This window comes from Motiliproteus sediminis, assembly GCF_017912535.1.
In the GTDB taxonomy this organism is placed as follows: domain Bacteria; phylum Pseudomonadota; class Gammaproteobacteria; order Pseudomonadales; family Balneatricaceae; genus Motiliproteus; species Motiliproteus sediminis.
The window spans coordinates 57,672-106,571 of record NZ_JAERQK010000012.1 but is presented as its reverse complement, the minus strand read 5'-3'; the positions used below and the strand labels follow the sequence as shown (position 1 = coordinate 106,571).

At 59.1% G+C, this 48,900-nt stretch carries 46 protein-coding genes and 1 pseudogene (1 of these 47 cut by a window edge); 31 read left to right on the top strand and 16 right to left on the bottom strand.

What is annotated here, in order from left to right:
- The first annotated feature begins 311 nt into the window (after positions 1-311).
- Positions 312-1,724 carry a hypothetical protein gene (locus JJQ76_RS16735; RefSeq protein ID WP_210398107.1) on the top strand — a complete coding sequence of 471 codons (1,413 nt, stop codon included), beginning with the start codon at positions 312-314 and terminating at the stop codon, positions 1,722-1,724.
- Between the two features lie 60 nt (positions 1,725-1,784).
- On the opposite strand, the pseudogene JJQ76_RS16730 reads toward JJQ76_RS16735, so the two are convergent.
- The 10 genes and pseudogenes from JJQ76_RS16730 to dksA all read right to left on the bottom strand — a co-directional run.
- Positions 1,785-2,189 (bottom strand): annotated as a pseudogene (locus JJQ76_RS16730) (acetyl-CoA C-acetyltransferase); the annotation flags it as partial.
- Between the two features lie 220 nt (positions 2,190-2,409).
- The gene (gene panC, locus JJQ76_RS16725; protein ID WP_210398106.1) at positions 2,410-3,267 is read right to left on the bottom strand and encodes a pantoate--beta-alanine ligase; all 858 of its coding nucleotides are present in this window, start codon (positions 3,265-3,267) and stop codon (positions 2,410-2,412) included.
- A complete protein-coding gene (gene panB, locus JJQ76_RS16720; RefSeq protein WP_210398105.1) occupies positions 3,268-4,062 on the bottom strand; it encodes a 3-methyl-2-oxobutanoate hydroxymethyltransferase in 795 nt (264 codons plus the stop codon). It abuts the gene before it with no gap.
- Between the two features lie 52 nt (positions 4,063-4,114).
- Positions 4,115-4,600, bottom strand: a complete 486-nt coding sequence (gene folK / locus JJQ76_RS16715) for a 2-amino-4-hydroxy-6-hydroxymethyldihydropteridine diphosphokinase (protein WP_210398104.1) — start codon at positions 4,598-4,600, stop codon at positions 4,115-4,117.
- On the bottom strand, positions 4,600-5,892 hold the full coding sequence (gene pcnB, locus JJQ76_RS16710; RefSeq protein ID WP_246481066.1) for a polynucleotide adenylyltransferase PcnB: 1,293 nt from the start codon (positions 5,890-5,892) through the stop codon (positions 4,600-4,602). The genes folK and pcnB overlap by 1 nt, the downstream gene beginning before the upstream one ends.
- A gap of 617 nt (positions 5,893-6,509) precedes the next feature.
- Positions 6,510-7,895 carry a sigma-54-dependent transcriptional regulator gene (locus JJQ76_RS16705; protein ID WP_210398102.1) on the bottom strand — a complete coding sequence of 462 codons (1,386 nt, stop codon included), beginning with the start codon at positions 7,893-7,895 and terminating at the stop codon, positions 6,510-6,512.
- Positions 7,892-10,816 (bottom strand): ATP-binding protein, encoded by a 2,925-nt coding sequence (locus tag JJQ76_RS16700; RefSeq protein WP_246481064.1) that lies wholly within the window; start codon positions 10,814-10,816, stop codon positions 7,892-7,894. The genes JJQ76_RS16705 and JJQ76_RS16700 overlap by 4 nt, the downstream gene beginning before the upstream one ends.
- Positions 10,806-10,982, bottom strand: coding sequence for a hypothetical protein (locus tag JJQ76_RS16695; RefSeq protein WP_210398100.1), 177 nt, complete (start codon positions 10,980-10,982; stop codon positions 10,806-10,808). Before JJQ76_RS16695 ends, JJQ76_RS16700 begins: the two co-directional genes overlap by 11 nt.
- Positions 10,983-11,891, bottom strand: a complete 909-nt coding sequence (gene gluQRS, locus JJQ76_RS16690) for a tRNA glutamyl-Q(34) synthetase GluQRS (RefSeq protein ID WP_210398099.1) — start codon at positions 11,889-11,891, stop codon at positions 10,983-10,985.
- Between the two features lie 45 nt (positions 11,892-11,936).
- Complete coding sequence (dksA, locus tag JJQ76_RS16685) at positions 11,937-12,368, bottom strand: RNA polymerase-binding protein DksA (protein ID WP_210398098.1); 432 nt, start codon at positions 12,366-12,368, stop codon at positions 11,937-11,939.
- 249 nt (positions 12,369-12,617) lie between these two features.
- Here dksA and sfsA point away from each other — a divergent pair, with 249 nt between their 5' ends.
- Positions 12,618-13,322 (top strand): DNA/RNA nuclease SfsA, encoded by a 705-nt coding sequence (gene sfsA / locus JJQ76_RS16680; protein ID WP_210398111.1) that lies wholly within the window; start codon positions 12,618-12,620, stop codon positions 13,320-13,322.
- On the opposite strand, the gene JJQ76_RS16675 is transcribed toward sfsA, so the two are convergent.
- Positions 13,319-13,654, bottom strand: a complete 336-nt coding sequence (locus JJQ76_RS16675; protein ID WP_210398097.1) for a Rieske (2Fe-2S) protein — start codon at positions 13,652-13,654, stop codon at positions 13,319-13,321. The genes sfsA and JJQ76_RS16675 overlap by 4 nt on opposite strands.
- A gap of 122 nt (positions 13,655-13,776) precedes the next feature.
- Between JJQ76_RS16675 and moaB the strand changes: the two genes are divergently transcribed.
- From moaB to JJQ76_RS16640, 7 genes are all read left to right on the top strand, one after another.
- The gene (moaB, locus tag JJQ76_RS16670; protein WP_210398096.1) at positions 13,777-14,319 is read left to right on the top strand and encodes a molybdenum cofactor biosynthesis protein B; all 543 of its coding nucleotides are present in this window, start codon (positions 13,777-13,779) and stop codon (positions 14,317-14,319) included.
- Positions 14,316-15,548, top strand: coding sequence for a molybdopterin molybdotransferase MoeA (locus JJQ76_RS16665; RefSeq protein WP_210398095.1), 1,233 nt, complete (start codon positions 14,316-14,318; stop codon positions 15,546-15,548). Before moaB ends, JJQ76_RS16665 begins: the two co-directional genes overlap by 4 nt.
- 22 nt (positions 15,549-15,570) lie before the next feature.
- A complete protein-coding gene (locus JJQ76_RS16660; RefSeq protein WP_210398094.1) occupies positions 15,571-16,170 on the top strand; it encodes a YceI family protein in 600 nt (199 codons plus the stop codon).
- Between the two features lie 147 nt (positions 16,171-16,317).
- Positions 16,318-16,674, top strand: a complete 357-nt coding sequence (locus JJQ76_RS16655; protein ID WP_210398093.1) for a sel1 repeat family protein — start codon at positions 16,318-16,320, stop codon at positions 16,672-16,674.
- A complete protein-coding gene (locus JJQ76_RS16650) occupies positions 16,674-17,021 on the top strand; it encodes a hypothetical protein (RefSeq protein WP_210398092.1) in 348 nt (115 codons plus the stop codon). The genes JJQ76_RS16655 and JJQ76_RS16650 overlap by 1 nt, the downstream gene beginning before the upstream one ends.
- A 132-nt stretch (positions 17,022-17,153) precedes the next feature.
- Positions 17,154-18,152: a ubiquinone anaerobic biosynthesis protein UbiU gene (gene ubiU / locus JJQ76_RS16645; RefSeq protein ID WP_210398110.1), complete on the top strand. Its 999-nt coding sequence runs from the start codon at positions 17,154-17,156 to the stop codon at positions 18,150-18,152.
- Between the two features lie 16 nt (positions 18,153-18,168).
- The gene (locus JJQ76_RS16640) at positions 18,169-19,056 is read left to right on the top strand and encodes a U32 family peptidase (protein WP_246481062.1); all 888 of its coding nucleotides are present in this window, start codon (positions 18,169-18,171) and stop codon (positions 19,054-19,056) included.
- 58 nt (positions 19,057-19,114) lie between these two features.
- On the opposite strand, the gene ubiT is transcribed toward JJQ76_RS16640, so the two are convergent.
- Entirely contained in the window at positions 19,115-19,636 is a 522-nt protein-coding gene (ubiT, locus tag JJQ76_RS16635; protein ID WP_210398090.1) for a ubiquinone anaerobic biosynthesis accessory factor UbiT, read from the bottom strand.
- Positions 19,637-19,805: 169 nt separating this feature from the next.
- On the opposite strand from ubiT, the gene JJQ76_RS16630 reads away from it, so the two are divergent.
- The 7 genes from JJQ76_RS16630 to JJQ76_RS16600 are packed head-to-tail and all read left to right on the top strand — an operon-like array spanning position 19,806 to position 28,312.
- Complete coding sequence (locus JJQ76_RS16630) at positions 19,806-20,432, top strand: c(7)-type cytochrome triheme domain-containing protein (protein ID WP_210398089.1); 627 nt, start codon at positions 19,806-19,808, stop codon at positions 20,430-20,432.
- Entirely contained in the window at positions 20,432-20,827 is a 396-nt protein-coding gene (locus tag JJQ76_RS16625) for a c(7)-type cytochrome triheme domain-containing protein (RefSeq protein WP_210398088.1), read from the top strand. Before JJQ76_RS16630 ends, JJQ76_RS16625 begins: the two co-directional genes overlap by 1 nt.
- 20 nt (positions 20,828-20,847) lie before the next feature.
- Complete coding sequence (locus JJQ76_RS16620; RefSeq protein ID WP_210398087.1) at positions 20,848-21,921, top strand: NHL repeat-containing protein; 1,074 nt, start codon at positions 20,848-20,850, stop codon at positions 21,919-21,921.
- 8 nt (positions 21,922-21,929) lie between these two features.
- Positions 21,930-24,704: a cytochrome c3 family protein gene (locus tag JJQ76_RS18295; protein ID WP_210398086.1), complete on the top strand. Its 2,775-nt coding sequence runs from the start codon at positions 21,930-21,932 to the stop codon at positions 24,702-24,704.
- Entirely contained in the window at positions 24,704-25,711 is a 1,008-nt protein-coding gene (locus tag JJQ76_RS16610) for a hypothetical protein (protein ID WP_210398085.1), read from the top strand. The genes JJQ76_RS18295 and JJQ76_RS16610 overlap by 1 nt, the downstream gene beginning before the upstream one ends.
- 4 nt (positions 25,712-25,715) lie before the next feature.
- On the top strand, positions 25,716-27,077 hold the full coding sequence (locus JJQ76_RS16605) for a B12-binding domain-containing radical SAM protein (RefSeq protein ID WP_210398084.1): 1,362 nt from the start codon (positions 25,716-25,718) through the stop codon (positions 27,075-27,077).
- The gene (locus JJQ76_RS16600) at positions 27,077-28,312 is read left to right on the top strand and encodes a glycosyltransferase family 9 protein (protein WP_210398083.1); all 1,236 of its coding nucleotides are present in this window, start codon (positions 27,077-27,079) and stop codon (positions 28,310-28,312) included. Before JJQ76_RS16605 ends, JJQ76_RS16600 begins: the two co-directional genes overlap by 1 nt.
- Here JJQ76_RS16600 and JJQ76_RS16595 read toward each other — a convergent pair.
- Genes JJQ76_RS16595 through ccsA form a run of 3 tightly spaced genes read right to left on the bottom strand, consistent with a single transcriptional unit; the run spans position 28,287 to position 31,324 of the window.
- Positions 28,287-29,516: a glycosyltransferase family 87 protein gene (locus JJQ76_RS16595; RefSeq protein WP_210398082.1), complete on the bottom strand. Its 1,230-nt coding sequence runs from the start codon at positions 29,514-29,516 to the stop codon at positions 28,287-28,289. The two genes, JJQ76_RS16600 and JJQ76_RS16595, sit on opposite strands and share 26 nt — an antisense overlap.
- Before the next feature lie 22 nt (positions 29,517-29,538).
- Positions 29,539-30,462, bottom strand: a complete 924-nt coding sequence (locus JJQ76_RS16590) for a GW dipeptide domain-containing protein (protein ID WP_210398081.1) — start codon at positions 30,460-30,462, stop codon at positions 29,539-29,541.
- A 43-nt stretch (positions 30,463-30,505) separates the two neighbouring features.
- The gene (gene ccsA / locus JJQ76_RS16585) at positions 30,506-31,324 is read right to left on the bottom strand and encodes a cytochrome c biogenesis protein CcsA (protein ID WP_210398080.1); all 819 of its coding nucleotides are present in this window, start codon (positions 31,322-31,324) and stop codon (positions 30,506-30,508) included.
- Positions 31,325-31,458: 134 nt separating this feature from the next.
- On the opposite strand from ccsA, the gene JJQ76_RS16580 reads away from it, so the two are divergent.
- From JJQ76_RS16580 to JJQ76_RS16570, 3 genes are read left to right on the top strand one after another with little or no spacing between them, the layout of a single operon-like run.
- Positions 31,459-32,793, top strand: a complete 1,335-nt coding sequence (locus tag JJQ76_RS16580; protein ID WP_210398079.1) for a hypothetical protein — start codon at positions 31,459-31,461, stop codon at positions 32,791-32,793.
- Positions 32,794-33,483, top strand: a complete 690-nt coding sequence (locus JJQ76_RS16575; RefSeq protein ID WP_210398078.1) for a tetratricopeptide repeat protein — start codon at positions 32,794-32,796, stop codon at positions 33,481-33,483.
- 27 nt (positions 33,484-33,510) lie between these two features.
- Positions 33,511-34,551, top strand: coding sequence for an Lcl domain-containing protein (locus JJQ76_RS16570; RefSeq protein ID WP_210398077.1), 1,041 nt, complete (start codon positions 33,511-33,513; stop codon positions 34,549-34,551).
- 62 nt (positions 34,552-34,613) lie between these two features.
- Here JJQ76_RS16570 and JJQ76_RS16565 read toward each other — a convergent pair whose 3' ends face one another.
- Positions 34,614-35,735 carry an NHL repeat-containing protein gene (locus JJQ76_RS16565; RefSeq protein ID WP_210398076.1) on the bottom strand — a complete coding sequence of 374 codons (1,122 nt, stop codon included), beginning with the start codon at positions 35,733-35,735 and terminating at the stop codon, positions 34,614-34,616.
- Positions 35,736-35,930: 195 nt separating this feature from the next.
- Between JJQ76_RS16565 and JJQ76_RS16560 the strand changes: the two genes are divergently transcribed.
- The 12 genes from JJQ76_RS16560 to JJQ76_RS16505 all read left to right on the top strand — a co-directional run.
- Entirely contained in the window at positions 35,931-37,040 is a 1,110-nt protein-coding gene (locus JJQ76_RS16560; RefSeq protein ID WP_210398075.1) for a c-type cytochrome, read from the top strand.
- Between the two features lie 20 nt (positions 37,041-37,060).
- Positions 37,061-38,041, top strand: a complete 981-nt coding sequence (locus JJQ76_RS16555) for a c-type cytochrome (protein WP_210398074.1) — start codon at positions 37,061-37,063, stop codon at positions 38,039-38,041.
- Positions 38,016-38,531, top strand: coding sequence for a TlpA family protein disulfide reductase (locus tag JJQ76_RS16550; RefSeq protein WP_210398073.1), 516 nt, complete (start codon positions 38,016-38,018; stop codon positions 38,529-38,531). The genes JJQ76_RS16555 and JJQ76_RS16550 overlap by 26 nt, the downstream gene beginning before the upstream one ends.
- Positions 38,532-38,570: 39 nt before the next feature.
- Positions 38,571-40,046, top strand: a complete 1,476-nt coding sequence (locus JJQ76_RS16545; protein WP_210398072.1) for a sensor histidine kinase — start codon at positions 38,571-38,573, stop codon at positions 40,044-40,046.
- Positions 40,046-42,100 carry a two-component system sensor histidine kinase NtrB gene (locus JJQ76_RS16540; RefSeq protein WP_246481080.1) on the top strand — a complete coding sequence of 685 codons (2,055 nt, stop codon included), beginning with the start codon at positions 40,046-40,048 and terminating at the stop codon, positions 42,098-42,100. Before JJQ76_RS16545 ends, JJQ76_RS16540 begins: the two co-directional genes overlap by 1 nt.
- 15 nt (positions 42,101-42,115) lie before the next feature.
- Positions 42,116-43,459, top strand: coding sequence for a sigma-54-dependent transcriptional regulator (locus JJQ76_RS16535; RefSeq protein ID WP_210398070.1), 1,344 nt, complete (start codon positions 42,116-42,118; stop codon positions 43,457-43,459).
- A gap of 20 nt (positions 43,460-43,479) precedes the next feature.
- A complete protein-coding gene (locus tag JJQ76_RS16530) occupies positions 43,480-44,172 on the top strand; it encodes a tetratricopeptide repeat protein (RefSeq protein ID WP_210398069.1) in 693 nt (230 codons plus the stop codon).
- A gap of 37 nt (positions 44,173-44,209) precedes the next feature.
- Positions 44,210-44,476, top strand: a complete 267-nt coding sequence (locus JJQ76_RS16525; protein WP_210398068.1) for a c-type cytochrome — start codon at positions 44,210-44,212, stop codon at positions 44,474-44,476.
- Positions 44,476-45,615, top strand: a complete 1,140-nt coding sequence (locus tag JJQ76_RS16520) for a ligand-binding sensor domain-containing protein (RefSeq protein WP_210398067.1) — start codon at positions 44,476-44,478, stop codon at positions 45,613-45,615. The genes JJQ76_RS16525 and JJQ76_RS16520 overlap by 1 nt, the downstream gene beginning before the upstream one ends.
- A gap of 18 nt (positions 45,616-45,633) precedes the next feature.
- Positions 45,634-46,863: a ligand-binding sensor domain-containing protein gene (locus JJQ76_RS16515; RefSeq protein ID WP_210398066.1), complete on the top strand. Its 1,230-nt coding sequence runs from the start codon at positions 45,634-45,636 to the stop codon at positions 46,861-46,863.
- A 199-nt stretch (positions 46,864-47,062) separates the two neighbouring features.
- Positions 47,063-48,028 carry a cytochrome c3 family protein gene (locus JJQ76_RS16510; RefSeq protein WP_210398065.1) on the top strand — a complete coding sequence of 322 codons (966 nt, stop codon included), beginning with the start codon at positions 47,063-47,065 and terminating at the stop codon, positions 48,026-48,028.
- Between the two features lie 84 nt (positions 48,029-48,112).
- On the top strand, positions 48,113-48,900 hold the 5' portion of the coding sequence (locus JJQ76_RS16505; protein WP_210398064.1) for a peptidylprolyl isomerase. Its footprint extends 211 nt past the window's final position; the window shows 788 of its 999 coding nt (coding positions 1-788); it begins with the start codon at positions 48,113-48,115; the stop codon falls past the right edge of the window.

Below are 48,900 nucleotides of genomic sequence, written 5' to 3'. Positions count from 1 at the left end.
CGCGACCCCCGCCGAGTTTGCAGCCAAAGCACGGCAGCAGCCGAAGGGCGGTACAGAGCGGAAATCACGAGATAAATGAACAGGACTTTACTAGAGGAAAACTGGTACTAAATCTGGGGGCAGGTCAAGGGGCGCGCTCGAGAGGGCTGCCTGTTTTTATACCTATAAATTCTTGATCTGATTCATGAGGTCACCGCCATGGGATCGTTGATTGACGTTGCTGTGACGGGTGGTTTGGCCTAGATTCACTAGATGGTCGTTGTGCTGGCAGTGCGGCGGAGTGTATTGATTAAGGATGATACTGGGCTCTCATGAGAAAATTACTGATTGTACCGCTACTGTTGCCGCTGGCCGGTTTTGCTGCGGTCAAAGGCTTCTACTGGTATCAAGTTAAAACTGCAGTGGATGATGTGGTGCAACAGCTTGCTCCCTTCGGTTCCTTAGGTTACGACTCGTTGATTGCGGAATTCTCCGGGCGCGCTGGTATCAAGGGAGTGTCATTTCATCCCGCCGGCCAAGAAGCCGCTCTGACCGCTGAGTCGGTAATTATTCACACCGATAACTGGACCTGGTTTTTATTCAGAGAGCCTGAGTTGGCGTCGCAAGTGCTGCCTAATCGGCTGTCATTGGAGATCGCGGGGCTGCAGATTGATCTGGCCAGTCTTGCGGATTACTCCGCAATGGTTGCTTACGATAATGAACGGCTTGGTTGTGAAAAGGCAGGTGAGGGTGGCGTGCCTTTTTGGCGGCAACTTGGGTATCAGCAGCTGCAAAGTGACCTCTCTGCCGGTTATCGCTTTAACCCGGACAACGGTTATCTGACTCTGTCGGTTGCTGTCGACACCCCCAGTCTGTTTTCCATCTCGTTTGACGGCAGTGTGGCCACCGGCGGCCGCCAGTTGTTAGCCAGTAACGCGTCCGCGGTGGGTAGGTTTAGCGAGCTTAGCGTGAAGATAGCGGACGATTCCTATAACCAGCGACGCAATCGGTATTGCGCCGACTTGAATGGTGAGTCGATCGCCAGCTTCGTTAATCGGCATGTCGATTTGCTCGATGCCCAGTATCGCTCCCAAGGGGTTCAGTTTGGTGCTGAGGTTGTTGATGCCTATCGTCGTTTTCTCATGGCCAAAGGGGCCATGGAGCTTCGTGTGGTCGCCAAAGAACCGGTCTCTTTTGCCCGTCTAGGCACAGCCGAGATCACCGATTTTGACTATCGTCTGGCGGTCAATGGTAGTCCGGTCAGTCCGGTGGAGCTGTCGTTGGTGATGCCAGCGACCGACGTGGTACCCGACGGGACGACGGTGATGGCCGATCAATCCGTCGTCTCAGCCGATAACACAGTGGCAGAGCCTGAGGCTAAGTCGGCGACAGGTTTATCACCACTCGACGAGAGTTCTGAGCAATCGCTGCAGGGCACCGATGCGACCGCAGAGACCGGCTCCAATGTGCGGTCTGAATCCAGTGCAGATGTCGGAGGGCGTTACCAGCTCACGTCGGTCAAGCGAACGAGCAAGCCGTCGTACCAGAAGGTAGAAGTGGCTGCGCTTGGCGATCATATCGGTCAGCAGATGCGGGTGGATACACTCAACGGCCATCGGATAGAGGGTACGCTGGAAGCGGTGATTCGCAATCAGCTTCGCGTAAAGCAGGAGTTCGATGGAGGAGAGGCTTTGCTACCGGTTCGCTTTGATCTGATTCGCAGCGTAAAGGTTTTGGTGCAGTAATTGCGGTGGCAGACAAAAGGGAGTCACAGGCTCCCTTTTCGTCGGTTGTGTTTGGTCGGGTTATCGTTCAACCGCTAGGGTAACGCCCATACTGCTCCCGATACAGAGCGTTGAGAGTCCCTTCTTGGCGTCGCGCTTGCTCATTTCATGTAGCAGGGAAGCTAATACGGGGCGGCCGGACGCCCCGATAGGGTGATGCAAGACGATGGGGCGCCACCCTTGACGTTAACCTTGCTGGTATCGCCCCCAGGCCCTTATTGACAGCCATGGCCTGGGCGGCAAAGGCCTCGCTCGCTTCCACCAGATCCCGATCGTCCGCACTCCAGTCTGCATTTTTTAGCGTAGTTTGGGCCGCACAGGTCGGCCCCGTACCATATGCGCAGGATCAGTGCCGGCGTTACCGTAGGCTTTGACAGAGGCGAGCGGCTTGTGACCAGCTTTGGCCTTTTCTGCACTGCAGATCACTTGCGGGTACCGAAGGGACGGTCTCATTGAAAGCACCAATAGCCGTGCGGCCCGCCGCAGCGATGACTACATCAGGCCTATTACTTCTTATTCATCCTCATCAAAAAACTGCCAAACCTTCGGTCGGAACCGGCGGTGCGTCTCGCGACGAACAAGTCGTTTGGGTGGCATGTTCGTCGCGTGAATGAGCAACTTATCAGGACCATGCTGTAAAGCAGCGTCAGGCAGGGTTAAGGGTGAGCTCAAGGTTGTCTATCAGGCGTGCTTTGCCCAGTTTTGCCGCTGCCAGGATAACCAACTGATTGTCGATGCTTGTTGCGCGCTGCAGCGTATGAGCATGGCAGATGTGCAGGTAATCGCGTTGGAAACCCTGTTGCTCCAACGCCTGATTCCCTGACTCTTCGAGCTCCGGATAGTTGCGTTCGCCCGCTCTGATGCGATCGGCGAGTTGATTCAGCGTGGCGTAAAGTGTTGCCGCTTGTTGGCGCTCATGGTCGCTAAGATAGCCGTTGCGAGAACTCAGTGCTAAACCCGATTCGGCCCGTTCTGTTGCAACCCCGATAATATCGACGGGCAAGCACAGGTCATCTGTCAGTTGGCGGATCACGGCAAGCTGCTGGTAATCCTTGCGGCCGAAAACGGCAACATCCGGTTGCACAATGCCAAACAGCTTGGTTACCACCGTGGCAACGCCCTCGAAATGTCCAGGTCGGCTTGCGCCGCAGTGCTGGTCGGAGAGCGCCGGGACACTGACGCGGGTCAGGGAGTTGCCCCCTTGGGGGTACATTTCGGCAACCGTGGGTGCGAACAGGCAGTGGCAGCCGGCATCGGCAAGCTTGGTGCTGTCTTCGGCGAGGGTGCGGGGATAGCTGTCCAGATCTTCATTGGCGCCGAACTGCAGCGGATTAACGAAAATGCTGGCGACGATGAAATCGGCGTGACGCTTGGCTTCGTGTACCAAGGCAATGTGACCTGAATGCAGGTTGCCCATGGTGGGCACGAAACCAATACGGGCTCCCTCGCGGCGCTTGCCGCTGATCAGGGTGCGCAGTTCGGCGATAGTGTGAAGTATCTGCATCTAGGCAAACCCGTGCTCTGCGCTGGGGAAGAGTCCTCCTTTAACCGCATTGACGTAGGCGCTGACAGCACCCTCAATGGAGTCGGCTTCGCTCATGAAGTCTTTGACGAAGCGCGGGCGTCGTCCGGGGGTGATTCCGAGCATGTCGTGCAAGACCAGCACTTGGCCATCGGTGTCCGCACCTGCGCCGATGCCGATCACCGGAACGCCAGCAATCTCGGTCAGCTGCTTGGCCAGCGATGAGGGGACACACTCCAGCAGCAGTACGCTGGCTCCGGCTTGCTCCAGAGCTCGGGCGTCCTGCAGCAGCTGTACGGCGGAATCCTCCTCGCGCCCTTGTACTTTATAGCCCCCCAGTTTGTTAACTGACTGCGGCGTCAGGCCCAGGTGGGCACAAACCGGAATGCCGCGTTCACTGAGTGCTTCAACGGTGTCGGCTAACCAGGCGCCGCCCTCCAGTTTGACCATGTGAGCGCCGGCCTGCATCAGCGCAGCAGCGCTGTCGAGGGCTTGCTCGGTGGTGGCATAACTCATGAACGGCAAGTCGGCCATGATCAGGCTGCTGCTGTTTCCGCGTTTGACGCACGCGGTGTGGTATGCCATCTCCTCCACGGTTACCGGCAGGGTGCTGTCGTTGCCTTGCAGAACCATGCCGAGAGAGTCGCCAACAAGAATGACTTCGACGCCGGCCTGGTTGAGCACCTGGGCGAAGGTGGCGTCATAGGCGGTGAGGCAGGTGAACTTTTCGCCGTCCTGCTTGAGCTGCGCAAGGGTGTGCAGAGTTACGTTCTTCATAAGCGGTGTTCTTTACCAGATGATTCGTAACGGCTTTGCCGCGAGCCGCCCATTATACCCCTATGGGCTCAAGGGTGCCCATAGGGCATCTGGCGCAGAGTGCATCTATGGAACGACCGTCAGGCAGCACCAGTTGCGGGGCGATTTCACGCAGGGGATAAAGAACGAAGCTGCGTTGATCCAGATGGCTGTGAGGCACGGTGAGGCGAGGGGTGGAGATGACCCGGTTGCCGTAAAGCAGGATATCCAGATCCAGCGTTCGCGGGCCCCAGCGTTCGCCGCGAACTCGCTGATGTTCGGCTTCGAGGGCTTGCAAAGCATCCAGAAGCGCTTCGGCCTCGAGTCCGGTGTGCAGCAACGCAACGGCGTTGATGTAGTCCGGTTGTCCGGGAGGGCCGACCGGGTCGCTGCGATAAAGCCTGGATGTAGCGGTGAGCGTGGTGTCTGGCAGGCTCTTGAGCTCATCCAGGGCGGTGCGCACTTGGTGTGCCGGGTCGTCGAGGTTGCTGCCCAGCCCGATGAAGGCGAGGCGGGACATTAGCCGACCGCCGGCTTGCGTCGACGCCGCCGGCGCGGCCGTTTGGGGCTGCGACCCAGTTGCTGCACCATCTCTTCGCGTTGGTCAATGGCGGCGCTCTGGTACTCGGTCCACCAAGGGCCGAGTCCTTCAAGGTCCTCGCCTGAGGCTTCGCGCATCAATACGAAGTCGTAGCCGGCACGGAAGCGCGGATGCTGCAGCAGTTGCTCGGCACGTTTGCCGAAACGATGGGGAAGACGCTGCTGCAACTCCCAGATTTCACGCATCGGGCCGCTGAAACGCTTGGGAAGCGAGGTCGCTCGTCCCTGCTGTTGGGTGATCTCCTGGGAGGCTTGGTGCAGCGCTGGAATCGGCGGTACGCCATCATGGCGCAGGCGCTCGATCCGCTGCTGCACCGGATGCCACAGCATGGCTGCATACAGAAAAGCCGGAGTGACGCTCTTTCCGCGGCGGATACGGGCGTCGGTGCTGCGCAGCGCTTCCACAATCAGGCGTTCAGCAGTGGGATCATCGCTGTCATTGAGGAAGGCGTCGGTGATCGGGAACAGATGCCGGAAGAGATCAAATTCGCGCAGTAGCTGGAAGGTGATGACACCCTTACCGGACAGGAACAGCTTGAGCACCTCTTCGAACAGTCGTGCCGCTGGGATATCGGCAAGCAGCGATGACAAGCGGCGGATCGGTTCTTCGGTTTTCGGTTCGATGGTGAACTCGAGCTTGGCGGCAAAGCGGATGGCACGCAGCATGCGCACCGGGTCTTCGCGGTAGCGTGCTTCCGGATCGCCAATCATTCGCAGGACCCGGTTGTTGAGGTCCTCAACTCCGTTGGCGTAATCGTGGATGGCGAAATCTTCGATGCTGTAATACAGCGCATTGACGGTGAAGTCGCGGCGCAAGGCATCCTCTTCCACAGTGCCGTAGACGTTGTCACGCAGCAGCATGCCGCTCTCAGCCTGGCGCGAGTGGTTGTCACTGACGTTATCCTGGCTGTCGTGCGCTGCCCGGAATGTGGCAACCTCGATAATCTCCCGGCCAAAACGGACATGGACCAAGCGGAAACGTCGCCCGATCAAGCGCGAGTTGCGAAACAGCTGATGAACCTCGTCAGGATGTCCTGCCGTGGCCACGTCGAAGTCTTTAGGGTGCTTTCCCAATAGCAGATCACGCACGCAGCCGCCGACCAGGTAACTTTCGTGGCCGCCATCCTTGAGCCGGTAGAGTACCTTGAGTGCGTTATCGCTCAGGTCCTTGCGCGAAATGCTGTGTTGGTCGCGGGGGATAACACGAGGCATGGGGTGTTCTCCTGAGGGCGCCGCCGGAGCAGAGGTGGGCGACGACGAGCGGCGGCGCCAGCGGAGCAGCAGAAGTATGATGCAAAAGGGTAGCAGGGCGAATGCAGCGCCAATGAGCCAGCCAGAATCCATGATTTTTGTTACTTGTTAGAGAGCTGTTTTAAGGCTGCGAATCATACCATTGCTGGGCCAAAGAGAAAATGCGGCAGTGCGGAATGATTGGGGGAGGTGAGTGGTTTTAGAGCAGGGAAGGAGCCAGCTATCCGCAAAGAAGAATCTATACCCTGGTGTTGGGCTTGTTATTTTTATTTGCCCTGCGACCTTTGGCGTTTGGTCGTTTCTTTGCGAATAGCTAGCGTGTACCCCGGTTTTTATTTTTATTCAGGGGCGTCCCGTTCGGTCTGCCGCCCTTGTTATTTTTATTGAGTGGCAGGCGTTACGGAATTCTTGTTTTTCTTATAGCAACTAATGCAGAGCTTGTGCCACTTCTGTCAAGAGCTTTTAAAACAAATGGTTATGATTTAATGGTGCTGTTTGTCATTCGCTTCTGGCGCAAGTGTGTTACGCGGGCACCCAGGCGGGGTAACACATACTGTGTAGAAACGTAACGCAAGGTGTTACGTGTCGCGTCCGGGGCGGGGGATGCCAAGCTTTTGCCGGCGCTCCCATAGAGTTTTGCGGCTGATGCCGAGACGTTTTGCCAGCTCGGTTTCGGTCATGTGATCTTGATGCTCCTGAACGAAGCGCTGAAAGTAGTCTTCCAGTGACAATGCCGGCGAGGAGGGGGCTTGCCGGCCATAGTCTCCGGGCGGCTGATCTGCGGTGATCGGTGCCGCGTGATGCTCGGGATCCAGGCCCAGAATATCTGCACCGATCTCTTCCGCTTCGCACAATATTACCGCCCGTTCGATGGCATTCTCCAGCTCCCTGACGTTGCCGGGCCAGCGGTGGTGCAACATCGCGTTGCGTGCGGTTGCCGCCAGGCGGCGGGGCGGGGTGGCCATGCGCTCGCACGCCTTGCGCAGGAACAGTTCCGCCAGTTCAATGATGTCGCTGCCCCGCTCGCGCAGGGGTGGCATGCGAATCTCCATGATGTAGAGGCGGTAGAACAGGTCTTCGCGAAAGCGTCCGGCCCGCGTGAGGGCCTTGAGGTCGCGGTGCGTCGCTGCGATGAGACGGATATCCACTTGCATGGGTTGGACCGAACCCACGCGGCGGATCTCTCCTTCCTGCAGTACGCGCAGCAGCCGGGCCTGAGCGTCGAGGGGGAGTTCACCGATCTCGTCCAGAAACAATGTTCCGCCATTGGCGGCTTCGATCAACCCGCGGTGGGTGTTGACCGCGCCAGTGAAGGCGCCCTTCTCGTGACCGAACAGCTCCGACTCGATCAGGGTGTCCGGAATCGCAGCGCAGTTGACCGAAATCATCGGTGCCTCGGCGCGCCGGCTGTGCTGGTGAATGGCGCGTGCCGCCAACTCTTTGCCGGTGCCTGACTCGCCTTGAATCAGTACCGTGGCATCGGTACGCGCAACTTTGCTGATGCGTGAAAAAAGCTCCTGCATCGGTGCACTGTTGCCCGCCATCATGCTGAAATCCCCTTCCTCGCGGGAGGGCGCAGGGTTGGGTTTCGGCTGGCTGTCGGCGTCCGCGCAGCCGGATTTGGTTAGCTGAGCAGCGACCGTATTCAACATCTCTTCATGGTCGAAAGGCTTGGCGATGTAGTCTGCCGCACCTTGCTTCATGGCATCTACTGCAGAGCGCATGCTGGCGTAGCTGGTCATAATCAGTACCGGTGCCGGGGCGGCCAGGGCGATCACATCGGTGCCGGGGCGGCCGGGTAGGCGGAGGTCGCTGATCACTAACTGGAATGTCTGTTGACTGAGGGCCGCTTCGGCTTCATCGACGGAGCCAACCTCGGTAACCCGATAGTCGTTGCGTTCCAGCAAGCGCTTGAGAGCGTTGCGAATAACCGGTTCGTCTTCAACGATCAGGATCTGGTTCATGCGCTTCCGTGTGGCTTGGTGGTGCTCAATAGCGGTAGGGTCATGATGACCCGGGTGCCTCTATTCTGGGTGTTATCGACAGGGCTTTCAATCTGCACGCTGCCATAGTGTTCCTCGATAATGCTGTAGACCAGCGACAGGCCGAGCCCCGTACCTTCGCCGGGCTCCTTGGTGGTGAAGAAGGGATCGAACAGGCGGTCTTGCAGCTCGGCTGGAATACCGCAACCCTGGTCTTCCACGCACAGCTGAACCGATTCGTCATCGTTGCGGCAGTAGACGCTGACCGGTTGGCCCGGTTGCGATGCGTCGGCGGCGTTGTTGAGCAGGTTGACCAGCACTTGCAGGAAACGCTGTGGATCGCCCTGCAGGCAAAGGCTGTCGTCGCAGTGGCTTCGGTAGTCGATATCGCGGCGGCGGCTATCCAGTCGGACCAGGTCAATTGCTTGCCGGACGCAGGCGCCGATGCTGAACTGCTGCTGTTCGCTGCGATTCTGATGACCAGCATGGGCAAAGTTCATCAGCGATTTGATGATGCGATCGATACGCTGGGTTTGCTCAAGAATCTGGTCGGCGGCTTCCAGAGTGTCGGGCTGCTCGGTGTCGTACTTCAGGTTTTGCGCCAGGCAGGCGATGCCGGTCACCGGATTGCCCACTTCGTGTGCGACTCCGGCGGCCAGTCGGCCGATGGATGCGAGTCGCTCGCTGTGGGCCAGCTCGTCGGTCAGGCGCTGGGTCTCCGTCTGGTCCTCCAGCAGCAGAACCTGGCCGCTGCTGCTGGCCGGCCTGTCGCTGAGCTGGGCCTTGTGCAGGCTGAGCCAGTGGGGTGTGCCACTTATAACCACTTTGTGGTTGACCAGGTGGGGGCAGTCCTCGGCGATGAACTGAGCCAGTAGTTCGTTCCAGGGCGGCGGGAGCTGCTCCACACGCCCTCCCAGTGCTTGCTCCGGGGCGATGGCGGTGCAGCGGCTCATCTCGCTGTTCCAGAGCACGATGTCACCGTTGTCGTCGAGAGAGCATACGCCGACCGGTAAACGCTCCAGCGTCAGTCGATGGTAGCGGCGCAGTTCGTCCAGTTCGGCGGCCAGGCCGGTTAGTTGGCTGCGATAGCGCTCCAGATGGCCTTCGAGTAGATGGATGTCGCGGCGTTGGTACAGGTTGTCCTGGCTATCTTCGGCAGATAGTAGCGACAACGCTTCCACCGGCCCTACCAGCGCCGATAGATTGACCTCCAGCCGCTGTTGTAGCCGGGCGAGGGCCGCCGGATGGGTTTCGTCCAGCGTGAGCTCCAGCTCGGTAACGGCGTGTTCGACTTCGCGCTGGGCGGCGTCGCGACCCAGTCGCGGGCCGAGACGTTCGATCAGCAAGTGTGGTGTCACCCCTTCGAGCTGGTTGGCTTGGGGGCGATAGATGGTGCTGAGGGCGCAGGAGTTGGCGGTATAGCGTTCCTGGGCAGTGGGTTTGAACAGGTAGGAAACCAGCGCAAAAACGCCCACATTGGCAGCCAGGGAGTAGATGGCTGCCCGGTGCCATTGGCCGTCACTCAGGTTGAGCAAGGTGGCGGTTTCGCTGGCTTGGGGGAACAGCGGCAGCAGCATGGTGAGCAGCCAGATTCCCATGCCGGTAATCAGTCCCAGCAGGAACCCCTGGCGGGTGCCGCCTGGCCAGAACAGGGTGGCGAGAAAGCCGGGTAGAAACTGCATAAAGGCAACAAAGGCCACCAGGCCGAGTTGGTGGAGTTCGGTAATCTGATCGGTGACGGTATAGAACAGGTAGCTCAACACGGCAATCGCCACGATGATAGCGCGCCGGGCCCATATCAGGCGCTGGTAAAGGGGCAATCCCAGGTGGCCTGGCAATATCGGTAGCATCAAGTGGTTAATCACCATGCCGGCCAGGGCAATGATCGACACCACAATGATGCCGCTGGCTGCCGCGAGACCGCCGATAAAGGCGACCACTGCCAGCAGCGGCGAGTTGGCCTGCAGGCCGAGTGCCAGGCCGAAGTACTCCGGCGCGCCGGGCAGGTCGAGCTTCATGCCGGCCCAGAGAATGGGGGGAATGCAGATCGCCAGCAGCAGCAAGAACAGCGGAAAGCCCCAGCCGGCACGGGACAGGCCGCGAGGGCTGACGTTTTCCGTGAACAGCATGTGAAACATGTGGGGCATGACGATCGCCGAGGTGAAAAACGCCAGCAGCAGGGTGCGCCAGTAGTCGTTGGCCACCTGTTGGTAGTGGCCGCTGATCCGTTCGGCGTTATCGTGCAGCCACTGCTCCAGGCCGTTGTTGCCGCCAAAAACCTCGAACAGCGCGTAATAAGCCAGCGCGGCCAGCGCGGCCAGCTTGACCAGCGACTCAATCGCCATGGCGACGACCAGGCCTTCATGCTTGTGCCGGATCGAGGGGTGGCGGGCGCCGAACAAGATGGCGAACAGGGCGATGGTGAGGCAGAAAAACAGCGCTACGTAGTCGCCGGGCGCTTCCTTGGTTAGCAGTTGAATGGTTTCGGTGACCGCTTGGATCTGGATCGAGAACAGTGGCAGCGAAGCCAGCAGCATCAGCAGGGTGACCAGTGAGCCGGCGGGTTGGCTGCGAAAGCGAAAGGCGAACAGGTCGGCAATGGAGCTGAGCTGGTATGAACGAGTGAGGCGCAGTAGCGGTAACAGTAACACCGGGCCGAGAATGAATGCGGCGGAGGCGCCGAAGTAGGAGGCCAGAAAGCTGTATCCGTAGGTGTGTGCCAGCCCGACGGCGCCATAGAAGGTCCAAACGCTGGCGTACACTCCCAGCGACAGCACGTAAGTGGCTGGGTGGCGGACCAGTTTTGCCGGAATCCAGCCGCGGTCGGTGGCGTAGGCCGCAACCAGCAGCAGCGACAGGTAGCCGAGTCCAATGGCTGCCAGCTGTTCGAGGCTAAAGCTCATCGCCACCTCGTTTCGATTCCAGTACCGCTGCCATCAGAATCAGCGCCAGCCAAGGCAGAAACGGACTGTACCAGGCTTCATCGGTGCTGCCCCAGTTGTCGATCAGAAGGGGTGACATCAGGTAGATGCCGATGATTAACGCCGAGACCAGTCGATAAATATACATTCAACCTTGCTCCTTCAGCGCCAGTTCGCTCACACTCATCCGAGCGGGGACCGCATCAATGTGCCAGTGGGTTATGGCCCAGCTTAACAGTTCCGCCGGCGTGGCGTTGCGCATCGCTGCTGGCGGCTGCTGACCCAGAACCTGCAGCGCGGCGTGAAGTGCGCGGGAAGGGTGTTTCGGGTCGAGCGCGGTAGCAAAGGTTTGCTTGCTGAGTTTTTGTCCCGTCTGGTTGACCATGACCGGAATATGCGCGTAGTGGGGGCGGGCCAGGTCGAGCTGCTGCTGCAGGTGCCGCTGATGCGGGGTGGAATCGAGCAGGTCGCTACCACGGACGATCTGGTTAATGCCTTGGGCATGATCGTCGACTACCACCGCCAGTTGGTAGGCGAAGAAGCCGTCACGGCGAAAAAGTATGAAGTCGCCGCTGCCCTGCTCGAACTGGAACTGCTGGGGTCCCTGAATTCGATCGACGAACCCGATGGGGCGGTCATCGACAACGGCGCGGATGGCGGCGGGTTCGCTGATTTCAGCCTGCCGCAGCCGGCAGTGTCCATCGTAGGGGCGTCCGCCGCGTGCGGCGATCTGTTGGCGGGAGCAATCGCAACGATAAGCCAGCCCCTTGCGCAGGAGTCGCTGAAGAGTGTCGCGATAGAGTGCGTGGCGTTGGCTTTGGTAAAGTACTTTGCCGTCCCAGAGCAGGCCGTATCGTTCCAGCGTCCGCAAAATCTGATCACTGGCGCCGGGCTGTTCGCGTGGGGGATCAAGGTCTTCGATGCGTACCAGCCACTGGCCCTGATGGGCGCGAGCGTCGAGGAAGCTGGCGACGGCCGCCATCAGCGAACCGAAGTGAAGCGCGCCAGTAGGTGACGGCGCGAAACGACCGATATAGTGGCCGGTGGGACAAGTCATCATCGATTGTGGGCGGCGCTCCCGGGTGACAGCGCCACCGACAGATCAGCCGCCGAGCTGCTTTTCCTTGATCTCTGCCAGGGTCTTGCAGTCGATGCAGAGGGTTGCAGTGGGGCGGGCTTCCAAGCGACGGATGCCGATCTCGATGCCGCAGGAGTCGCAGTAGCCGTAATCATCGTCGTCGATGCGATCGAGGGCCTCGTTGATCTTGCGCGTCAGCTTACGTTCGCGATCGCGTGTGCGCAGTTCGAGGCTGAACTCCTCCTCCTGACTGGCACGGTCGCTGGGATCAGCGAAGTTGGCCGCGTCTTCCTGCATGTGGTTGATGGTGCTATCCACCTCTTCCATCAGCTCGCGCTTCCAGGCATTGAGGATCTGGCGAAAGTGATCTTTCTGGCCTTCGCTCATGTACTCTTCGTTCTTGCCGGCCTGGTAGGGCTCGTAGTGCTTCAGGAGCGACTCTTTGGTTTCTGGCATGGTCCTGCCTCACTTCTCTAGTTGGCCGGGCGGTGGCCTGGCGTATCCATCTGTCTGCCCTGTAGGCGTCTAGAGCCCATAGTTACAGGGTATCCCTTGGGAAATCAGGCGCAAGAAATTAACAGATAAAAAGGGGGCATACCAGTATGCAGGTCAATAAAATTGCGAAATTAAACCGCAGCTGTGCGTTTGGTTCGCCCCCCTGTGTGGCGCTATGCTGGGCCGAAGCTGAACGGACGGAGGGCGATGATGAAGTTTGATCCACCGCTGCAAACCGCTCGGTTGATTCGGCGCTATAAGCGTTTTTTGGCTGATGTACAGCTGCCGAGCGGTCATGAAACAACGTTGCACTGTCCCAATACCGGCTCAATGCGTGGCTGCGCCGAGCCCGGCAGCCGGGTTTGGTATAGCGATTCGGCGAACCCCAAACGCAAATATCCCTGTAGCTGGGAGCTGGTGGAGGTGCAAGGGCGTTATCTGGCCTGCATCAACACCCAGCGCGCCAACGGATTGGTCGAAGAGGCGTTGCTGGCCGGTATCCTGCCGGAGCTGGCGGGCTATCCGCGGCTGCGTCGAGAGGTTGGTTACGGCCGGGAGAACAGCCGTATCGACCTGCTGCTCGAAGGTGATAGCGAGCGCTGCTTTGTGGAGGTAAAAAACGTCACCTTGCTGGAAGATGACGGTATTGGCTACTTTCCGGACGCTGTTACCGTGCGGGGTGCCAAGCATTTGCGGGAGCTGGTTGCCGCGGTTGCGTCCGGTGACCGCGCGGCGCTGGTGTTTTGTGTGGCCCATACCGGTATCTGCGAGGTGCGCCCGGCGGATCACCTTGATCCCGCGTATGGACAAGCGCTGCGCGCTGCGGTCAAAGCCGGGGTGGAGCTGTATGCCCTGGGGGCTCATATTGATCCCGTCGGGATCGCGTTGCAGCAGCGGTTGCCGGTGGTGATCTAATGGCTGTGGTTATCTCGATCGCGCCACAACTGGCCGCTGTCGTCGATCCTGATGCTGACCGACTGCAGCGAGCAGCCAATGCATGGGCCCTGAATGCAGAGGCCGTTCTCTATTCGGAACAGTGCACCATGGGTGGAACACTGGATAAACTGGCGCTCGTAGTCGAGGAACTGGTCTGGCTGCCACTCCAGCGCAATGCCCCGGTGGGGGCAGCGATTGAGGTACACATAGAGCTGTCCGTTCTTGCGCACGGCTATCAGCGACTGCTCGCCATCGCGCAGCTCTTTACTGCCACCCTCTTCGATGGCGTCGATATGGCACAGCGGGATCATCGTTTCGGCATCCGCAGATTGAATCAGTGGAGCTATTGTCAGTGCTATGGTCCGCTGACACAATCGGATTCTAGGCAGGCCGCATGACCTGTATTGCCGTGCTCAAAGTATAAGGAGAATTTATGGCCCACCATGCCAACGTGGAGTTTGTACCGCTCAATATCGCTGTGTTGACCGTATCCGATACGCGTACGCTGGAGAGTGACAGCTCCGGGCAGACGCTGGTGGATCGTTTGCAGGACGCGGGTCACCGGCTGGGCGACCGTGCGATTGTGATCGACGACGTTTATAAGCTGCGCGCGCAGGTCTCGGCATGGATTGCGGACGATTCTATTCAGGCGGTGTTGGTCACCGGTGGCACCGGATTTACTGCGCGGGACAGTACGCCCGAAGCGATAACGCCGCTGTTCGACAAGACCATTGAAGGCTATGGCGAGCTGTTTCGGCAGATCTCGTTCCAGCAGATTGGCTCCTCTACGGTGCAGTCGCGCTCGGTGGCGGGTGTGGCCAACCGGACGGTCATCTTTTGTATGCCGGGCTCCACCGGTGCCTGCCGTACGGCCTGGGACGAGATTATTCGCGAGCAGCTGGATGCACGGCACAAGCCCTGTAACTTCGTGGAGATGGTGTCGCTGAAACCCGGCCCCTGTGGAGCGTGCGGATGAGTTGCGGGCCCGATTGTTGCGGCCAGCCCGGGCTGCTGCCCTTCGATGTCGCGCTGCAGCGGTTGTTGGATAGTGCTGTGCCGGTTGGTGGCAGCGAGCCGGTGGCGGTGCCGATGGCGCTTAACCGGGTATTGGCCGCTGACCAGTATTCGGCTGTCGATGTGCCGCCCTGCGATAACAGCGCCATGGATGGTTATGCGTTGCGGCTTGCTGATCTTGCCCAGACGCGCCGCTTGCCGGTTGTGTTGCGGGTGGCCGCAGGTGATGCGCCGTCGGAACTGCCTGCAGGCGGAGTGGCGCGGATCTTTACCGGTGCACCTATCCCGCTCGGCGCCGATGCGGTGGTGATGCAGGAAGAGTGTGAGTTGCATCAGGGTGTGGTGCAGTTGCCGGAGTCGATCGAGCGTGGGCAGCATATCCGCCGGCGCGGGCAGGATATTGCCACAGGGTCGGTGGTGATCGCGACGGGGACGCGGATTCAGCCCCAGCATATGGGCGTACTTGCCAGCATGGGTATCGCCACGGTGGACTGCATTCGACCGCTGAAGGTGGCCGTTCTGTCCACCGGCGACGAACTGGCAGAACCCGGTGCCGAACTGGCGCCGGGACAGATCTACAACTCCAATCGCTACACCTTTGTTGGGTTGTTGCGTGAGCTGGGTATGCAGGTGCTGGACCTGGGTATCGTGGCCGACACCGCGCAGGCTACCGAGCAGGCGTTACTGCAAGCCGCCGGTGAAGCGGATGTGATCTTGACCAGTGGCGGCGTCTCCGTCGGTGAAGAGGACCACATCAAACCGGCGGTCGAGCGGCTGGGGCAATTGGATATGTGGAAGCTGGCACTCAAACCGGGCAAGCCGGTGGCGGTCGGCCGGGTCGGCGATACGCCCTTTATTGGTCTGCCCGGTAATCCAGTGTCCGTGTTGATGGGGTTTCAGGTGCTGGTGCGTCCTTTCCTGTTGCGGATGCAGGGGTGTCAGCAGGTAACGCCGGAGAGTTACTGGGTGACGGCCGGCTTTGCTCGCCCCCGACCACAACCACGCAGGGAGTACCTGCGCGCACGGTTGGTGACTGATGCGGGCATCATGCGGGCGGAACTGTTTGATAACCAAAGTTCGGGGGTGCTGACCTCTGCCTGCTGGGCGAGCGGCTACGCCATAGTGCCGCCCGATACGGCGATTGCCGAGGGCGAGCGGGTGGCGTTCGTGCCGTTCACTGAGCTGCGCTAACGGAATAAAAGGAAGCAACGACATGTCGATAAAATGTGGGTGTGGCGCAATTGCGCTGGGACTGGGGCTGGCTTCGCTGCCAGTGTCGGCGGAAGTTGCCGAGTACCGGTTGGATCCGGAGCACAGCAGTGTGCTGTTCTTTGTCAGTCATATGGGATTCGCTGATGTCGCCGGCCGTTTTGGCGGGCTGCAGGGGCGGTTGCTGTTCGATAGTGAAGCGCCGGCGCAGTCGTCCGTTGAGGTGACCGTGGATGCGGCTTCGGTGACCACCTTTCATGAGCGGCGTGATCAGCACCTGAAATCGCCCGACTTCTTCAATGTGGTCGAGTTTCCGCACCTGACCTTTGAAAGCACCAGCGTTGCGATGGCTGGGCCTGATCGTGGCACGCTGAACGGCAATCTCACTCTGCTCGGGGTGACGCGACCGGTGGCGCTGGAGTTAAAGCTCAATCGCCAGGGTTTGCACACCTTCAATAAGCGCGACTGGATCGCCGGATTCAAGGCCACAGGCACCCTTCGGCGCTCGGACTTTGGGATGAATTACGGGTTGGTGGATGACATTGGTATCGGTGATGAGGTCGAACTGCGCATCGAGGTTGAGGCTACACGAATAACGCCTTGATGCTGACAGTGTTGGGTGCCATGCGCAGCGAGGCCTCCGGGTGCCAAAACTGTGATTGCGGTATTTGTAGTTGAGCTCTTGAACCTGACTCAACTCACTTTAAACTGTAGGTCTATTGGTAGTCGCGCAGTCTAGGATGGAAAACGAATGGTGACCTATTTCAAAGCAGTATGTATCGGTTTCTGGTTGGCGTTGTCGGCCGCTGCAGCCTTGGCAGAGGAGACGTTGTCCGATACGGATATGGCGCTGGGCTATTACCTGCCGCTGGCTGAACAGGGCGAGCCCTACGCACAGCTCACCATTGGGGAAATATACATGGAAGGTGCCGGCGTTGACGCGGATCTGGTCAGTGCGTATGCGTGGTTTTATGTGTCGCTGTTTCAGGGCGTGCAGGAAGCACAGCCGATCATGGAGCATGTGTTCGAGCAGATGGATGCAGCCACACAAGAGCGTGCCAAAGCGTTGGCGGAAGAGTACGTCAAAGCGTATGCCGTGTCCCACTGATGGCTCCGCGTAGCATTCTCAGGCCCGGAGTGCGCCGCAATTTTCTGGTGCGGCGCCGACTGCAGTTGCTTGCGGATGAAGGCGATTTACTTCACCTCTTTGTTGATCTGGTAGGCTTTAATCGCTGCGAGTGCCGGTCCCGGTGTCTGGTTCTGGAGTATGACGCCAGCCGAGTCCACCTCAATCTGTTGCTGGAGCGGTTACAGGCCGCGGGTGTTCGAACCGCTGACAACGCGCTGAACCGGTTCCGGCTGGGCTGGTACCGTTACCTTGATAGCAATATCGCCGCCAACGCGGCCGATACATCCTCTACTGCCTGCAGTCAGTCTCCGTTGCGGCATCGCTGATTTACTTTCAAGAGACGCTGAGTTTCGCCCTCGACACCGGGTTTGGCGTATAATGGCCTCTTTTTTCGGGGTGTATAGGCGGACTGCCCAATGATGGCATCGCTGCATCCACAGCTACAGCAGGGTTTGAGCATGGAGTTAGTGTGTCCGGCGGGGAATTATCCGTCGTTGAAAGCCGCCGTCGATAGCGGCGCCGATGCGGTCTATATCGGGTTCAAGGACGACACCAATGCGCGGCATTTTGCCGGTCTGAATTTTAACGACAAGAAAGCCTTTAAAGCGCTGGATTACGCCCGTGATCGCGGGGTTAAAGTGTTCGTAGCGGTCAATACCTACCCCCAGCCTCAGGGCTGGGAGCGCTGGACAAAAGCGGTCGATCTGGCGGCGGATCTCGGCGTCGACGCCCTTATCGCCGCGGATATGGGGGTGTTGGGATACGCCGCCGAGCGCCATCCGGAGCTGGGTCTGCACCTGTCGGTTCAGGGCTCTGCCACTAACTACGAAAGCCTCAAGTTTTATCATTCCGAATTTGGTATTCGCCGCGCGGTCTTGCCGCGGGTGCTATCCATGTCGCAGGTTCGTCATGTGGCCAGTCAGAGCCCGGTAGAGCTGGAAGTCTTTGCGTTCGGCAGCCTGTGCATCATGGCGGAGGGGCGTTGCTATCTCTCCTCCTATGTAACCGATCAGTCCCCCAATACCTGTGGTGCGTGCTCGCCGGCTAACGCGGTGCGCTGGGAAGAACAGCCCAACGGCGGCTTGGAAACGCGGCTGAATAATGTGCTGATCGATCGTTACGAGCCGGGCGAAAACGCCGGCTACCCCACGCTCTGCAAAGGGCGGTTCAGGGTCGAAGGTAATACTTTCCACGCTCTGGAAGAACCGACCAGTCTCAATACGCTTGAACTGCTGCCGCAGCTGCAGGAGGTCGGCGTGTCGGCGGTTAAAATCGAAGGCCGTCAGCGCAGCCCCGCGTACGTCGAGCAGGTGGTGAGTGTCTGGCGTCAGGCGATCGATGCGATGCAGGCCAATCCCGCGGAGTATGCCGCAAAACATGAGTGGATGGCCGCACTGGATGCGGTTTCCGAAGGCTCCCAGACTACCTTGGGCGCCTATTCGCGCCCGTGGCAGTAAGGTAAGGAGTAGCAGTATGAAATTATCCATGGGGCCGGTGCTGTTCTTCTGGCAGCGCGAAGCGGTGTATCAGTTTTATCGCGAGCTGGCAGAGCAGCCGGTGGATGTGATCTATCTGGGCGAAGCGGTCTGTTCCAAGCGGCGCGAGCTCAAAACCCAGGACTGGATTGACTTGGGGCGCGAACTGGCGGCGGACGGCAAACAGGTGGTGCTTTCCAGTCTGGCGCTGATCGAGGCAGAGTCGGAATTGAAAACGCTGCGCAGATTGTGTGACAACGGCGATCTGTGGCTGGAAGCAAACGACATGGGCGCGGTGCAGATGCTGTCGGAGCGCAAGCTGCCGTTCGTTTCCGGTTCGGCCATCAATGTATACAATGCGCGTTCGTTGCAGGCGTTGTACCGGCGCGGCATGCGCCGCTGGGTGATGCCGGTGGAGCTGTCGGGTGAGACGCTGGCTGCAATTCTGACCGATGCTCAGGCGCTGGGCTTTGCCGATCAGATCGAAACCGAGGTATTCAGTTACGGTCATCTGCCGCTCGCTTACTCGGCCCGCTGTTTCAGTGCCCGCGCCCGCAATCTGCCGAAGGACAACTGCCAGTTCGTCTGCTTGGAGTACCCACAGGGGATGCCGCTGGCCAGCCAGGAAGACCAGTCGGTGTTTACTATTAACGGTATTCAGACCATGTCAGGCCAGGTCTACAACCTGCTGCCCGAGGTGGACGAGATGAAGCGAATCGGGGTCGATCTTGTGCGTCTCAGTCCGCGGCCGGAGGCGATGGCCGAGGTTATCGCCCAATACCGTGCCCGCATCGATGGTACTGATGATGGCATCGCGGCGATTCCCGCGGATGCGGTCAACGGCTACTGGTACAAAAGTGCGGGGCTGGTTAATACCCAGCGCTAGGCCTTGTACTGGTTATAAAAAAACCGGCCTTAGGCCGGTTTTTTTATCGCTGTCTTGATCAGAAAAAGCGTTGAGCCAGATCCGCACAGCGGGTCAGGATCATTTTGATGGCAGCTGGCAGGTTGTCGTGATCGACACCATCCATCAGGTTCTTTGCTTCCAGCCCCACTTCGGTATCCCCTTCGATCATCAGGCGGCGCTGGAAGAACAGGGTGTCAGGGTCTTCGCTGCGCGAGGCCAGCAACAGAAACTCTTTGAGATTGCCACGGATGGTGGCGTCGGCTTGCTCGTCACGCGCGACCAGCAGGCGGTCTTCATCATAGGTGATGAACCAGGCCAGGCCGATGTCGCTGATCTCGACCTTGAGCCAGCGATCTTGCAGGAAGTCGAAATCGCCATCGTCCAGTGGTTCCTGGAATGCACGGGACATGCTTTCCTCCAGCAGTCGGCGCTGCACGCTGAAGGGAATCCGTCGCGCCTGAGTAGCCATCAGCAGCGGCAGGCGTTGCACCAGCTGGCGCGGTGCAGGCAGGCTCGGGAGAGGAAGTGTCGGCAGTGGAAGAGCAGGTAATTTGAGCATAACGTCCGCGTTTCTGGTCAAAAATAGCGCAATTATGCCAACTGGGCGGGGTTAAATAAAGAGCACCGCTTCAGGGGTTGGGGTAAACTGGATCGATTGCGGGTGGTTGTCGCGTGTTATGCGACTGATTATCATTGAATTTCATCAATTTGATTGAGGTGTTGAAGTCTTGATCGTTGGCAGAATCAGCCGAGCCGGGCTCGTTTCTCTGGTAGGCATGGCACTATTGGCTCTGTCCCTGAGCAGTGGCGCCGAGGAAGGGAAAAAGAAGGAGCGCTGGAAACGCTTCGAAAATGATGGTTTGCATGATCCGGGTAATCCTGCCATTGGGGAGCTGCAATGGCCGGGCGATGCCTTTGAGGGTTTTCCGATGGACAACCCTGATACCGGGAATCAGGTGGACTGGGTCAGGGCGCTGGAAAGCGGGGTTATCGTTCCCCGTACCAATCTCTTTCCCGATACCCATATCGAAGTTCTCGATCTGGACATTATCATGGACCAGACCAGCACCATGCCCTATGTCCGTTTCCCTCACCGGGCTCACACCCAGTGGCTGGACTGTAGCAACTGCCATGATCACCTGTTCGTCAAGAAGTCCGGCGCCAATCCGGTGAATATGTTCGCCATTTTGTCAGGCGAATACTGTGGGCGCTGTCACGGTGCGGTTGCTTTCCCATTGACCGAGTGTCGTCGTTGTCACAGCGTTGAGCGCAACTCTTTTCGCGGCAATTTTGGTGCGCAGGAGGGGCCTGGCCGTGTCTATCCGCCGGTGATGGAGCAGGAGGTGGTCAATTGATGGGTATTCGCCAAATTGCTGCATCTCGTCTGTGGGGTCCGCTGATGGCGGTGGCCTTGCTATTGGTCGCGCTGCCTTCACGGGCGGAGTACGCGGATGTGGTGCTAAACAAGTATGCCGAGAAGAACGGTATGCGACCGGTGATCTTCCCGCACTGGTTTCACCGTATCCGCTTCCGTTGCAAGGTGTGCCATTTTGAGTTGGGCTTCGAGATGCGTGCCGGCAGTAACGACATCACCATGGGTAAGATCATCGACGGGCAGTACTGTGGCATGTGTCACAACAACGAGATTGCCTGGAGCGTAGAACATTGTGATCGCTGCCACTCTGGCCGTCCCGGGCTCAAAACCCGTATCTACGGAGGTCACGAAACCTCCGGCCCCTCACGCTGGTAAGCGGGCGTCAAGGAGAGGCAATGAACGCGTCAAAAGGATTACTCGTTACCCTGTTGGCCTGGCTGACTCTGGGGTGCACTCCCGCAGCTAAAATCATGACCTTCGAGATGCCCCAGGCCCCGCGGGAGAACCGTTTGGTCTGGCCGGACCCTCCAGCCCCGGCGCGCATTGTTTATATTGGCGACCTTATTGGGGAAAACAATTTCATCTCTGCAGCCGATGACGTCAAAAGCGGATTCCGCAGTTTCCTTGAAGTGCTCGCGGGCGTGGGCCTGGACGAGCCGGAGCCGAAAGTACTGCGCCGCCCGCAAAGTGGTGTCACCGGTCCCGACGGGCGGATCTACGTTACCGATGTCGGTTCCAGCGCAGTGTTCGTCTTCGACGAAGCGCAAGGAACTATGGATATTTGGTATAGTCTGACCGATAAGGTCAACTATGTGGCACCTACGGGTATCGCCCTGGCGCCGGAAGGGCGTCTGCTGGTGGCGGACTCTGAACTCGGAGAGGTGTTCGTACTGGACAGCCAAAGCGGCGAGCTGCAGTCCCGCTTTGGTGCCGGGGTGCTGAAACGGCCCACCGGTGTGGTGGTGGCGCCCGAGTACCAACTGGTTTTTGTGGCCGATACCCGGGCCCATGACGTCAAGGTGTTTGACTTTGACGGCAACCTGATCGACAGCATCGGCCAGCAGGGTGACGGGGTAGGTGAGTTCAACGCGCCGGTTTACATGAGCTATCGCGACGGCAAGCTGTTTATTGCCGATGTGCTCAATGCGCGTGTTCAGGTAGTGGGCATCGAGGGTCGGGTGTTTAACGTGATCGGTGAACGCGGACTCTACGTGGGCAACCTGACGCGGCCCAAAGGGGTAGCGCTGGACAGTGATGGGAACTTGTACGTGGTGGAGTCCTACTACGACCACTTGCTGGTGTTCAACCAGCAAGGTCGCTTGTTGCTACCGATTGGAGGCCCGGGATTCTCCTCGGGGCGCTTTTATCTGCCGTCCGGGGTGTGGACGGATGCCAGGGATCGTATTTACGTGGCCGACATGATGAACGGACGAATCTCCATTTTTCAGTACCTGGGTAACCCCGGATGAGGTATTAAGTGATCGACCGGCGGTTTGGCGTTGTAGCCGCAGCTTTACTTGCCTTGTGGGCGGCGACGGTTGAGGCGGGCCGGATCTCCGATATCCGCAATACCAAGCACAACCTGTCGGCGAGCGGCCCCGGTGATACCCGCGCGGTCAGCGAGTCTCAGGTGTGTGTGTTCTGCCACACGCCGCATGCGGCGAAAACCGCAGCGGAACTCGGTATCGTCGCGCCGTTGTGGAACCGCCAGGTCAGCAGTACTGCTACCTACACCATGTACGACTCCACCTCGATGGACGCCACGGATATGGCCGCCGAACCGGGTGGGACCTCAAAGCTGTGTCTCTCCTGTCATGACGGTACCCTGGCGCTCGGTGCGGTCGGCGTGCTGAATGGCCAGTCGAATCAAACCATCGATATGCAGTCGAGCGATCCCGATTTTGACGGCACCATGCCCGGCGGGCGCTTGAGCAACAACGACCCGGCGGTAACCTCCGGTTTTACTCGCCGCCTGGGCGTCGATCTTCGTAACGATCACCCGATCTCCTTTACCTACAACTCTGCTCTGGCCGCCGCCGATGGTGAGCTGCGTGATCCGGCAACGGACACCATGGTGAGCAGCGATCCGAACCTCAACGGCAGCCTGCATATTCGCACCCGGGTCTCGGGTGATACCCGACCGCTGATGCCGCTCGACGGCGGGCAGCTGCAGTGCACCACCTGCCATGATCCCCATATTCGCGATGCCGGCAACTACGGCGGTGAGTCGATCAACGCCAAATTCCTGCGGGTTAACCGGTTCCAGATGGACCCACTGACGGTGGTGCCCAACCCCGACCAGACCAGTGGGCCGTTCACCAATTTCGTTTTTAATCCGGCGGGCAGCGGCAATCCAGTCGCACCGGACGGCGGCGATATCATCTGTCTGGCCTGCCACGATAAGGCGGGTTGGGCACAGTCGGCCCATGCACGTGAAGATGTGGCCAACTACGAGTATGCCAACAGCGGCGATCAGGGGGCCAATCCCACCGAGTTGCGGGAGTTCTTCCCGGGGATCAAAGTCTGGCAGGCGGCGTGCCTCAATTGCCACGATACCCACTCGGTGCAGGGTAGCCGTCGACTGTTGCGTGAAGGGATTGGCGGCAGCGGCATTGATCGTCCCTCCGGCTCCCGCAATCAGGCTCTGATCGGCGGCAATGCCGACCAGAGTGATTCGGCCGTTGAGAGCACCTGCTACCAGTGTCACTCTAATGATCGTCAGACCCTGGTGGGGCAGACGTTGAGCAACTTTGGCGTGCCGAACATCAAGTCCGATTTCGAACTCAATTATCACATGCCGATCCTGACCAAAGACCAGGAGAACAGCAGTCAAGAGGTGCACCGCATCGCCGACGCCGACTTCTACGAGCCGCCGGCCTCCCTGGCGCAGATGTCGCAACAGCCATCCGGGGGGCGGCACGTCGAATGCACCGATTGTCATAACCCGCACCGGGTCAAGAAAACCCGCTACTTCTGGGAGGATCCTGATCTGGCTGGTGCCAACGATGACCAGGCCACCCACACCCATGACGACGGTGTGCTACACACTAACTTGGCCTCTGGAGTGTTGGCGGGAGCGTATGGCGTTGAGCCTGACTATGGGTCACCCGAATGGGAACCGGACCCGGCCAATTGGGCCAGCCAGGGCTATTACCGCGAGGCTGACGCCGGCAACCTGTTTTCGTTTACCGAGCTTCGGGGGGCCCCGCCCCTTGATTCGCGCAGCTCGCCGCCAGCCGAAAGTGATCCACTGATCAATCGGGATACCGCCACCTACGTGACCCGTGAGTATCAAGTGTGTATGAAGTGCCACTCCCACTTCGGTTACGGTAACGAGCCGCCGGAGTTGCGCCCGCTGGCCAATGGCGGTTCGCTCAACAACAACGGCTTTACCAGTTCGGTGCCGGAAACCAATCAGGCGATGGAGTTTATGGCGCCCGATGGAAGCACCAAGTACGGCGGCGCCAATCATCTGGCCGAAGGCACCGCGACCGGGCCCAACTGGGGGGTAGAGAGCACTACCAACAACCACCGTTCCTGGCACCCAGTGGTCGGGCCGACGGGGCGTACCGGTCCCATTCGCGGGCCGGGCAATACCGACATATCAAATAACTGGTACCCACCGTTTAACGCGGGGGTCGGTACTCAGACGATGTACTGTAGTGACTGCCATGGCACCAACACTGCCAACGGCGGTTCAGCTCCGGCTAGTGGTAAGCCCTGGGGGCCGCACGGGTCGGAGAACCCGTTTATTCTCAAGGGTCCCTGGGAGCCGGGAACGGCCGCGCCACCGAGCGACACGCTTTGCTTTAAGTGTCATAACATCGGCTACCGTACGGGCTCACAAGGTGACTCGGGTTTTCATGATAATGACGACTTTGGTTCGAAGAAAGGCGACCTGCACGCCTATCATGCGGATAAAATCACTCCCGGAAATAGCACCAACGTACTGCGCTGCAACTGGTGCCATGTGGCGGTTCCTCACGGTTGGAAAAACAAGGCGTTTTTGGTCAACCTTAACGATGTGGGACCGGAGTGCGAAGAAAACGGGGTGCGGCTTGCTGTCGGCACCAACCGCAATCCCGGGAACAATGGCAGCGCTGGGTTTACCTGTGCGCCCTATTACCAGAACGCTTATCTTAGAGTGGTAAACTGGAGGCGAAGCGGCGAATGGCGGCCACAAGATTGCGGCGTTAACAGCAATGATAATGATGTCGATTGGATGAAGAATACTTGCCAGGATCCCCCTTGATGTTGAGACAACGTCTCAAATCTTTGCTGTCTTGGACTGCTTCGTTAAAACTCACTCTCTTTCTGCTGCTGCTGTTACTGGTAGCGGTTATCAATGCCTACAACTCGGCTGAACAACTCTTTCGCGCGAGTACTTATGGGGTGTTCTTGACGATCCCACTGGCGGCGTTAGCTCTTAATCTAACAGCAGCAATTATTGCTAATCCCAGCTTTCGCGCGCAGCCCGCGCTTTTGCTTTTTCATTTGTCTTTGTTGGCGCTCGTTGGTCTTGCAGGAGTCGGACAGTTGACCAACCTCAAAGCTTGGACGGAAGTCACGACCGGTGAGTGGTTTGACGGTCAGCTAGAAGGTATCCAGGCCGGTCCGTTACATCGGGGGCGTGCAGATCAAGTGCGCTTTCGAAATGTCGATTTCGACATTAACTACGCGCCAGGCCCTATTCGTCGGCATACCTTCAACAGGATCGAGTGGCTCGCGGAAGACGGCTCGCTGAAAACGGCAATCATCGGTGATCAGGTACCGCTGGTTACTCATGGGTACCGTTTTTACACCTCGTTTAATAAAGGGTTTGCGCCGCAGTTTATTTGGCGCGATCGCGCGGGTAGGGTTTCGATCGGATCAGTGCACCTGCCTGCGTGGCCGCTGCATGAGTTTAATCAGGCGGTTGAATGGCAGCTTCCGGGCAGTGAACAAAGGTTATGGATACAGTTAGAGTTTGATGAAGAAATCCTCAGTAAAACGGAGCCCTCGACCTACAGAACGCCAGAAGAGTACTACTTGGTGGTGCGCTTGGGTGACCAGCGTCATGAGATGAACGCGGGTGATGAACTTGAGATTGGAGGTGGTACTTTGGTTTTTCAAGGGCTGAATACCTGGATGGGTTACACCGTTTACTACGACCAAACCCGCTACTGGATGCTCGCTGCCTGTTTGCTCGCGGTGTTGAGCATCGGTTGGCACTTCTGGAGCAAGTTTAATCGGACGTCATGGCAGCGCGGGGAGCATTGAGTTGGTGAATACTCACTTGCAAGATGCGAGCAAAGGGGTGCTGTTGGTTCGTGCCCAGAGCCGGAAGGCAGCGGCGCACCCTCGTCATCGGCATCCCCCCCTCAGTTTGTTGTACGCCCAAGCGGGCCTCGAGCGCGCGGGGCTGAGTTGTCAGTTGTGGGATCAGTGGGTTCGTTCAACGCCGCCAGAGCTGGACTGGCACCCTTCAGTGGTGGTGGTGATGGGCCAGAGCGAGTGCTTGGAAGAAGCGGCTGCGCTGGCCCGCTGGGCAGGTTCTCTGGGTGCCAAGACGGTAGCGGTAGGTCAGCAAGCCTATCACTACCGCGACAGCGCCGGTGTCGGTCCGTGGGACTGCATCCTTGAAGGGGAGTTTGAGCTGGCGCTGGCAGGAGTCGTCGTGGCGCTGCTGCAGCCGGCGCCCCGACTGATTCAGGGTAAGCGCTACCAGCGCGTGCTGGTGGACGACCCCGATCAGTTGCCGAGGTTGAGCGTATCGATGGATCAACTGGATCATTACCCCTTTCCTCTTCCGGTCCGCGGGCGTGTGGTGCGCCGATGGGGCTACGTACAAACGGCCTGGGGCTGCCCCTACGCCTGTGATCACTGTACTGATGTGGTGCGCAAGTCCAGTGGCAGCCGGTTGCGCCGCCGCCGCGTTGGTGCCGTGCTGGACGATATCGCGGTGCAGTTGCAGGCGGGTGCGGAAGGGATCGTGTTTGAAGACGATACCCTGTTCTGCAGTCCCGCCCATCTACGTGCGCTCTGTGACGGGATCGCCCAGCGGGGCTGGGATTTCCCTTGGGTCGCCAACGCCCGGCCAGACGAGCTTGACGAGGCGCGGGTGGCATTGGCAGCCGGGGCGGGGGCGGTCCTACTCAAGCTGGGTATCGAAACCGCGGATTCGTCGTTGGCGCAGGCTATTGGCAAACACCGGTCCGAGTCCAGCTGGCGTGAACTCTGCGAGTCCGGACTGCAGCGGTTACAGCAGCATGGGATCGGTGCGTTGGCGCTGCTGATGACTGGGATGCCGGGGGAGACGGCTGACCAGCACCAAACCACCCGGGGCTGGTTGCGGCGTCAGCCGTTGGATTACGTGCAGGTGCAGCTGTTTACCAGCTATCCCGAGATTCAACTGGCGGTGACGCCGGGCTCTGAAGGCGGTTCCCATTACCGTGCCGGGGATTCGCCCGAGCGACAGCGCCATCTTCGCTGGCAGCAGCGTCTCTATCGGGGGTTCTATCTCCGTGCGGGCTTTGCCCGGCATCATCTGCGTCACCATTGGCGTTGGTACCTGCGCCCCTCCCACTGGGTTCGCCTGTTGCAACAGGCTGCCTTCGTGCTGTCCGCTGGCAGGAGCAACGGCTGATGCTGTCTGCGGATCTATTGCGGCGCCTTGATCGCTGGCTCGGGTTGCCGCTGGTGTGGATGTTTGGGTTGCTGAGGTTGCTGCTACGTTACTGGTATCCCGCCGCGGCTAACCGTCAGGGGCCGCTGCTGGTGATCCAGTTGTCGGAAATGGGCAGTGTGATCATCGCCGAACCGGCGTTACGAGAGATCGGCCATCACCAGGGCCCATTTCATTTTCTGACTCTGGAGCGCAATGCCGACTGCCTGGCGCTGTTGCCGGCGCTGCCTCTGGAACGGGTGTTTGTGCTTCGTGATCGTTCCCTGTGGCTGCTGGCATGGGACAGTCTGCGCTTTATTCGCTGGAGCCGGCAGCAGCGCTTGGGGGCGGTGCTCGATCTGGAGCTCTTCTCCCGCTTCAGCACGCTACTGGGGCTGTTCAGTGGCGCATCCCGGCGAATAGGCTTTGGCCATGCCGGCGAAGGGTTGTCTCAAGGGGGGCTGGTGACCGAACCCGTCGCCTATAACTCTCATCGCCACATGCGGGACAATTACCTGGCGTTGGCGCGGCAGCTGCTTGGCCAGGACGTTGCGGGGTGTTCGCCAACGGCGAAGGACGTGCTTAATCAGGTCACCCCGTTCCCCTACGATGGGGCTGCGGAACGGTCGGTGGGGCAGCGTGTGGCATGGTTGTTCAATCCATCGCCCCGCAAACCGCGGCGGCGGATTCTGGTACAGGTGGGGGCCGAGGGTGTACTGCCGCAACGCAACTGGCCGCGGGCGCACTGGGTCAGCGCCATCGGCGGGCTGGTTAGCGAAGAGGGCGCAGAGGTTGTTCTCTGTGGTCGTCAACAGGAGTGGGCCGCGGCTGAACTGATCCGTCAGCAAGTGGACTCACCTCTTTGCGTCAACGCCTGTGGCCTGTTTGCTGTCGCAGAGCTGCCGCACCTCTATCGCAATGCGGATCTGCTGCTGGCGGCGGACTCGGGCCCGGCCCACTTCGCAGCGGTTGCGCAGTTGCCGGTACTGGTGCTGTTCGGGCCGGAAACACCCGCATTGTTCCGACCGCTCGGTGAACACCGCGTACTGTATGCGGGACTGGCCTGTTCGCCCTGTGTGTCCGCCGCCAATCACCGTTGTACCCAGTGTCGCGACAACCGCTGTATGCAGCAGATCCTGCCCGCCGAGGTAGTGGCGAGCGCCCGTCAGATGCTGGCTGATAACGCAGTGGTCAGGCTGGCTTCCCGGCGGGCATGATACGCCAGCGCTGCAGGCAGAGTGCCAGCGTGAGCACGGCGGGCAGCGGCCCGAAGTGGATCTCTGCCTGCCAGGCTGCAGGGTATAGGGCGAGCATGACAATGCCGATGCCTGCAAGTTGATAACCGTGGTGGCGGGGGCCCGGGTGATCACGCATATCCGTGTAAAGCCAGGCGAGTGCCAGCCCCAGCAGAGTGAGATCGTACAGATAGGCCAGCGGGGTTGTGAGCAGCGTTGCGGCGCACAACAGTGCCGCTTTGAGTGGCAGCCGGTGGTTGTTGTTGGCACTGTGGCGCCAGTATTTCCAGACCAGTAGCGCTGCCAGGGTGCCTACCGCAAGGTGGAATGACCAGGCGGCGAGATTCGACGCCCCGTAGAACTTGGCCCATCCCACCGGTGTGATCATCGGCTGATACAGATACGCACCGCTACCGATGCCGGCAAAACTCGCCGTAATGCTGTCCAGAAACGCGCTCCAGTGCGACCAGCCAAAGGCCAGCGTAGTGCTGGCTACGAGCGCCAGCACTACGGCGCTGGCGGTAGTAAATACCCACCAATAACCGCCGGCGGCGAGCGCCAGCGGAATGAGCAGTCCCAGATGGGGTTTGAAGGCGGCAAGGCCGATCACGACCCCGGCGAGCGTAGGGTGGCGCTGCAACAGGTTCAGTCCGATACCGATCAGTCCAGCGGAGAAAAAGCCGGTCTGCCCATAGCCCAGGTTGAACAGGGTTGAGGGGGCGGCAAGGCCGACGCCCACGCTGCTGCGGTGGTGGTTAAGCCACAGGGCCAGCAGGTAGAGTGTCAGGCCAGCGATGGACCAGCTGATGAAAGCCCACAGGTAGGGTATGCGTGCCAGCGGCAGTATCAGTAGTGAATAGGGTGGGGGGTACATCCACGCGGCATAGTGATGCTGGTGAATCTGGGCCTCGGTGAGCTTGAAATCATAGGCGGCGTTGGCGGCATAGTAGTCGGCCAGCAGCATCCGTTCTGGTACGTAGAGGTTGTGCGCGGGTTCGTAGCGAAGCAGTACCGAGCCGGCGTAAGTCGAAGTGAAGTCGGTAAATAACGGTGCCTGGCCCGCTTCTGCCCGCTGGTAACCGCGGTAGTGGTCGAGAGCAACGAAGCCGGCGTACGCCAGCAGCAACACCACGCCCGCTGCGAACAGCAGGGCGTGGCTTCGAAGATGCAGGCGGCTACGCGTCATTCGTCTGCGAGCCGGGGTGCGCTCAGTTCAGGCGATTGACGCCGCCGGCGAACAGAATTTCGTCAAAGGTGCGGCCCAGTGACGGGCTGTTGAAATTGCGCATGGTCGCCGCACCTGACCAGGAGATGGTGTCGCCTACGCTGACATCGGCTGCGGGAGCCGCAACCCAGACCTTGCCGTTACCGGTATCGACCTCCATGTAGGAGTAACCGCCGGAGGCTTCGGTGGAGAGCACCGTGCCCTGACTGAGGTTGGCCTGCAGTGCCTCGGGGCTGACTTTGCGCACCGCGCCGGCAAAATAGATGGTGTCGAAGGTGCGGTTAAGGGCCTTGCTGGTAAAGTTATGCATGGCCGCAGCGTTTGACCAGGAAACGTATTCGCCCGCTGCGATGTCTCCGGTCTGGGTCACCGCCAGCCATACGTTGGTGCCGTTGCGATCGACCTCGAGGTAGGTATAACCGCCGGCATTCTCACTGCTGACTACTCGGCCACCGTTATCACCCTGCTGCGCAGCGAGACCGGCAACGGCGGGCCCTCGTGCCTGCAGGCGGGTGGAGGCGTGATTGACCTCGAGACTGGACACGAAGTAGATGTCGTCGAAGGTTTGGTCAATCGCTTTGCTGTAAAAGTCGCGCATCAGCTTCTTGGCTCCCCAGGCAACGATGTCACCGGGATTCATTTCGGTGTCCGCACCGGCAATCCAGAAGGTGCTGCCGTTTTGCTCGACCTCGGCGTAGGTGTAGCCGGAGGCGGTTTGTGATTGCAGTACGCGACCCTGATTGGCAGCCAGACGGATCTTCATGCCTGCGTGGGGATCATTGGCGGTGGTGGTTGTGGCCGGTGCATTCGCGGTTGTTTTCTGGGCCGCGTCGTCGTCAGAGCAACCGGCCAGTAAAGCGAGGTGGCCGGCCATCAGGGTGGCAATGAACAGCTTGGATGATTTCATGTTGTTACCTTGGTAATGCCTCCGGAGGAGGAGTCTCTTCGTGCTATACCGCCCCTTGGTGGGGCGACATCGAAATAAAGGGTACACCGAAAAACGTCAGGAACGAGATGATAAAGACGATCAGTACCAGCGTGCAGGCGACTTTCGGTGGTATCTTCCAGGTGACCTTAGTATGCAACGCCAGTGCCATGAAAAGCCAGGCGATAAAGGACCAGGTTTCCAGCGGGTCCCAATCCCAGTAACGGCCCCAGGCATCCTGCGCCCAGACGGCACCGGCGACCAGCATCAGGGACTGAAAGATCAGCCCCAGTGCCATAAATCGGAATGCCAGCTCGATCAGGCTCTCATTATTGGGAAGCTGGTCAAATACGCCGCGCGCCCAGCGCGCCTGGCGGCAGAGGATCGCGCCTGCCAGAGCGACGGCGACCACCAGAGCCCCCATGAAAATCTTGCCAAAGCTGACGTGGACGTAGAGCCAGACGGTGTCGTAGGTTGGCGGAAACACGCTGGCACCGGGCGAAGCCAGCAGCAGCCAGGCCATCATCATAAATTGTATCGGAACCAGAAAGGCGGCGGTCGGTCTGATCGGAGGAAAGCGCCAGTAAACCAGGGCAAAGAACAGGGTGATGCTCCAGATGTTGCTGGAGAGGATCTCGAACATGGTCAGAAAGGGACCATGGTCGAGCCGAATCCAGCGGTAGCCGATAGCAATCGAGTGAGCCACCAATCCGGCCCACAGCAATCCCTGGAACAGATCTTCGGCGCGCTGTCGGAACAGCGTGGTTACAATCGCCAGCGAACCCGCTAAAACGTATATAATGAGCGCCGCCCAGAGAATAAGCAGCTCGGTTTCAATGGTCATGGAGCGTTGGGTTTTGCCCTCGGTCGCGGTGGTCGAACTATACCCTGATCGGCAGGTGGATAGAAGAGAGCCTTGCGCCCTCTTCTAACAGGGTGAGACAGCATTCACCGCTATAGTTTCAATCGGGAAGTGTGTTGCAGATTTTTATTTCTCCTACAGCAACAGCGTCGCCATCGGCCGCAATTGTCGAGGGCGGTTGGTATGCGCTGGCGCTGGCCGCTCTGGCGCTTGGTAGTGTGATGGCCGTGGTGCTGGTGCTGGCTAAGACACCCTGGTTGGCGACGGCGCTCGGCCTCGATCAATTCTTTCCGGTGGCTTTGGTGTATCACGTCAATCTGACCATTCTGCTGTGGGTCAATGCGGTGGCCGCGTTGCTCTGGCGGCAGGCTTTTGTGTGCAGGTGGCCGTTGCTGGATGGATTGGGATTATGGCTGGCCGCTGTTGGCGCTGTGACGCTGTTGTTTCCTCTCGGAGGGGCCCCGACGGCGGTTCTCAGCAATTATGTTCCGGTCATCGATTCTCACTGGTTTGTCGGTGGCTTGGCTGCCTTCATGGCGGGGGTGACGCTGCACCTGATCAACCGGCTGCCCGCCTTGATCGCCGGTCTGGTGTCGCTCCGGCGAGACGGTGAGTGGTTGCTGGCGCTGGCGGGGTTTGCCTGGCTGATGGCGATCGTGGTGCTGCTGATCACCGGTTGGCAGCTGCAGCCGCTGCAGCACTGGACGCAGCAGGCAGAGCTGCTGTTCTGGGGTGGGGGGCACGTGATCCAGGCGGTGAATCTGTTGCTGTTGTTGGCCGTGGCGATGAGACTTGCCGGTGCCCGCGTCAGCGAGTTTACGGCGCGGCTATTGCAATCCTTCATGCTGGCGGCGCTGGTGGCAGCGTTGGCTATCGCGCTTGCCTATGACCCGGCCTCCGCCGAGTACCGCCAGCTGTTTACGGGATGGATGCGCTTTTTTAGCATTCCGTTGCTACTGTTGCTGTTTTGGCCGTTGTGGTCAGCCCATACGGGACGGGAGCGGCGCGAGTCGATCGCGCTGCAGGGCGCCTTGGTGCTGCTGCTGCTGGGGGCGTTGGTGGGGGCAGCCATTCGCGGCGACAATCTGTTGGTGCCCGCCCATTACCATGCCATGACCGGGGCACTGAACCTGATGTTGATGGTCTTTCTTTACCGTCATTATGGCAACCTGTCCGCCAGCGGCTCGCATTGTCGCCAGTTGCGGCTCTATTTACTCGGGGTGGTGATGATGGTGATCGGCCTGGCGCTTTCCGGCTGGTTGGGCGTAGGTCGAAAGCTAGCTGGTGACGCACAAGGTCTGGCCGGAGTGGCAGAACACGCTGCGTGGGGGCTGATGGGCGTGGGTGGTGCGCTGGCATTGATGGGCTGTTTTATGTTCCTGTCGGCGCAGCTGCGGGCGGCCTGGCTGCAACGCCGTAACGGTCACGAGCTGCCGCTGGAGGTGAACTGAATGCGTACCAAGCTCGGGTTCCGCCGCTCCGTCGCCCTGCTGTCGGTTGTCTCGGCGATTCTGGTGGCCGGCTACCTGATCAAACTGCTGCCGGGTGACTGGAGTCTCACCACCGAACAGAAGGGGGTGGTGGGGGCGGTGCATGTGCAGCCGCAGCGAGAGATCGAGCCGGTGGAGTTCGATCGTGACGGCTGGCGGTTGCTGCCACCGGCTGAGTCAGCCGCGGGTGATGTGTCGGCACATGTTGATGCACAGCTGCGGGAGCAAACCCGGATCCTGTTTGAGCACGGCTTGGCGTTGCTGCAGCAGGGGCGTTACCCTGAGGCGGTCAGGGCGCTGGAGATGGTTATCACGGTGGCGCCGGCGATGCCGGAAGCGTTCGTCAATCTGGGATTCGCGCTCTACGAATTGAACGAATTTGACGCCGCCCGGGGCGCTTTTCTGCGGGCTATGGATTTGAATCCAGCGCAGGGGAACGCCTATTATGGCGCCGCGATAAGTTATGAAGCGCTGGGTGATCTGGAAGCGGCGTTGGGCACGATGCGCACCTTTTTGCACGTGACCGAGGGGTATGAGACGTTCAAGGCGCGTGCACGAGCTGCTATCTGGGAGTGGGAAGCGCGGCTGGGGCGGGTTGAAAGCGCGCCGCCAGGGGGCGTGGAGAGCGCCTCTCAATCCACTCTTCAATAACGGGACAGTCTAACCGGGAGTGAATCGTTGGTAACCAAACCTTTGGTCGTCGGGGTGGCCGCGGCTGCCGTCTTGAGTGCTGGCGGCGCGATGGCGCAAACTTGTGATCTGAATGCGTACGACAATATGCCGAGCAATCGTTTCGTGATGCTGGATGGAGGCGTGGTACGAGATAGGGTCACCGGGCTTGAATGGCAGCGCTGTGCCCTGGGGCATGATTTTGTTGATGGCAGCTGTCGTGACGATCCCAAAAAACAGGTGCGCTCGTGGTTCAGCTGGCCTGACGCGCTGGCCGAGGTTGAGCGGTTGCAGTCCGCCCCTCAGTTTCAGGGGTGGCGTTTGCCGACGGTACAGGAGCTGCGCACGCTGATCTATCGGCGCTGCCAGGACCCTGCCTTGAACACCGAGGTGTTTCCCAACGCCCCCGCCTGGTTTTACTGGACCGCGACCTCATTCGCCGAAAACCCGGATTACGCCTGGCAGGTCGACTTTAAAACCGGCGAGACCAATGCACACCTGAAAAGCAGCATCTCCTATAACGTGCGGCTGGTGAAAGGCGAACTCATTCCCACATCGCGAAAGCGCGAGGAGAAACCGGGAGATCCCGAGGATGAACGCTTGGCGGCGTGGGATGACGGCATCCACGATACCGCTGACGCTGACATCCTGCTGCTGCAGCACCCGAACGACGCCCTGGCGGGATTGCCGCGCGACGGTCATGATCGAGTGGATTGGGCCAAGGTTCTGGTAGATGGACTGATTCAGCCGCGGGCTAATCGTGAAGGCGATGGCGAAATGGTGGTGTGGGATCAGGACATTCTGTTTACCGATACCGCGTCAATGCCGCACGTTGTTTTCCCCCACAAACTGCACAGTATGTGGTTGGCCTGCGAGAATTGTCATGATGCTATTTTCCCGGCCCAGCGAGGCGGGGTGGATATCAGCATGGGATCGATCTATTCCGGTGAGCACTGTGGCGTCTGTCACGGCAAGGTTGCGTTCACTCCTAACGCATGCGAACGCTGCCATAGCGTGCTCCACGAGGGCTCGCCGACAAAGTGGTGGTAGTTTGTAGCTATCTTGGGAGTGTGCAAAAGGGCCGCTGATGCGGCCCTTTATGGCCAGTGCGGTTATTGGGGCGCGGAGGCTTGTCCCATCACGAAACTGCCCTGCGCCTCCGTCAGCGCGGCGGGGCGGAACACCTCGACCTTCTTGTGGTACTGATCCACCATGTAAACCCTGCCATCGTCGTCTACATCGATGCCGGAGGGCAGGAAGAACTCCCCGCGGGCGCCACGGGAGTGCCGTTCGCCGACAAACAGCAGCAGTTGACCGTCAGGGGTGAAAATCTGGAAGTTACCGAAGGCTGCGTCACTGACGTATACGCGGCCCTCGAGGTCGATGGCGATTCCCTTCGGGCGCGAGAAAGTGCCCCACTTCAGTCCGATGGAGCCGAAGCTGTCGACAAAGGTACCGTCGGCTTCGTAGATGTTGACCCGGAAGTTGCCGCTATCGACCACGTAGAGGCGATTGTCGGGCGAAATGTCGATATCTTTTGGCAGGTTAAGCGCCCCGTCGCCGGAGCCGCGGCGGCCGAAGCGGTAGAGCATCTCGCCGCTGGCAACGTCGTAGACCATGACTTCGTGCTTGGTGCTGGTGACGCCGCCGGTATCGACCACGTATAGGCGGGAGCCGTCGTTACTGACTGCGAGACTGCTGGCCAGTTCGAAGTCGGCACTGTTGCCGACACTCTTGATGTAGTTGCCTTCAGAGTCATAAATCAGCACCGTCTTGAGGGTGCCGTCGATAACATAAAGGTTGCCGGCATCATCGGTGTCGAGGTCGTAGGGGCGGCGCAGCATGCCCGGCTGCGTTTGGCCGATAATCTTGTAGTTGCGCTTGCCGGCGTCAAACATCATTACCCGGCGACCGCCGGGATCGCTGACCCAGACGCGGCTGCCATAAGCGGCGATACCGAAGGGTTTGGTCAGACCCACGCCGGTACGCTGCATGCCGGTCATGTAGCGCATGAACTGGTTCTCTTCCGAGTCGACCACGATGTCGGCGGAGCTACGAATCGTGCGCTCGTAGAAGAAACGTGCCTCGTCCGGTGGCTTGGGGTAGGGCAGCGGTGGCAGCTGTGGCGCTTCGTAGGTAGGAGGCGCGCAAGCGGTTAACGTGAACGCGCTCATCAGGCTCAGGGCGATAGCGACAAGGCGGGTGATGGATGTACGTGACTTGTCTGTTTTCATGGTTTCCTTGGTGATAAATATCAATCTGATACAGGGGCTTGCGGGCCACCTTATGGCTGTCTATGCTGCTGTCCCCGTAACGGCCCGAGTTCGAACCAACTTATTATTACGTGGTCATTGCTATAAACTAAGAGCCGTTACTTGACGCTGGTGTTAAGGCCGGTATTCCTGTTCCGTTTATGTGGCTATTCAAACATGACCTATTCAAAATTCAACCCGATTTTGTTTTTGATTTCGCTATTGTTGATCTCGCTCAGCGGGCTGGCTCGTGCTGATGAAGTCCACAAGCACGCTGCAACGGACGCGAAAACTTCGGGCGTTGACGCGGCGAAACTATACCATGACTTTTGCTCCGTATGTCACGGCGACCGCGGAGATGGTCGCAGTCAGGCGCAATCCGGGTTGAATCCGCCGCCGAAGAACTTCACCAGTCATAAAGTGGCGGCAGAGCTGACGCGTGAACGGATGATTCGCTCCATCTCGGAAGGTCGCCCTGGCACCGCTATGAGCGGCTGGTCCAAGCGCCTTGGGGACGAAGAAATTGCAGCGTTGGCGGACTTTATCCGCACCGAGTTCATGCCAGCGGTGACCACCGATGATAGTGATACGGGGCGGGCCATTTATGCCAAGAACTGTTCGGTTTGCCATGGCGATCGCGGCCAGGGCGCGATCTGGGCGCGCAGCGGGCTGACGCCTCCGCCGGCAAACTTTACCGATCCTGCGTTAGCTAACCTCAGTCGTGATCGGATGATCTTCTCGGTAACCTATGGCCGCCCGCAGACAGCGATGAGTGCCTGGGGGAAACGCTTCAGCGCTGAAGAGATCGAAGCGGTGGTGGACTACATTCGCACCTCGTTCATGCATGTGCGGACGCAAGCACCGGCAAACAACACTCCGCAGACCGCGTCCGGCCATGACCATGATGCCCATGGCCCCGCTGATATCATGGCCCCGTTGCCGATGGGGTTGATCGGTAATGCCAAGATGGGGGGCGACCTGTACCAGCAAAATTGCGCCGATTGTCACGGTATCTCGGGTGACGGCCAGGGACCGCGAGCCTACTTTATTTTTCCCAAACCGCGGGACTTCCGCCATCCGGCTGCGCGGGCCAAATATAGCCGCGCTCACCTGTTCGAGGTCATATCCGACGGTGTTGTCGGGAGCGAAATGCCCGCGTGGGATAAGGTGATGACCGATCAGGAGATCGCGCATATATCCGAGTACGTTTTCGACGCCTTCATCCATCAGCCGGCGGCCGCTGAGTTGCCGGCTGGCAGTCATGACCACGGCCAGCATACCCACTGAACCCTGTGCAGGAGCTAATGGTGTTGTACGGACGAGGTCTGTTGTGGGTGCTGGGTGGATGGTTGTCGATCTGTGCGGCGGCGTTTGGTGATGAGCGTCACGAGCAGGGCAGAGAGCTCTACAACTATCGTTGTTACTATTGTCACGGCTATTCAGGCGATGCCAAAACCCTGGCAGCCAGTTACATGACGCCGGCTCCGCGTGATTTTGCCAGCACCTCGCTGGATGCTCTCAGTCGGGAGCGGATGATTGAGGTGGTCACGCGGGGCGTTGAAGGCACCGCGATGAAGGGGTTTACCTACTATCTGTCACCGGTAGAGATCGAACTGGTGGTAGATTTCGTGCGCGAGGAGTTTATGGCCGAGCAGCGCGTCAACACCCTTTATCATACCGTGGAGAACGGTTGGCCCGACCATGATCGCTACCGGATCGCCTATCCCTTTGCGACCGGCGAGCTACCCATCGATATGCCGCAGACCGAGATGAACGCGCAGCAGCGCAAAGGCTTGCGCCTGTTTCTGACCAGTTGCGTCAGCTGTCATGATCGTGGTCGGGTTGAGGATGAAGGCGCGATCTGGGAGCTGCGAGCTATCTCTTACCCACGCAATAATTTCTCGTTCACCCAGTTTGACGGCACCACCTCTGCCAGTGTGTATGCCGAACATGATCAGGTTCCTCGCGTCGCGGGTTTGAGTGAGCAGGAGAAACAGGGAGAAGTACTGTTTCAGGAGAACTGTGCGTTTTGTCACGCTGCGGATGGCACCGGCAAGAACTGGATCGGCAGCTTTCTCGATGCCAAACCCCGTAATTTGACCGATCCCGAAATCATGCAGTCGATGACTGATGCGCGATTGCGCACGGTGATTGAAGAGGGGCTGGTGGGTACCTCGATGCCGGCTTGGAAGGCTGTGTTGTCCTCAGCGCAGATCGATGCGCTCGTAAGTTATATATCGCGGGTGTTCCACCCGGTGGCAGATGACCCGGTTCAACCCCCTCGTTAGCGCGCTGGCGCTATCGCTGGCGCTGCTGGTAACGGCATGCAGCGAGCCGTTGCGTGAACCAGAGCTGTCGCTGGAGGGGGTCGAGCTGGCGGATCTGGATGGCAATCTGCGCCCCCTGCTTGATGGGTCCGGCCGAGTTCGGATTGTCAATTTCTGGGCGACCTGGTGCGCGCCCTGCCGCGAGGAGATGCCGGCGCTGCAGGCCTTGGATGATATGCTCGATGATGCACGTTATCAGGTGGTCGGGGTTACCGTGGACCGCGACCTGAATCTGGTGCGCGAGTTTCTGCTTAAGTACGGCATCCGTTTCAGCCAGCTATCCGACCCGGCGATGCAGTTGGCCTCGGAGCGGGTTGGTGTTCGTGCGTACCCGGAAACGTTGCTGGTGGATGAGACCGGGCGTGTTATTGATCGCGTTGTTGGGGTTCGCCCCTGGGATGACCCCGAGTTCATAACCGCCTTTCTGGCACCTGTGGATGACAAGGATTGAGGTAGGGTTATGGGTACGCCTGCACAAGAACTTCCACTGATGCGATCCCTCAAGGGAAAGAGCGCGCTGTTTCTGGTGGTTTTGTTCACTTACTGCCTTGGACTGGCCGCGTATGTGCTGTATCAAAAGGGATTGTTGGTTAGGCAGCTGGAGGAACTGACCCGGATACAGGAGCGTGAAACCGTTCTGGTGGAGGCGGATCTGGCGGCTTTCTCGGCGATAACCGACCTTTTCGTGATGACCGATGTGGGTGGTCGCGAAGACGTTCTCAATCGCGTTCATCTTCACTTCACCCAGCTGCAGCAGCGTTATGCCCGCTTGTTGGTGCTGTACCCCGATCGCGCACCGCCGTTTAAGGAGATGCTGCGCAAGCTGGCCGAAACGCTGGTGCAGCCGACCCCGGAAGCGATGGCACTGCTGCGCCGAGAGTTGGCCGATAATAAGCGTCGGCTCGACGAGTTGATGAACCAGAATCGGGAGATGCGTCAGCAAGCAACGGCGGCCTATTTGGCCCGCAGCGATCAGGTGGCGTTAGTGTCATTGTTGCTGGGTGTGGTCGGTTTGGCGCTGCTGGGTTTCGTTGTGGCACTGTTCTTCGGGCGTTTGACGCGAGACCTGCTGGGGCTGCATCGCCGGGTGGGTCAGATCGTCACCGGTTACCGCGGGGCTCCGCTGGAACGGCACCGTGAAGATGAACTGGGAGAGTTGATCTCCGGTGTTAATGCCATGGCCAATGACCTGCGTCAGCGCGAGCAGGAGCTTGAGATCGAGCGCCAGAAGCAGTTCCACCTCGACAAGATGGGCACCATTGGTCATGTGGCGGCGGGTGTTGTGCACGAAGTCGGCAATCCGGTAGCTGCCATTATCGGGCTGGCCGACGAGGCCCGCGGGTTGCTGCAAGAGAATACACCGGAGGCGGTGGAGTCTGGGCGCTCCAACCTGACGATGATCTCGGATTACGCCGAGCGGTTGAGGCAGATTACCGAGGACCTGGCAGCGCTGAACCGTCCCCAACAGGAAGAGTTCTGTCTGCTCGATCTGAACGAGTTGATCGATGGGGTGGAGAAGGTGCTGCGCTACGACGAGCGCTGGTACGGGCTGCGACTGCAGTTTGATCTTGACCGTTCGATGCCCGCCTTGAACGGGGTGTCTGACCAGCTTTCCCAATTGGTGATGAATCTGGTGGTTAACGCCTGTGAGTCACTTGAGGTGGCGCGGCCAGCTAATCCGTTGGTGTGCGTCACCACGGCGGCAATTCCCGGTGGCGTGCGCTTGGTGGTTGAAGACAATGGGGGTGGCATGAGCGAGGAGGTGCGCGAGCGCGCCTTCGAAGCGTTTTACACCACCAAGGAGAGCAAAGGCTCGGGATTGGGGTTGTTGCTTTGTGGCTCCATTGTGTCTGCGCACCATGGCAGGCTGGCGATCTTTAGCCAGCCCGGAGAGGGGTGCCGTGTTGAGGTGGAGTTACCCTTGGAGGCACCGGTAGCCGACGTTGACGAGGATGAGTCGTTGTGATGCAGGCGTTCGAGGAGCTGCGCACCCACTTTCGTGCCAACCCGCTCTCCTGGCTGGTGGCAGCGCTGCTGGTGACCTTGTTGGTGCTGGTGGCGTTCTTTCTTTATCACATGAACGTGGGGATGCGTCGAGAGGCTCTGCTGCATGACCAGCAGCAACACCTGCAGCTCACCGGACAGTTGGTAGAGCAGCGCGCCCAGTTGGCGCTGGCAGAGCTGCGCGCGATTGCGGAGCATCATCGAGACGACCTGCTGCAGCAGCGCCGGCTGGCGCTGGCCGAGCGCCTCCGGGCGTTATGCGATCAATACGGTGATGTCAGCGGCTTTCGCGTCGGGCGTGGGTCAGGCGACTCGGTGCTGGAAGTCAGGTGCAATCAGGCGACCTCTGCAGAGCTGCCCCCGGGGTTGGCGCATGTGCCCGGGCCAACCGCAATCTATCGTTACCGTGCGGGGAGTCACCGGCTTGAGGAGCAGGTGATGGTGGTGCAGTGGCGCGAATTTGATCCTCGCGGCGATGAAGAGACGTTTTGGCAGCTTTTCTACTCCCTTGATCGGGTCGGTGACGAGGTTGAAACGGCGCATGGCATAGAGGCCGATATTTTGTTGGTCACCGGGCCCGCCGACTGGATGGACGTGGTCGCGGCTCCCGGCATGACCTTGGTGAGCGGGGTGTGGGGGCAGCTGGGCGATCACCATCCGGTGGAAAATGCACACGGAATATTTATCGGGCGTGATCTTAGTCTGCGTGATCCGCTGGACCGCAGCACCATTGCTGAGTGGCGGCTGGTTGCGCATGTGCCGGCTGCGGCGCTGGCGCGACTCTGGAACGGTTTTTACCGTGATTTGGCGGTCACTGTGGCCGTTTTCGTGCTGGTGCTGATCGCTTTGTACCTCTATTCCCGCCGGATTATCGGTGAGCAGGTCCGCATGGTGCGTGAGCTCAAGGATAAACAGGTCTTCCTCGACAGCCTGCTCAATAGCAGTCCGGATGCGATGCTCACTGTTGCAGTTGATGGCGCGATCGAAAGCCACAATGGACGCGCGGAGGTGTTGTTTGGATTCCGCCCCGGCGAACTCGAAGGGCTGTCGGTTGAGCGAATACTGCCTTCTGACTATCAAACCTGCGATCAGGATTATGCGGCTATTTATCAGCTGCTGGCCGATCAGCCGCAGGGCTTTACCCGGGAGGAACTGGTCGGAATCCGTCCGCAGGGCGAGGTGTTCCCGGTGGAGGTGACCTACTGCCGCTTGAAAATGCCGGACAAGCCTCGCCTGTTGCTGATTATTCGTGAGGTGACCGAGCGCAAGGTGGCGGAACAGGAGCTGGACAACCTGCGGGTGCAGTATTTCCAGCAGGAGAAGATGGCTCAGATCGGTTTGCTGATGGCGGGGATTCTACACGAGGTGGGGAACCCGTTGGCCGCCATCGAAGGGCTTCTCGGCGAGGTGATCTACCTCGATGGCGAGACCGAAGGCGGGCGTCTCGATGATCACAGTCGTCGCAACCTTGATATGGTGCTGGAGCAGGCGGCCCGGATTCGCGCGATCTGTCACGATGTCTCGGGGTTCGCTTCGCCACGGCAGAATGAGCGTGGGCCTCTGAGTCTCAACCAGATCCTGCAGAGTACGGCAACCTTGCTGGGCTATGACAAGCGCTGGCGCCAGATCGGGCTGGAGTTGACGCTTGATCCGATGTTGCCGGCAATGGACGGGGTGGCCGATCAGTTGACGCAGGTGTTTATGAATCTGCTGGTTAACGCGGCCGATGCATTCGATGGTGTTACTGACGGGGCGGTCGTGAGCATCACCAGCCGCTGTATTGGTGAAGATTTACTGGAGGTCTGTATCCGCGACAACGGCGCGGGCATCGGTGATGAGGCGATTCGGCATATCTTCGACAGTTTCTATACCACCAAGCCGCAGGGCAAGGGAACCGGTCTGGGGCTGTCTATCTGTGAGCGGCTGGTTGAGGAGCATGGAGGAGCCATTGAAATCGAGTCTCGACAGGGCGAAGGTACGGAAGTGCGCCTGTTTTTCTTTACTGAATTGAGCTAGTCAGCGGATCAGTTTATGCGTGATTTAACCGTTTTGATTGTCGATGACGAACCCGCGCTGCGGCAGATACTGGGCAACGCGGTGGGCAAGGCCGGTTATCAGGTGCTGTTGGCGGAGAACGGCACCAAGGCGCTGGAGACCCTGGCCGCCGAGGTGGTGGATGTCGTGCTGTGTGATATCCGGATGCCGGATATGACCGGTATCGACGTGGTCAGCAAGGCGCGCGAGCAGGGAATCGAAACGCCGTTTCTGGTGATGACTGCGTTTGCGTCGGTGAATACCGCGATCGAAGCGATGCGGGTCGGTGCTTACGATTACATGGTCAAGCCGATCCGCAACGAGGATCTGCTCAACCGACTGGCGCAGATCGCCGATATGATCGGCCTGCGCAGTGAGAACAAAACCCTGCGCCGGTTGGTGATGGGGATCGATAGCTCCCACTGCGGTACCCGCTCGCCAGCGATGCAGCGGGTGGAGCGCTTGGTTGGGAAGGTGGCAGTGACTGACAGCACGGTGCTGATCACCGGCGAAAGTGGCACGGGTAAAGGTGTGACCGCACGGCTGATCCACCAGAACAGTCCTCGCCATGACGCCGCTTTTATCCCGGTCAACTGTGGCGCTATTCCGGAAAACTTGATCGAGAGCGAGTTCTTCGGTCATGCCAAGGGCGCATTTACGGGGGCGAGCAAAGACAAGAAAGGTCTGTTCCAGGAGGCGGACGGCGGCACGATCTTCCTCGATGAGATCGGTGAACTGCCTTTGGGGCTGCAGGTCAAACTCCTTCACGTATTGGAAGAGAAGGCTGTCCGCCCGGTCGGTGCTGAGCGCACGGTCAGTGTGGATGTGCGCATTATTGCCGCCACCAACCGTGATCTGGCGGCAATGGTTGAGGAAGGAAGCTTCCGTGAGGACCTGTTCTTTCGGCTCAATATCTTCAATATTGAGTTGCCGTCACTGCGAGAGCGACGCGAGGATATACCTGATCTTTTGCGCTTTTTCGTACGCAAAGAGGGGCGAAAAATGGGACTCGGTGATGCGGTAGAGGTGGAGCCAGAAGCCCGCGACCTGATCTGTCACTATGACTTTCCGGGCAATATTCGCGAGCTTGAGAACGTGGTGGCGCGGGCGTTGATTCTGGCCGAAGACAATATGATCCAGACCACCGATCTGCCGCAGCAGCTGTTGAAGTTGCAAACGGGGGTTGCCCGCAGCGGTCTGACATTGCGTGAGCAGGTGCGCCAGTTTGAGATCGATGCGATACGGCGTGCCATTGATGAGTGTGACGGGGATCGCCGCCAGGCGGCTAAAGTGCTGGGGCTGGGGTTGTCCAGTTTGTACCGCAAATTAGAAGATAGTTGAGAGCGTAAGGTGTGATGAGTATGACACGAGTGATAACTGCAGGGCTGGTATGGTTGCTGTTTGCGGGGAGTGCTTTGGCGGCAGAAGCCGTTCTCGAAGGTGAGCAGCTCAAACAGGAGCGACTTGGTTTTTATTACTTCGGTCGTGGCGATGTCGGCAGTGCCTTGCGATATCTGCTGCCGGTCGCTGAAGCGGGTCACGCCCTTTCCCAATACCGGGTCGGGTCCATGGAGGAGGCGGCGACCAATTTTGAAGTGGCGGAGCAGTGGTATCAACGGGCGATCAAGCAGGGAGTGCCGGAAGCGGCTCATGCGCTGGCCGGGATGTACGCCAACGGCTTGCTGGGACCTAAGGATCTGCCCCGTGCGTTTGAACTTGAGATGGTGGCTGCTGAGCAGGGATTTGAGCTTTCCATGAACTATGTCGCTAATGCATACGCTCGCGGTCTTGGCGTCGAGCAAAATCTGCCTGAGGCGGTTGCCTGGTATCGCAAGGCGGCGGATCAGGGGAGTGTGTTGGCGCTGAAAACCTTGATTCGGGCGCACAAGCGCGAGCAGTTGGGGTTTGCCAACGATCCTGTCGCGGTGCAGGAGTTGGAGAGTAAACTGGCGATGGCGGAAAAGGCGGATAACGAAGCGCGAATTGCCACTCGCCAAGCGGATTTCGAGACGCTTCGCGAAATCGAGAAGAGGTATTTAAACGGTGAGGGTTAGGCTAAAATCCACCCTCTTTTTATGTGGAATGTTGTCTGTGGCAGCCTTCAGGGCCGCCCAGGCAGCAGACCTGGACGAGGGTAAACAGCTGTATGATCGTTTCTGTGCGCGTTGCCACGGCGCAGACGGTTACCGAACCATTCCTCAGGCCGTTGACCTGGCGCGCGGGCAGGGGTTGATGAAAAGTAACCGTCAGTTGCAGCAGCGCCTCGAAGCGGGCAGCGGGCTTTGCCCCTCCTATCGCGGGTTGATGGAATCTCGCGACTTCACCAACTTAATTTCGTACATAAGGACTTTGCGTTAATGACAATCTTGACCCGCGCGCTGGCGCTACTGGCAGTGCTGGCCCTTTTGAGTGGCTGTGATTCGTCCGATAAATCTGAACCTGCAGCGAACACCCGGTCTGATAGCGCTACCGAAGATGATCTGGCCCAGTTTCTGGCCGCCCGGCCGGAAGTGAAAGACGTTTTTAACGTGGGTGACAGCGTTTATGTACGCTCGTTAGCGGTTGAAAACGAGTCCAATACGTTGTGGGTGGGCACCTCGCTTGGGGTCCACGAGATCGATCTCGACTCCGGTCAGGCGCGCAACACCTTTACTCGAGCTGACGGGCTTGCCAACGAGTATGTGTTTGCCATCGGTATCGATCCCGATGGCTACAAATGGTTCGGTACCAACGCAGGGGGGATGAGCCGCTACAAGGACGGGGAGTGGAAAACCTACTTTCCTCTGCACGGGCTAGCCGATTACTGGATCTATGCGTTTGCCAACCACCCTGACGGCAGTCTTTGGGTGGGTACCTGGGCGGGTGCAAACCGTCTGGATCGTAAAACCGATGAAATGGACACCTACGTTAAAGAGCTGATTAACGAGTGGGTTTATGGTCTCGATGTGGACGCTCAAGGGCGGGTTTGGTTTGGCACGGAAGGCGGTGTGAGTCGCTTTGATGGTAAGGAATGGGTTGCCTGGACCCATGAGGACGGGATGGGAGCTCCTAATGCTACCGGCTTGCCGTTCAGTACCAATACCGGTCTCGGGACGCGTTCCCGCCACGACCTGGGGGTCCTTGCGGGCGGTCAGGCGACCTACAACCCCAACTACGTATTTGCGCTTGAAGTGGCTGCTGACCAGTCGGTTTGGGTTGGAACCTGGGGCGGCGGTGTCTCCCGTTTTGCGGAAGGAGAGTGGACGAATCTCACCGTTGCCGACGGTTTGGCGGGTAATATCGTTTACAGCGTGTTGCAGGACTCCAGTGGCGTATTCTGGTTCGGCACTAATGCCGGGGTGTCTCGTTATGACGGACGTTCGTGGCAAACCTTCAACAGAGGCAATGGCCTACCTGGTAATGATGTATACGCACTGGCTGAAGATGCTCGTGGTGATATCTGGGTCGGAACCCGGGGTGGTGTCAGCCGTATTGGGCTGGCGGGTGCGGACAAGTAGTGGTTTAGGAGAGATAACGTGAAATTGGATTGGAAAGGTGCAGGTACTCTGGGTGTCGTTGCTGGCGGTTTGGCACTGGCCGCATGGATTATCGGACAAGGCCCTTCGCTCGAAGGTGATGCGCCAGAACCGGTGAAGGCCCCCGTCGCCCAGTCGGCTGCTCCGGCGATTCCCGCCTCGGCGGTGGCGCCTGCCACTCCCGCGCACAGCGAGTTGCCCAAGAGCAAGTTTGTCCATTACCGCGTCGGTAGCCGTAACGTGAAGTCGATGTATGCCGATGCGGACGGGATTATGTGGGTCGGCACCTCGGGGGGCGTTGTTCGCTATGATGTTGCGAATGACGACTACCGCCACTATGACGTGCGCAATGGGTTACTGGCGAACGGTGTGTTTCATGTCAGTCGTATCGGGAATCGTGTCGCCGTGGGTACTTATGGCGGTGGGCTTGCCATGTATGATGAAGCCAAGGACCAGTGGCAGGTATACAACGTGCCGGAGGGCTTGGGTGATGCTTTTGTCTACGACGTGCTGCAATCCCGCAATGGTGATATCTGGATTGCGACCTGGACCGGGGTCAATCGCGTCAAAGGCGGTAAGCTCGATGATCTTGACGCCTGGGAAGTCTACACCGTCGATAATACTGCTGGCGGATTGCCGAACGACTGGGTGTATGGATTGGCGGAGGGTAAAAACGGCGAGATCTGGCTGGCAACCGAAGGGGGGCTGGCGCGCTACACCTATGGCGATGGCGGCTGGGCCAACTGGAAGCATGTTGATGGTCTAGGGGCGCCTTACGAGCAGGTTCGCAGCCAAAACAAGTTCACCCGGGATCCGGCGGATTACTCCAGCCATCACGCGCGGCAAAAAGTGGAGCAGGGGTTGCAGAACGTCAATACGGCCTATAACCCGAACTACATTGTGGCGCTGTCTGTGGCGCCCAATGGCGATGTTTGGGCCGGTACCTGGGGTGGTGGTTTGAGTCGTTTTGACGGCGAAGCGTGGCATACGTTAACCGTTACCGATGGCCTGCCGAGCAATCATGTGTTTATGCTGCACCATGATCGTGACGGTCAGCTTTGGGTTGGAACCAGTCACGGATTGGCGCGCCAGACGGAGAGCGGCTTCAAGGTCTTTACCACTGAAGACGGTCTATACTCCAACACGGTGTTTTCCATGGCGACGCAGGCCGATGGCGCACTGTGGATCGGCAGTTTTGGTGGTGTAGCCCGTATCACCGAATTGCCGTAACTCTCAAATCTGGGAATTTCGTTCTCTCAAGCGAGAGAATGCCAAGGGCGAAGAGGCGATCTCTTCGCCCTTGGTTTTTAAAAGTGTATGAAAATAAAGAAGTTTGTTTTTCTGGTACGAATCCTGCCTTTGTTTGGGCAGGGACGTATTTGAGAAGCTTTCGGGCTACAACAAAAGATCACGCAAAGTGGGGTTCATCATGATTAAGTCAGGCAAAAACAAGCTTGCACTTGCGATTGTAGGCGCAGCAGCGCTGGCGGTAGCAGGTCTGGGTACGGCGGGTATCAAGAATACGCGTCACAATTTGGGTTCATCTGCCGCAAGCAACGGCCCGGACAATAACCGTACCGATGCGACCGGCGAAATCTGTGTATTCTGTCACACGCCTCACGGTGCGGATAATGCCGCGGCGGTGCCTCTGTGGAACCGTGCGCTGGAATCCGATGCGGCTAATACCTACACCACCTATGACCAGTTGGGTACCAGCTCTCTGGACGGCGGTGTGGTTGCGGTCGGTTCGGTCTCTATTGCATGTCTGTCTTGTCACGATGGTCAGCAGGCGATGGACGTGATGATCAACGAGCCCGGTTCCGGTACTGATACCATCTCTGCCGGTACTTGGAGTGGGTCGACCTCTGACGGCTTGACAGGTGGTGACACCATGAACGATGCCAACTTCGGCATTACCTTTATCGGCACCGATCTGACCAACGACCACCCGATCGGCATTCAGTACGCCGGTGGTGGCGAGAGCGGTTCGCGCGGCGATGGTGAGGGTACTGTTTCCAACTATGCCGATACTGACTTTAAACCGGCCTGGAAGGGTACGGTAAACAACATGCCGATCTGGTGGGTGCCGACGGTTGCGGCAACCGGTTCGAGCGATATCGGTGATGTCGATGGTAACGGTGGTACCAAGGCGAGTGGTGCAAGCCGTACCGCGGGTACTGCGCCGACCTCTCGTAACAAGACCGACATGCAGCTCTATACCCGGCTGCTGGTCAGTCAGGGTGGTGGTATCTTCGATAGTGGCACCGATGGCGCTGCGGATGCTGAGCCTTACGTCGAGTGTGCCAGCTGTCACGATCCGCACACCGAGAACGCAACCTTCCTGCGGGTTGATAACTTCGGTAGCGGCGTGTGCTTGGCCTGTCACACTAAATAACCGACAAATTGTAAGTCTGTTATAATCGCGCGAGCTGGATTTCCAGCTCGCGCTTTTTTTTGTGTGTTGAATTGAGGGCTTGAGGTGAATAAGACGGTACTTCTGGGCTTGGGGCTGTGGTTTTGGCTGGTTGGTGCGAGTGTTGCGGCGGAGTCGGGGAAAGATTCGTCGCTGCTGTTTATAGAACCAAGTGTCTTTGCTGTGGTTGATGGTGACCCTCTGGATGCCGGAATTTTTCTGCGCCGTGTGCTGACCGAGATGCGCCAGACGTTCTACCATGGCCGCATTCCAGAGGCCGAGGCCAATCCATTCCGGCATAAAATTGCCAATCAGCTGGTGGATGAGTATCTGCTTGCCCGCGAGGCGATCAAGCGCGGCATTGAAGCTGATCGCGAAGAGGTGGCGGCAAAGTGGCAGTCTCTGGATAAGCGTAATGCCGGTGATCCGGAGTGGGCTGAGGCCAAGGAACGTTTGAAACCTGTATTTGAGGCTGACTGGGTTCGCCAGTCGTTGGCGGCACGGCTAATTGAGTCTGTACGGGCGGTGCCAGAGCCTTCAGAAGCAGAGGTTCGGGCATACTACCAAGAGCATCTGGACCTGTTCAAAGAGCCTGCCAGTCATCGTGTTTCGATTATTTTGCTGGGGGTTGATCCCGGTGCGGGTGAGGCAGCATGGGTTGATGCGGAGCAGCGCGCGGCCGAATTGGTAAAGGAGCTGGAAAATGGCGCCGACTTTGCCGAGCTGGCGATGTTGCATTCAACCGATTTTACCGCCGATCAGGGCGGAGATATGGGGGTGCTGCACGAAGGGATGGTTGGCGATGACGTGCAAAAGCTGGTTGAGACGATGGCGCCCGGTGATATATCTCAGCC

What these genes read in the sequence shown, in the direction of transcription:
- pcnB (WP_246481066.1), bottom strand. Translation starts at nt 5,892, where the DNA reads ATGCCTCGTGTTATCCCCCGCGACCAACACAGCATTTCGCGCAAGGAC.
- dksA (WP_210398098.1), bottom strand. Translation starts at nt 12,368, where the DNA reads ATGCCAGAAACCAAAGAGTCGCTCCTGAAGCACTACGAGCCCTACCAG.
- JJQ76_RS16560 (WP_210398075.1), top strand. Translation starts at nt 35,931, where the DNA reads ATGACCTATTCAAAATTCAACCCGATTTTGTTTTTGATTTCGCTATTG.
- JJQ76_RS16705 (WP_210398102.1), bottom strand. Translation starts at nt 7,895, where the DNA reads ATGAACCAGATCCTGATCGTTGAAGACGAACCGGTTATTCGCAACGCT.
- JJQ76_RS16695 (WP_210398100.1), bottom strand. Translation starts at nt 10,982, where the DNA reads ATGTATATTTATCGACTGGTCTCGGCGTTAATCATCGGCATCTACCTG.
- JJQ76_RS16540 (WP_246481080.1), top strand. Translation starts at nt 40,046, where the DNA reads ATGCAGGCGTTCGAGGAGCTGCGCACCCACTTTCGTGCCAACCCGCTC.
- JJQ76_RS16545 (WP_210398072.1), top strand. Translation starts at nt 38,571, where the DNA reads ATGCGATCCCTCAAGGGAAAGAGCGCGCTGTTTCTGGTGGTTTTGTTC.
- JJQ76_RS16590 (WP_210398081.1), bottom strand. Translation starts at nt 30,462, where the DNA reads ATGAAATCATCCAAGCTGTTCATTGCCACCCTGATGGCCGGCCACCTC.
- JJQ76_RS16640 (WP_246481062.1), top strand. Translation starts at nt 18,169, where the DNA reads ATGAAATTATCCATGGGGCCGGTGCTGTTCTTCTGGCAGCGCGAAGCG.
- JJQ76_RS16625 (WP_210398088.1), top strand. Translation starts at nt 20,432, where the DNA reads ATGGGTATTCGCCAAATTGCTGCATCTCGTCTGTGGGGTCCGCTGATG.
- gluQRS (WP_210398099.1), bottom strand. Translation starts at nt 11,891, where the DNA reads ATGACTTGTCCCACCGGCCACTATATCGGTCGTTTCGCGCCGTCACCT.
- JJQ76_RS16550 (WP_210398073.1), top strand. Translation starts at nt 38,016, where the DNA reads ATGACCCGGTTCAACCCCCTCGTTAGCGCGCTGGCGCTATCGCTGGCG.
- JJQ76_RS16650 (WP_210398092.1), top strand. Translation starts at nt 16,674, where the DNA reads ATGGCTCCGCGTAGCATTCTCAGGCCCGGAGTGCGCCGCAATTTTCTG.
- JJQ76_RS16520 (WP_210398067.1), top strand. Translation starts at nt 44,476, where the DNA reads ATGACAATCTTGACCCGCGCGCTGGCGCTACTGGCAGTGCTGGCCCTT.
- ubiU (WP_210398110.1), top strand. Translation starts at nt 17,154, where the DNA reads ATGGAGTTAGTGTGTCCGGCGGGGAATTATCCGTCGTTGAAAGCCGCC.
- JJQ76_RS16535 (WP_210398070.1), top strand. Translation starts at nt 42,116, where the DNA reads ATGCGTGATTTAACCGTTTTGATTGTCGATGACGAACCCGCGCTGCGG.
- JJQ76_RS16665 (WP_210398095.1), top strand. Translation starts at nt 14,316, where the DNA reads ATGAGTTGCGGGCCCGATTGTTGCGGCCAGCCCGGGCTGCTGCCCTTC.
- JJQ76_RS16610 (WP_210398085.1), top strand. Translation starts at nt 24,704, where the DNA reads ATGTTGAGACAACGTCTCAAATCTTTGCTGTCTTGGACTGCTTCGTTA.
- JJQ76_RS16675 (WP_210398097.1), bottom strand. Translation starts at nt 13,654, where the DNA reads ATGATCCCGCTGTGCCATATCGACGCCATCGAAGAGGGTGGCAGTAAA.
- JJQ76_RS16620 (WP_210398087.1), top strand. Translation starts at nt 20,848, where the DNA reads ATGAACGCGTCAAAAGGATTACTCGTTACCCTGTTGGCCTGGCTGACT.
- JJQ76_RS16510 (WP_210398065.1), top strand. Translation starts at nt 47,063, where the DNA reads ATGATTAAGTCAGGCAAAAACAAGCTTGCACTTGCGATTGTAGGCGCA.
- JJQ76_RS16655 (WP_210398093.1), top strand. Translation starts at nt 16,318, where the DNA reads ATGGTGACCTATTTCAAAGCAGTATGTATCGGTTTCTGGTTGGCGTTG.
- JJQ76_RS16565 (WP_210398076.1), bottom strand. Translation starts at nt 35,735, where the DNA reads ATGAAAACAGACAAGTCACGTACATCCATCACCCGCCTTGTCGCTATC.
- JJQ76_RS16660 (WP_210398094.1), top strand. Translation starts at nt 15,571, where the DNA reads ATGTCGATAAAATGTGGGTGTGGCGCAATTGCGCTGGGACTGGGGCTG.
- folK (WP_210398104.1), bottom strand. Translation starts at nt 4,600, where the DNA reads ATGTCCCGCCTCGCCTTCATCGGGCTGGGCAGCAACCTCGACGACCCG.
- panC (WP_210398106.1), bottom strand. Translation starts at nt 3,267, where the DNA reads ATGCAGATACTTCACACTATCGCCGAACTGCGCACCCTGATCAGCGGC.
- panB (WP_210398105.1), bottom strand. Translation starts at nt 4,062, where the DNA reads ATGAAGAACGTAACTCTGCACACCCTTGCGCAGCTCAAGCAGGACGGC.
- ubiT (WP_210398090.1), bottom strand. Translation starts at nt 19,636, where the DNA reads ATGCTCAAATTACCTGCTCTTCCACTGCCGACACTTCCTCTCCCGAGC.
- JJQ76_RS16735 (WP_210398107.1), top strand. Translation starts at nt 312, where the DNA reads ATGAGAAAATTACTGATTGTACCGCTACTGTTGCCGCTGGCCGGTTTT.
- JJQ76_RS16575 (WP_210398078.1), top strand. Translation starts at nt 32,794, where the DNA reads ATGCGTACCAAGCTCGGGTTCCGCCGCTCCGTCGCCCTGCTGTCGGTT.
- JJQ76_RS16595 (WP_210398082.1), bottom strand. Translation starts at nt 29,516, where the DNA reads ATGACGCGTAGCCGCCTGCATCTTCGAAGCCACGCCCTGCTGTTCGCA.
- ccsA (WP_210398080.1), bottom strand. Translation starts at nt 31,324, where the DNA reads ATGACCATTGAAACCGAGCTGCTTATTCTCTGGGCGGCGCTCATTATA.
- sfsA (WP_210398111.1), top strand. Translation starts at nt 12,618, where the DNA reads ATGAAGTTTGATCCACCGCTGCAAACCGCTCGGTTGATTCGGCGCTAT.
- JJQ76_RS16600 (WP_210398083.1), top strand. Translation starts at nt 27,077, where the DNA reads ATGCTGTCTGCGGATCTATTGCGGCGCCTTGATCGCTGGCTCGGGTTG.
- JJQ76_RS16700 (WP_246481064.1), bottom strand. Translation starts at nt 10,816, where the DNA reads ATGAGCTTTAGCCTCGAACAGCTGGCAGCCATTGGACTCGGCTACCTG.
- JJQ76_RS16530 (WP_210398069.1), top strand. Translation starts at nt 43,480, where the DNA reads ATGACACGAGTGATAACTGCAGGGCTGGTATGGTTGCTGTTTGCGGGG.
- moaB (WP_210398096.1), top strand. Translation starts at nt 13,777, where the DNA reads ATGGCCCACCATGCCAACGTGGAGTTTGTACCGCTCAATATCGCTGTG.